Source organism: Cyanobium sp. ATX 6F1, from assembly GCF_024346315.1.
In the GTDB taxonomy this organism is placed as follows: domain Bacteria; phylum Cyanobacteriota; class Cyanobacteriia; order PCC-6307; family Cyanobiaceae; genus ATX-6F1.
Map to the genome: position 1 here is coordinate 1 of NZ_JAGQCS010000003.1, position 55,551 is coordinate 55,551.

At 66.2% G+C, this 55,551-nt stretch carries 55 protein-coding genes and 1 tRNA gene (1 of these 56 only partly in view); 33 read left to right on the forward strand and 23 right to left on the reverse strand.

Annotated features, from left to right (window positions below; translation table 11 throughout):
• The first annotated feature begins 232 nt into the window (after nt 1–232).
• From KBZ13_RS05130 to KBZ13_RS05180, 11 genes are all read left to right on the forward strand, one after another.
• Nucleotides 233–391: a hypothetical protein gene (locus KBZ13_RS05130; RefSeq protein ID WP_255007767.1), complete on the forward strand. Its 159-nt coding sequence runs from the start codon at nt 233–235 to the stop codon at nt 389–391.
• A 674-nt stretch (nt 392–1,065) separates the two neighbouring features.
• Nucleotides 1,066–2,061 (forward strand): NAD(P)-dependent alcohol dehydrogenase, encoded by a 996-nt coding sequence (locus tag KBZ13_RS05135; RefSeq protein ID WP_255007148.1) that lies wholly within the window; start codon nt 1,066–1,068, stop codon nt 2,059–2,061.
• Nucleotides 2,062–2,161: 100 nt separating this feature from the next.
• Nucleotides 2,162–2,383, forward strand: a complete 222-nt coding sequence (locus tag KBZ13_RS05140) for a hypothetical protein (protein WP_255007149.1) — start codon at nt 2,162–2,164, stop codon at nt 2,381–2,383.
• 387 nt (nt 2,384–2,770) lie between these two features.
• Nucleotides 2,771–4,237: an arylsulfatase gene (locus tag KBZ13_RS05145; protein WP_255007150.1), complete on the forward strand. Its 1,467-nt coding sequence runs from the start codon at nt 2,771–2,773 to the stop codon at nt 4,235–4,237.
• A 92-nt stretch (nt 4,238–4,329) separates the two neighbouring features.
• Nucleotides 4,330–5,406 (forward strand): DUF1254 domain-containing protein, encoded by a 1,077-nt coding sequence (locus KBZ13_RS05150; RefSeq protein WP_255007151.1) that lies wholly within the window; start codon nt 4,330–4,332, stop codon nt 5,404–5,406.
• 45 nt (nt 5,407–5,451) lie between these two features.
• A complete protein-coding gene (locus KBZ13_RS05155) occupies nt 5,452–6,411 on the forward strand; it encodes a DUF1254 domain-containing protein (protein WP_255007152.1) in 960 nt (319 codons plus the stop codon).
• A gap of 424 nt (nt 6,412–6,835) precedes the next feature.
• Nucleotides 6,836–7,156 carry a hypothetical protein gene (locus KBZ13_RS05160; protein WP_255007153.1) on the forward strand — a complete coding sequence of 107 codons (321 nt, stop codon included), beginning with the start codon at nt 6,836–6,838 and terminating at the stop codon, nt 7,154–7,156.
• A 321-nt stretch (nt 7,157–7,477) separates the two neighbouring features.
• Entirely contained in the window at nt 7,478–7,768 is a 291-nt protein-coding gene (locus KBZ13_RS05165) for a hypothetical protein (RefSeq protein ID WP_255007155.1), read from the forward strand.
• 119 nt (nt 7,769–7,887) lie between these two features.
• Nucleotides 7,888–8,235 carry a cupin domain-containing protein gene (locus KBZ13_RS05170; RefSeq protein WP_255007157.1) on the forward strand — a complete coding sequence of 116 codons (348 nt, stop codon included), beginning with the start codon at nt 7,888–7,890 and terminating at the stop codon, nt 8,233–8,235.
• A 165-nt stretch (nt 8,236–8,400) separates the two neighbouring features.
• The gene (locus KBZ13_RS05175; protein ID WP_255007159.1) at nt 8,401–8,973 is read left to right on the forward strand and encodes an alpha/beta hydrolase family esterase; all 573 of its coding nucleotides are present in this window, start codon (nt 8,401–8,403) and stop codon (nt 8,971–8,973) included.
• Nucleotides 8,961–9,350, forward strand: a complete 390-nt coding sequence (locus KBZ13_RS05180; protein WP_255007161.1) for a hypothetical protein — start codon at nt 8,961–8,963, stop codon at nt 9,348–9,350. Before KBZ13_RS05175 ends, KBZ13_RS05180 begins: the two co-directional genes overlap by 13 nt.
• A gap of 205 nt (nt 9,351–9,555) precedes the next feature.
• On the opposite strand, the gene KBZ13_RS05185 is transcribed toward KBZ13_RS05180, so the two are convergent.
• Nucleotides 9,556–9,942, reverse strand: coding sequence for a hypothetical protein (locus KBZ13_RS05185; protein ID WP_255007162.1), 387 nt, complete (start codon nt 9,940–9,942; stop codon nt 9,556–9,558).
• Between the two features lie 106 nt (nt 9,943–10,048).
• Here KBZ13_RS05185 and mscL point away from each other — a divergent pair, with 106 nt between their 5' ends.
• A complete protein-coding gene (gene mscL, locus KBZ13_RS05190; RefSeq protein ID WP_255007164.1) occupies nt 10,049–10,429 on the forward strand; it encodes a large conductance mechanosensitive channel protein MscL in 381 nt (126 codons plus the stop codon).
• 28 nt (nt 10,430–10,457) lie between these two features.
• Here the strand turns inward: mscL and recQ are convergent, their stop codons facing one another.
• From recQ to KBZ13_RS05215, 5 genes are all read right to left on the reverse strand, one after another.
• On the reverse strand, nt 10,458–12,290 hold the full coding sequence (gene recQ, locus KBZ13_RS05195) for a DNA helicase RecQ (protein WP_255007166.1): 1,833 nt from the start codon (nt 12,288–12,290) through the stop codon (nt 10,458–10,460).
• Nucleotides 12,287–12,892, reverse strand: coding sequence for a DUF938 domain-containing protein (locus KBZ13_RS05200; protein ID WP_255007167.1), 606 nt, complete (start codon nt 12,890–12,892; stop codon nt 12,287–12,289). The genes recQ and KBZ13_RS05200 overlap by 4 nt, the downstream gene beginning before the upstream one ends.
• Before the next feature lie 7 nt (nt 12,893–12,899).
• A complete protein-coding gene (locus tag KBZ13_RS05205) occupies nt 12,900–13,583 on the reverse strand; it encodes a hypothetical protein (RefSeq protein WP_255007168.1) in 684 nt (227 codons plus the stop codon).
• Nucleotides 13,584–13,680: 97 nt separating this feature from the next.
• Nucleotides 13,681–14,799, reverse strand: coding sequence for a S1C family serine protease (locus tag KBZ13_RS05210; RefSeq protein ID WP_255007169.1), 1,119 nt, complete (start codon nt 14,797–14,799; stop codon nt 13,681–13,683).
• Nucleotides 14,800–14,957: 158 nt separating this feature from the next.
• The gene (locus tag KBZ13_RS05215; protein ID WP_255007170.1) at nt 14,958–15,797 is read right to left on the reverse strand and encodes a class I SAM-dependent methyltransferase; all 840 of its coding nucleotides are present in this window, start codon (nt 15,795–15,797) and stop codon (nt 14,958–14,960) included.
• Nucleotides 15,798–15,999: 202 nt separating this feature from the next.
• Here KBZ13_RS05215 and KBZ13_RS05220 point away from each other — a divergent pair, with 202 nt between their 5' ends.
• Genes KBZ13_RS05220 through KBZ13_RS05230 form a run of 3 tightly spaced genes read left to right on the forward strand, consistent with a single transcriptional unit; the run spans nt 16,000 to nt 18,646 of the window.
• Nucleotides 16,000–17,133, forward strand: a complete 1,134-nt coding sequence (locus tag KBZ13_RS05220) for an iron-containing alcohol dehydrogenase family protein (RefSeq protein WP_255007171.1) — start codon at nt 16,000–16,002, stop codon at nt 17,131–17,133.
• Nucleotides 17,130–18,008, forward strand: coding sequence for an alpha/beta fold hydrolase (locus KBZ13_RS05225; protein WP_255007173.1), 879 nt, complete (start codon nt 17,130–17,132; stop codon nt 18,006–18,008). Before KBZ13_RS05220 ends, KBZ13_RS05225 begins: the two co-directional genes overlap by 4 nt.
• On the forward strand, nt 18,005–18,646 hold the full coding sequence (locus tag KBZ13_RS05230) for a DUF2993 domain-containing protein (RefSeq protein WP_255007175.1): 642 nt from the start codon (nt 18,005–18,007) through the stop codon (nt 18,644–18,646). The genes KBZ13_RS05225 and KBZ13_RS05230 overlap by 4 nt, the downstream gene beginning before the upstream one ends.
• Nucleotides 18,647–18,795: 149 nt before the next feature.
• Here KBZ13_RS05230 and KBZ13_RS05235 read toward each other — a convergent pair whose 3' ends face one another.
• The 3 genes from KBZ13_RS05235 to KBZ13_RS05245 form a co-directional block, all read right to left on the reverse strand.
• Nucleotides 18,796–19,008, reverse strand: coding sequence for a type II toxin-antitoxin system HicA family toxin (locus KBZ13_RS05235; RefSeq protein ID WP_255007176.1), 213 nt, complete (start codon nt 19,006–19,008; stop codon nt 18,796–18,798).
• A 725-nt stretch (nt 19,009–19,733) separates the two neighbouring features.
• Nucleotides 19,734–20,198, reverse strand: a complete 465-nt coding sequence (locus tag KBZ13_RS05240) for a DUF3368 domain-containing protein (protein ID WP_255007178.1) — start codon at nt 20,196–20,198, stop codon at nt 19,734–19,736.
• Nucleotides 20,199–20,212: 14 nt separating this feature from the next.
• The gene (locus tag KBZ13_RS05245; RefSeq protein WP_255007179.1) at nt 20,213–20,575 is read right to left on the reverse strand and encodes a UPF0175 family protein; all 363 of its coding nucleotides are present in this window, start codon (nt 20,573–20,575) and stop codon (nt 20,213–20,215) included.
• Nucleotides 20,576–20,801: 226 nt separating this feature from the next.
• Here KBZ13_RS05245 and KBZ13_RS05250 point away from each other — a divergent pair, with 226 nt between their 5' ends.
• Nucleotides 20,802–21,254 carry a hypothetical protein gene (locus tag KBZ13_RS05250; RefSeq protein ID WP_255007180.1) on the forward strand — a complete coding sequence of 151 codons (453 nt, stop codon included), beginning with the start codon at nt 20,802–20,804 and terminating at the stop codon, nt 21,252–21,254.
• 111 nt (nt 21,255–21,365) lie between these two features.
• Here the strand turns inward: KBZ13_RS05250 and KBZ13_RS05255 are convergent, their stop codons facing one another.
• The 3 genes from KBZ13_RS05255 to KBZ13_RS05265 are packed head-to-tail and all read right to left on the reverse strand — an operon-like array spanning nt 21,366 to nt 24,339.
• Nucleotides 21,366–22,274 carry a phosphatidate cytidylyltransferase gene (locus KBZ13_RS05255; protein ID WP_255007720.1) on the reverse strand — a complete coding sequence of 303 codons (909 nt, stop codon included), beginning with the start codon at nt 22,272–22,274 and terminating at the stop codon, nt 21,366–21,368.
• A 5-nt stretch (nt 22,275–22,279) separates the two neighbouring features.
• Complete coding sequence (gene cbiT, locus KBZ13_RS05260; protein WP_255007181.1) at nt 22,280–22,909, reverse strand: precorrin-6Y C5,15-methyltransferase subunit CbiT; 630 nt, start codon at nt 22,907–22,909, stop codon at nt 22,280–22,282.
• 8 nt (nt 22,910–22,917) lie between these two features.
• Nucleotides 22,918–24,339 carry an aminotransferase class I/II-fold pyridoxal phosphate-dependent enzyme gene (locus KBZ13_RS05265; protein ID WP_255007182.1) on the reverse strand — a complete coding sequence of 474 codons (1,422 nt, stop codon included), beginning with the start codon at nt 24,337–24,339 and terminating at the stop codon, nt 22,918–22,920.
• 83 nt (nt 24,340–24,422) lie between these two features.
• Between KBZ13_RS05265 and KBZ13_RS05270 the strand changes: the two genes are divergently transcribed.
• From KBZ13_RS05270 to KBZ13_RS05280, 3 genes are read left to right on the forward strand one after another with little or no spacing between them, the layout of a single operon-like run.
• Nucleotides 24,423–26,087 (forward strand): ABC1 kinase family protein, encoded by a 1,665-nt coding sequence (locus KBZ13_RS05270; RefSeq protein ID WP_255007721.1) that lies wholly within the window; start codon nt 24,423–24,425, stop codon nt 26,085–26,087.
• Between the two features lie 12 nt (nt 26,088–26,099).
• On the forward strand, nt 26,100–26,588 hold the full coding sequence (locus tag KBZ13_RS05275) for a hypothetical protein (protein WP_255007183.1): 489 nt from the start codon (nt 26,100–26,102) through the stop codon (nt 26,586–26,588).
• 5 nt (nt 26,589–26,593) lie between these two features.
• Entirely contained in the window at nt 26,594–27,211 is a 618-nt protein-coding gene (locus tag KBZ13_RS05280) for an alpha-ketoglutarate-dependent dioxygenase AlkB family protein (protein WP_255007184.1), read from the forward strand.
• A gap of 52 nt (nt 27,212–27,263) precedes the next feature.
• Here KBZ13_RS05280 and KBZ13_RS05285 read toward each other — a convergent pair whose 3' ends face one another.
• Nucleotides 27,264–27,962 carry a hypothetical protein gene (locus KBZ13_RS05285; protein WP_255007185.1) on the reverse strand — a complete coding sequence of 233 codons (699 nt, stop codon included), beginning with the start codon at nt 27,960–27,962 and terminating at the stop codon, nt 27,264–27,266.
• 167 nt (nt 27,963–28,129) lie between these two features.
• A complete protein-coding gene (locus KBZ13_RS05290; RefSeq protein ID WP_255007186.1) occupies nt 28,130–28,396 on the reverse strand; it encodes a hypothetical protein in 267 nt (88 codons plus the stop codon).
• Nucleotides 28,397–28,506: 110 nt separating this feature from the next.
• Here KBZ13_RS05290 and KBZ13_RS05295 point away from each other — a divergent pair, with 110 nt between their 5' ends.
• Both KBZ13_RS05295 and KBZ13_RS05300 read left to right on the forward strand, forming a co-directional pair.
• Entirely contained in the window at nt 28,507–32,640 is a 4,134-nt protein-coding gene (locus KBZ13_RS05295; protein ID WP_255007189.1) for a hypothetical protein, read from the forward strand.
• Nucleotides 32,637–33,593, forward strand: a complete 957-nt coding sequence (locus KBZ13_RS05300) for a M48 family metallopeptidase (protein ID WP_255007190.1) — start codon at nt 32,637–32,639, stop codon at nt 33,591–33,593. The genes KBZ13_RS05295 and KBZ13_RS05300 overlap by 4 nt, the downstream gene beginning before the upstream one ends.
• Here the strand turns inward: KBZ13_RS05300 and KBZ13_RS05305 are convergent.
• The gene (locus tag KBZ13_RS05305) at nt 33,578–34,567 is read right to left on the reverse strand and encodes an RpoD/SigA family RNA polymerase sigma factor (protein WP_255007192.1); all 990 of its coding nucleotides are present in this window, start codon (nt 34,565–34,567) and stop codon (nt 33,578–33,580) included. The genes KBZ13_RS05300 and KBZ13_RS05305 overlap by 16 nt on opposite strands.
• 154 nt (nt 34,568–34,721) lie before the next feature.
• On the opposite strand from KBZ13_RS05305, the gene KBZ13_RS05310 reads away from it, so the two are divergent.
• The 4 genes from KBZ13_RS05310 to KBZ13_RS05325 are packed head-to-tail and all read left to right on the forward strand — an operon-like array spanning nt 34,722 to nt 38,293.
• Entirely contained in the window at nt 34,722–35,426 is a 705-nt protein-coding gene (locus KBZ13_RS05310) for a response regulator transcription factor (RefSeq protein WP_255007722.1), read from the forward strand.
• The gene (locus KBZ13_RS05315; RefSeq protein ID WP_255007194.1) at nt 35,419–36,540 is read left to right on the forward strand and encodes a sensor histidine kinase; all 1,122 of its coding nucleotides are present in this window, start codon (nt 35,419–35,421) and stop codon (nt 36,538–36,540) included. Before KBZ13_RS05310 ends, KBZ13_RS05315 begins: the two co-directional genes overlap by 8 nt.
• Before the next feature lie 3 nt (nt 36,541–36,543).
• Nucleotides 36,544–37,284 carry a pseudouridine synthase gene (locus KBZ13_RS05320; RefSeq protein WP_255007195.1) on the forward strand — a complete coding sequence of 247 codons (741 nt, stop codon included), beginning with the start codon at nt 36,544–36,546 and terminating at the stop codon, nt 37,282–37,284.
• A 46-nt stretch (nt 37,285–37,330) separates the two neighbouring features.
• Entirely contained in the window at nt 37,331–38,293 is a 963-nt protein-coding gene (locus KBZ13_RS05325; protein WP_255007197.1) for a helix-turn-helix domain-containing protein, read from the forward strand.
• Here KBZ13_RS05325 and malQ read toward each other — a convergent pair.
• Both malQ and KBZ13_RS05335 read right to left on the reverse strand, forming a co-directional pair.
• Nucleotides 38,215–39,765: a 4-alpha-glucanotransferase gene (gene malQ / locus KBZ13_RS05330; RefSeq protein ID WP_255007203.1), complete on the reverse strand. Its 1,551-nt coding sequence runs from the start codon at nt 39,763–39,765 to the stop codon at nt 38,215–38,217. The two genes, KBZ13_RS05325 and malQ, sit on opposite strands and share 79 nt — an antisense overlap.
• Nucleotides 39,762–40,970, reverse strand: coding sequence for a Coenzyme F420 hydrogenase/dehydrogenase, beta subunit C-terminal domain (locus tag KBZ13_RS05335; protein WP_255007204.1), 1,209 nt, complete (start codon nt 40,968–40,970; stop codon nt 39,762–39,764). Before KBZ13_RS05335 ends, malQ begins: the two co-directional genes overlap by 4 nt.
• Nucleotides 40,971–41,095: 125 nt before the next feature.
• Here KBZ13_RS05335 and KBZ13_RS05340 point away from each other — a divergent pair, with 125 nt between their 5' ends.
• Nucleotides 41,096–42,103 carry an LCP family protein gene (locus KBZ13_RS05340; protein ID WP_255007205.1) on the forward strand — a complete coding sequence of 336 codons (1,008 nt, stop codon included), beginning with the start codon at nt 41,096–41,098 and terminating at the stop codon, nt 42,101–42,103.
• Here the strand turns inward: KBZ13_RS05340 and KBZ13_RS05345 are convergent.
• Nucleotides 42,058–42,681: a hypothetical protein gene (locus tag KBZ13_RS05345; RefSeq protein ID WP_255007206.1), complete on the reverse strand. Its 624-nt coding sequence runs from the start codon at nt 42,679–42,681 to the stop codon at nt 42,058–42,060. The genes KBZ13_RS05340 and KBZ13_RS05345 overlap by 46 nt on opposite strands.
• Nucleotides 42,682–42,748: 67 nt before the next feature.
• Between KBZ13_RS05345 and KBZ13_RS05350 the strand changes: the two genes are divergently transcribed.
• Complete coding sequence (locus KBZ13_RS05350; RefSeq protein ID WP_254938011.1) at nt 42,749–43,744, forward strand: ribose-phosphate pyrophosphokinase; 996 nt, start codon at nt 42,749–42,751, stop codon at nt 43,742–43,744.
• Between the two features lie 72 nt (nt 43,745–43,816).
• Nucleotides 43,817–45,052 (forward strand): glycoside hydrolase family 10 protein, encoded by a 1,236-nt coding sequence (locus KBZ13_RS05355; protein WP_409995613.1) that lies wholly within the window; start codon nt 43,817–43,819, stop codon nt 45,050–45,052.
• 21 nt (nt 45,053–45,073) lie between these two features.
• Here the strand turns inward: KBZ13_RS05355 and pepN are convergent, their stop codons facing one another.
• The 4 genes from pepN to KBZ13_RS05375 form a co-directional block, all read right to left on the reverse strand.
• Complete coding sequence (gene pepN, locus KBZ13_RS05360; protein WP_255007207.1) at nt 45,074–47,782, reverse strand: aminopeptidase N; 2,709 nt, start codon at nt 47,780–47,782, stop codon at nt 45,074–45,076.
• A 53-nt stretch (nt 47,783–47,835) separates the two neighbouring features.
• A complete protein-coding gene (locus KBZ13_RS05365) occupies nt 47,836–48,453 on the reverse strand; it encodes a hypothetical protein (RefSeq protein ID WP_255007208.1) in 618 nt (205 codons plus the stop codon).
• A 146-nt stretch (nt 48,454–48,599) separates the two neighbouring features.
• Nucleotides 48,600–48,980: a cAMP phosphodiesterase gene (locus KBZ13_RS05370; protein WP_255007209.1), complete on the reverse strand. Its 381-nt coding sequence runs from the start codon at nt 48,978–48,980 to the stop codon at nt 48,600–48,602.
• A 317-nt stretch (nt 48,981–49,297) separates the two neighbouring features.
• Nucleotides 49,298–49,732: a cAMP phosphodiesterase gene (locus KBZ13_RS05375; RefSeq protein WP_255007210.1), complete on the reverse strand. Its 435-nt coding sequence runs from the start codon at nt 49,730–49,732 to the stop codon at nt 49,298–49,300.
• A gap of 242 nt (nt 49,733–49,974) precedes the next feature.
• On the opposite strand from KBZ13_RS05375, the gene KBZ13_RS05380 reads away from it, so the two are divergent.
• Nucleotides 49,975–50,047: transfer RNA gene (locus KBZ13_RS05380), tRNA-Glu, on the forward strand.
• Nucleotides 50,048–50,276: 229 nt separating this feature from the next.
• Here KBZ13_RS05380 and KBZ13_RS05385 read toward each other — a convergent pair.
• Nucleotides 50,277–50,852, reverse strand: a complete 576-nt coding sequence (locus KBZ13_RS05385) for an SRPBCC family protein (RefSeq protein WP_409995614.1) — start codon at nt 50,850–50,852, stop codon at nt 50,277–50,279.
• Nucleotides 50,853–50,989: 137 nt separating this feature from the next.
• On the opposite strand from KBZ13_RS05385, the gene petH reads away from it, so the two are divergent.
• The 4 genes from petH to KBZ13_RS05405 all read left to right on the forward strand — a co-directional run.
• Complete coding sequence (gene petH, locus KBZ13_RS05390) at nt 50,990–52,183, forward strand: ferredoxin--NADP reductase (RefSeq protein WP_255007211.1); 1,194 nt, start codon at nt 50,990–50,992, stop codon at nt 52,181–52,183.
• A gap of 205 nt (nt 52,184–52,388) precedes the next feature.
• Nucleotides 52,389–53,912 (forward strand): glucose-6-phosphate dehydrogenase, encoded by a 1,524-nt coding sequence (zwf, locus tag KBZ13_RS05395; RefSeq protein ID WP_255007213.1) that lies wholly within the window; start codon nt 52,389–52,391, stop codon nt 53,910–53,912.
• A 74-nt stretch (nt 53,913–53,986) separates the two neighbouring features.
• Nucleotides 53,987–55,297, forward strand: coding sequence for a glucose-6-phosphate dehydrogenase assembly protein OpcA (locus KBZ13_RS05400; RefSeq protein WP_255007215.1), 1,311 nt, complete (start codon nt 53,987–53,989; stop codon nt 55,295–55,297).
• Between the two features lie 20 nt (nt 55,298–55,317).
• Nucleotides 55,318–55,551, forward strand: the beginning of a protein-coding gene (locus KBZ13_RS05405) for a cobyrinate a,c-diamide synthase (protein WP_255007216.1). The gene runs 1,227 nt beyond the window's last position; only the first 234 of its 1,461 coding nucleotides appear in the window; the start codon lies at nt 55,318–55,320; the stop codon falls past the right edge of the window.

A 55,551-nucleotide genomic window follows, 5' to 3' on the forward strand; every position in this document is an offset into this window, starting at 1 on the left:
ACGAACTGCTGCATAAGGGAGTGGGTCGTATGGAGGCGCTGGTGCAGGTGCAGGAGGAGTTCCGGAGTCATCCCAAGCAGAAAGATTGGGGCGACCATAAATACTGGGCGGCCTGGCAACTCACGGGTGATGGGGGGCCGGTGCCTGGGTTGTAGGACCCAGGCACCGGCAAGTGCACTGGAACTGGTCTCGGCGTCATCGGGCGCTATGTGCCTCAACAGCCCGCGCCGTGATGCGCCTGCTGGAAGACAGCCTGGCCGAGGAGTTCCTCACCGGGCGCCTCAAGGATGGCGATTCCGCCCTGGTGGATGTCAACGAGGAGAAGCAGGTGGTGATCCGCCACCAGACCATCACCGCGCCGCTGCCGGAGTTGGCAGGGGCGAGTGCCTGAGGGGCGGGCGCTTAGCGCCTCTGATTCAGAAGATTTGGGGGGCCGATGGGCCCCCTTTTTTGTGAATGATGACGGGCTGGGGTTTGAGACACCCCGCATCAGGTGTTGGTGTTGCTCCTGCAGCCGGAGCTGGGTGTATGGGGATTGGCGGCTGAGATCTCCCATGCCTTCGGGTGGAAGTGCTCAAAGCCCCCACGGCGGAGTTGCTCACAGTTGGCCTTCCCCAATAGTTGCGGTGCAAGGAACCTCAGGGCGGCTGAAAGGACTCAGCAAACCAGGCAGCAGGTACACAACTTCCGGCATTGGTTTGATACCCAACTGTTGAAAGGGGTCAGGTCTTTTTCACTATCCAGGAGGTACCAATGCAGGCCATGGAATGACGAAGCAACTTTCAAGCACCTTATCGATCATGGGGAAGCAAGGTGTAGAGCCCAGCGGATCAGCCCTTAGCGGGGCTTGATAGGGTGAGTGTGTTATGCAGGTTTCCGCGGCCAGGAATGGGACGAAAGGGGGTTGCAGTAGAACGCGCACCTGAGAAAATCGTCTGATGTGCTGAGCGGAGAAGGGCTGAAAAGGGGTGGCAAGACGTGGCTGGATGGGCGAACTGTCGAAATAGAGTTAGATTGTGGTGAATTTTTAAGATCACCGGTTCATAGAAAGCTTGGAGGAAACCCATGAAAGCGATTGTGTACACAGAATACGGGGCACCGGATGTTCTTCAGCTCAAAGAGGTGGAAAAACCTACGCCAAAGGATAATGAAGTTCTGATAAAAGTCTATGCGGCAACCGTAACCACAGGGGACGTGAACGTTCGGGGGTTTACCTTTGTCCCTCCCGGATTCGGGCCCCTACCACGATTAATGTTTGGTCTTAGAAGGCCAAAAAGAACAATCCTGGGGACTGAGCTGGCTGGAGAAATTGAAGCCGTAGGCAAAGGCGTGAAATCATTTAAGAAGGGTGACCACGTTTTTGGCATCGGCTCAGATAGCTTCGGCGCTTATGCCGAGTATGTGTGTCGGCCTGAAGCAGGGGCATTAGCAATGAAGCCGGCCTTTGTAACACACGAGGAAGCTGCCGCTCTTCCTTTTGGAGCGGGAACTGCCTTGTTCTTTCTGAGAGATATGGCGAAGATTCAGCGCGGACAAAAAGTCCTGATCAATGGCGCTTCTGGAGGGGTCGGTACTTATGCGGTTCAACTTGCCAGGTACTATGAGGCAGAAGTCACCGGGGTATGCAGTGCCACGAATTTAGAATTGGTGAAATCCCTGGGGGCCGATAAGGTCATTGATTACACCCAAGAGAATTTTATCCAAAATGGTGAGTTGTACGACATCATCTTGGACACAGTCGTAGGCAAGACTTCGTTTTCACGTTGTAAGAACTCCCTGAAGCAAAAGGGACTTTATCTCGCAGTGGCCGGCGGGCCACAGGAGTTGATTCAAATGCTATGGACTTCCATAATCGGCGGGAAGAAAGTGTTGTTTGGGTCGCCAACCGAGTGCAAAGAAGATCTAATGTTCATCAAAGAACTGATTGAGGCGGGGAAGATAAGAGCAGTCATCGATAGACGTTATCCCTTGGAGCAGATTGCCGAGGCGCACCGTTACGTGGACAAAGGACACAAAAGAGGAAACGTAGTGATAACTCTGGAACAGAGTGGCACAATCTAACAACGGAAAGCAGCCGACATGGCTCCGCTCTGCTCCGCAAGGCAACTGAATCCGACCGTTAGCCCGTCTCGATTCACACAGCATCTATTGGAGGTCAACCATGACCAAGCCAGTCCTTGCTCCAGTCTTCTGCCAAGTTGCCTGGATTGTCCGAGATCGTTCAGCCGCCGAGAAGTTCTTCGTTGAAACGAAGGGAATCAGGCGCTTCATGCACATGGAGGATCTTGCTGCAAAGGATACCGAAGGCACGTATCTCGGCAAGCCCGGAGATTGGCTCTGCAACCTTCATCTCGCCTGTGCTGGGACACCCAGATTGAACTGATCCAGCCTGTCTCGGGGACCACCTCGGTGGCACTCATGGCATGAGTCAAGAGTCTTCAACCAAGGCCAGGAAAGTACGGGCGGACTTGCCCTCAATCGGCTGGCGAGTGCAGAGTCAATCCTGTGCTGCAAGTCGTTGGAGCTCAATGCATTCCCTACCGACGTCCTGGCCTTTGATGATCAAGACGAGGTTGACCCGAAGATGTCATGACTGATTGCTAAGTGTGCGGAGCTCAAGCCGTGCGACGTTTAATGCCGGCATAGAATTAGCCACCATCGCCACAGACTAGAGCCGCCACCGAATCGTTCTCCTCTGCGGTCACTACAGCTTTTGGCCTCGCGATGGCGAACGTCAGCCAGCCTTCACCCATTACCCAAGGAGCCCAGGATGAGTCAATCGAGCAAGCCCAACATCCTGATCATCTGGGGTGACGACGTTGGCATGTGGAACATCAGCGCCTATCACCGCGGAATGATGGGTGGCAGCACGCCGAACATCGATCGCATCGGTAAGGAGGGGCTGATTTTCATGGATCACTACGGCCAGGCCTCCTGCACCGCGGGACGCGCGGCGTTCATCACGGGGCAGTATCCGATCCGGGTCGGTTTGGCGACCGTCGGCTTGCCGGGTGCGGAACAGGGCCTGAACAAGGCTGACCCAACGCTGGCCAACCTGCTCAAGCCGCTCGGCTACGCCACGGGGCAGTTTGGCAAGAACCACCTCGGCGACCGCGATGAGCACCTGCCCACCGCCCACGGCTTCGATGAGTTCTTCGGGATCCTGTATCACCTCAATGCCGGGGAATACACAGAGCAGTACGACTTTCCGAAGGACCCCGAAGTCGCCAAACAATTCGCCCAGCGCGGCGTCGTTCACTCCTGGGCGAATCCGGATGGCACGCAGAAGATTGAAGACAAAGGCCCGTTCGGGCAGCAGCGCCAGCGGACGCTGGATTCTGAAATCCTCGTCGAATCCAAGCGCTTCATCAACGACGCGGTCCAGGCCGACACACCGTTCTTTGTCTGGCACAACACCACGAGGATGCACTACCGCACCAACCTGTCGCCCGAGTACGAGGGCAAGAGTGGCTATGGCCTCTATGCCGACGGCATGATGGAACTCGACGACACGGTCGGCGAACTCCTCAAGCAGCTCGACGACTTGGGCGTCGCGGACAACACGATCGTCATGTTCTCCACCGACAACGGTCCGGCCATGAACAGTTGGCCCGATGGCGGCAACACCCCGTTCGGCGGTGAGAAAGGCGTCGGCGGCAAGGAAGGCGGCTTCCGGGTGCCGATGCTCGTGAAGTGGCCCGGCAGGATCCCCGCGGGCGAGACGACCGGTGAGTTCATGACCATGGAAGACTGGATTCCCACCCTGATGGCCGCTGTCGGTGAGCCGAATGTGAAGGAGAAACTCCTCACCAGTTACCAGGCGGGCGAGCAGACTTACACCCACATCCACCTCGATGGGTACGACCAGACTGAACTGATCACCGGCAAGGGCAAGTCCAAGCGCAAGGAGTTCTACTACTTCACCGAGACCAAGCTCCACGGCATCCGCTACGGCGACTGGAAGTTCCTGTTCGTCAAGCAGGACAAGTGGTTCAATGGCGTCCAGCAGGACATGCTGACGCCGCTCGTCACCAACCTGAAGCTTGATCCATTCGAGCGCATGGAGCATTCGCGCGGTTTCGATGAATGGCAGGAGAACCACGCCTGGACCTATGCGCCCGCCTTCGCTCAGGTCGGCGTGCTGATCAAGTCGCTCAAAGACTATCCGCCGCGCATGGAGAGCCTGGACTTCAATATTGACGAAGCCATGAAGGCGCTCACGCCCAAGGGGGATTGAGACCGGTTCCGGTCGTTGTCGTCTGGCCAGCTGAACCAGTGCCTCAGCTGGCTTAACAACCTAGGCTCAAGTCATCAAATTGATTGTTGCGGATGAAACGAACCACCCGGAAAATTTTCAACTTCGCGGGCGTTGTGATGGCGCTGTGTGCGACGACGATCGTCCAGCCGGTCGCTGCACAAACCCCCGTTGTCAAGCAGAGCATCACGCAACAACGCCTCCCTGAAGCTGGCGTCAAGGTGACGCCGAAGACCTATATCCGGGCCGAAACCGATCGGCAGTTCGCCGAGATCGTGAAAATGGCAGGGGGCGTCAATCGCTTCTATCACTTCCGCACTCCCACGCCGCTCGATAAGCAGAATGTCGTGCGGATGAACCGCGATACGCTTTACTCCATGGGTGTTGTCGACACATCCAAGGGTGCAACAATTACTGTCCCTAAACTGCCAAAAGGTCGCTACGCGTCGGTGTATCTCGTTGACAATGATCACTACGTACCGTTTGTGATCTACACGGAGGGCACCCACCAACTCCCGAAGGACACTAAATACCTGGGCGTCGGAGTGCGCATCCAAGTGGTTAATCCGAAAGATCCAGACGAAATCGCCCTGGTCAACAAGTTGCAGGATCAGTTCGTCATCAAGGCCAACAGCGCCGATCCACTGCCCAAGTTCAAATGGGATCGCCCCTCTCTGAAGACCTTGACCGCGCAGTATGAAAAGGATTCAGCGCAGTACAGCAGTTGGAAGGGGATGCAGGGACCGCGCGGTAAGGTTGTTGAAAAGATCCGTCACATTGCGGCTGCGGCGGCCTGGGGGCTCTTCCCCGAATGGGACGCCACCTACCTGAACTACAGCGGCGGCCATAATCCAAAGGTTTGCCACACAGCCACCTACAAGGTGCCGGAGAACAAAGCCTTCTGGTCGATTTTGATTTACGGCAACGATGGGTTCATCAAGAGCGAGAACAGTCTGGTCAATTCCTCGAATGTGAAGCTCAATGCCGACGGCACGTTCACCGTGTCTTTCGGATCAAAGCAACTGTGTGGTGCCGTTCCGAACCGGCTGGATGTGACCGAAGGATGGAACTTCCTGATGCGTGTGTATCGTCCAGGGCCATCCGTCCTGGATGGAAGTTACAAGCTGCCTAAGGCAACGCCAATTCAATGAGCTGAGATGACAAACTCAACATTCGCTTCACCGTCTGATTTTGGAGTGACGGACACCGCTTACAAAGTCTCGGAGACCGATTTCAACATCAAACGAAGCCTTGCCAAGGCGAGTATCAACACCTGGGCGCATCAGCGTGATGTCAGCAACGTCAAGACACAGCAGGTCATCCGGGAAAATCAGGATGTCATCTATTCCAGTGCCGTCGTGGACGTCCGGAGCGGAGCGACACTCTCCGTGCCGGCAAGCAAGACCTATCACATCATCGAGATCATCGACCAGCAGAACTACATCGTTGGTGTGGTGTATCCCGGTAAGACTCTCACCATTACCCTCGATGATCTGACATACGGCAACTACGTCTACCTCAACATGCGAATCCGAAAGCTTCCGGAAGCGCAAGGCGGACTCGCTGCCACCCATACCCTTCAGGGGATGGCAACCATCGAGGCGGCCTCAGCCGTTCCCTATGCAACTCCTGACATTGTGATCGATCAAAAGCAGATGGAGGTGATCCGTACGGCGCTGATCAAGGACGTTCAGGCTGGGAAACTGCCAGACACCAGCAGGGCCCAAGGCGGAGTGTCGGAGACCGAACCGCAGGATCATCTCTACGCCACCGCCTACGGATGGGGTGGTCTCTCGGTCGAACATGCGGCCTACGCTCCGATTGCGAATCGTACAGAGAACAAGGAGGGCAAGGCGTTGCCATCGAGCCTCACCTTTATGCCGCCGGAAGTCGATTCTGACCGAGGCGGTTTCTGGTCGATCACCACCTACAACAGTGAAGGCTGGCTGGCCAGGGACAAGGCCGCCCTTTCGAATTCAGAGGCCATCCCCAACCCCGATGGTTCCTACACAATCCGGTTCAACTCTCCCGGTAGCGCGAACAACGTCGAGACACCTTCACCTTTCGCCGCGCTGCTTCGAATCTATGTCCCCAAATCAAAGGAGAGTGCCATGCAATTTCTAAAAAGTGAGAGCAAGAATTTGGTTATCAAGTAATCTGACTCTCGCGAATGATCATGAGCTTGCTGCACATGTCCCAAGCCGATTCAAGTCATGGAAGTCAATTCATTGCAAGGTCGCGATAGTTGTTGCACCAATGGGGCTCGCTTCCCTCTGCCAGCGGCCTCGATCCCATCAAGTTGGCTCAGGCTACGTGGAGGGTGTGGATCTCAAGCAGCGCTACGTCAATCCAGGCTCAGGTATTCACGGCCTTTTCCCGGTGGGGACTCTGGTTACCAGTTGATGGATGACTTCAGCGATAAGCTCTAGCGTGCGGAGCTGATCATCTATCGGGCGCTCTGATGACTTGCGCTCTTGTTCACCTTCAAACTACAGTACATGGGTCAACGGATCCCTTGTATTCTGCAAGTCATTCTCCTTCAGCTATTTTTCGGGCTGAGGCCATTGAGAGGGTCATGAGATGAGAGCGACGTTTTCTCAAATCGGTGGCGTTAGGGTTGGCGGTGGCACCTTCTTCTCCTTCAACGCATCGTGGCCATTCGCCTCGATTCTGGTGGCTGATTCGGTGTTGACCATCTCCTGCCTGGGCATGAGCTGGGTTTTCCCCAAGGGTTCGATTCGGAGACTCAGCCCATGCAGCGGCCTGTTTTCGGATGGATTGCGCATTGAGCACAACGTGGTAGGCAATGCAGAGTTCATCGTGTTCTGGACTTTTAAGCTGGCCCATTTACAGCGTGAGCTTGAGCAGAGAGGCTATTCAGTCGATGAACCAGAGTTCTGACGATGCGCTCCAGCAATTGGTGGTGCACCTTGGCAAGAACCTTGATCGAAAGCTTTTTCATGTGTGCTGCGCTTTCTAAAAATGTTGACACTTTTGCTAAGTTCCGCATGGGGCCAGTGACCGTCAAGGCTAAGAAATATCAACGGCTTTTATGGCTAGTTATCACAGACTTACCATGATTCTACCTTCGACTGGCGCGAATGCGATTGTTCGTCCACTCAGCCGCTGAGTACGCATCATTGGAAGCTCTGGGCTTGTGATCGGCCGTGAGGGTGCTCCTCTACAACATCTTCAATCAAACCCATTGAACGTCGTTGAATCATGAAAGTTGTTATTCGGAGCTACTCGGGTAAGGGTGCTAAGGAGACATTTGATGCGCTGGAGCAGCAATCGGCCGATGTTGAGCGCCTGCTCCGTTCTGTGAAAGGGTTCGTTTCCTACACACTCGCTCATACCGAGCATGGTGGCCTTTCGGTGACCGTTTGCCAGGACCAGGCTGGAATTGATGAGAGCCTGCTCAAGGCGAAGGACTATATTGCGAGGAACATCCCTGACACGGGCGCATCGGCGCCAGAGGTGACAGTCGGTCATGTAATTTTGCAACTTACTTGAATGCTGATGTGAACTGCATTGCGTCGAACCTAGTGGGGTGTCGTGGTTGTTAATCACACATCCTTATGGCCAGGCCGCTGAGGTGAGTCGTTAGGATTTGGATGTTCGGAGATAGGATCATGACGAGCAACGAACCGGTTGCACCTGAGACGAAGGGTGTTGCGACGATTTTGCTTTCTACGCTTGACCTTGGCCCTGAGATCGTGGGCATGGCTGGCCGCCAACTTCGAATGCGTAGGGTGACCATTGAGCCTGGAGGCGTCTTCGGTCCGATTCACGACCATCAAGACAGACCAGGAATCGTCTACATCCTGCAAGGAACAATCACTGACCATCGAAATGGAGTCGCTACGGACTATGGGCCGGGCGTGGGCTGGCCCGAGGACAGGAACACCACCCATTGGCTTGAGAACAGAGGAATGATTCCGGCGGTTGAGATCTCAGTCGATATTGTCAAGAATGAGTAAGCTCAAGGTCAACAGCTATCACGGCTGGGCCGCGCACGTGGCTTGAGCGGTCGCGATTCAGTCGGCTTCGCCTCCTTTCGTGCGCCGATTTGATCCGACATCAAGGGGTCATTCCATTGAACCCATGGAGGTTGTGCCAATCTCTCCAAATGGCATGAAGACAACATGAAGAAGCATCTGACGGCCATCCTGGTGGTGTTGGCTGCGTTCGTCCTGATCGGAGCTGGGTGTCTCGCGCAGTCGGTGAGGGGCACGCTCACGCGAACGATCAAGGTCGGTGCTCTCAGCCGAACCTATTACCTCCATCGTCCGCCTGGGTTGCCGAAGAACAAGTCAGCGGCCCTTGTCCTGGTGTTCCACGGTGGTGGCGGCACGGCCTTGCAGATTGAGCGCCATAGCGGCTTCAGTGAGCTCGCGGATCGAGAGGGTTTTCTTGTCGCTTACCCCGAGGGCGTGGGCAGGAGCTGGAACGATGGCCGCGATGCTGCGGGGATTGCAGCCCAGCGCGACAGGGTCGATGACCTCGGCTTCATGGCCGCCCTGGTTGACGATGTGGCCAGGGTCCATCCACTCGATCCCAAGCGCGTCTACGCCGCCGGCATCAGCAATGGTGGAATCTTCTCCCATGCCCTGGGCGCTCGCCTGTCAACGCGGATCGCGGCGATCGCTCCGGTGGCCGGCGGTTTGGCCGAGCCCTACAGCTTCTCGTTCCAACCGGAGCAGCCGTGTCGGTGTTGATCCTGCAGGGAACCGATGATCCGCTCGTGCCTTTTGGTGGTGGCAACATCGCAGCCCGTTCCGCGCTCAACCGTGGGCGGATCATCTCCACCGACGCAGTGATCCACCAATGGCTCAAGCGCAACGGCTCCCAGCTACAGCCGGTGATCAAGGATCTCCCTGACACCGACAAACATGACGGCTGCCGTGTCCAGTCGTTCAGCTATGCCGTTGGTAAGGCTGGTACGGAAGTCGTGCTCTACCGCATGAACGGAGGCGGTCACACCTGGCCGGGTGCTCCAGCGATCCTGCCCAGATGGCTCGTTGGCAACACCTGTCACGACATCAGTGGAACGCAGGTGATCTGGGATTTTTTCAAAGCTCATCCAAAGCCGTAGCAACAACCAGGAAGGTTTTGACTCCTTTTGATCCTGGCATTGGTCACCAGACGATGGCTCGAAGCTGGATCTACTCAAATCCTCCACTGAGTTTTTCATTCGAGAGATGGGTGGACCGAGTGTGTTGTCACACGACGTTGTTCAGCTCTCGAAGGGGTTTACGCCCACCCTGCCATCACCTGCCATCTGAGCTGGGTGCCTTGGCTTAAGTGTGTCGCCTCAACAGCCAGCGCCGCGCCGTGGCGAACACCAGCAGCCCCACCCCGGGCTGGATCAACACAGGAGCTTGCGCCGCCAGCGGTAAGTCCGGGCAGGAGAAGCTGGCCGTGAACTGGCTGAGGATCTGCAGCAGTCCGCTGAAGATCGCGCAGAACATCAGCACGATCACCACGGGGAACAGCACCAAGGGCGTGATCACACCGATCAGGGCCATCACCAGCCCCAGGACCTGCAACCCACTCAGCCAGCGCCGGGTCCGCGCCGTGAGCCCAGCGCCTGGCAGAAGGGCGCTCAGCAGCACGGCCACCAGCAGAGGTACCAGCAGGGTCAGGGCCCAGCGGAGCGCTTCGGCGGCGGATTCAGGGATGGCCATGGGCGTTGCTTGGCGACTGGATCATCACCGCCCTGGGCTGTCGTTGTCTCAGCCGCTGGGCTACTTCCGCTCAGGCGGTAGCCTCCGCGATTGCGTTCTTCCTTCCATGGCACCCCGCCGCAGTTCCTTCCTTCGCGATTTCCAGGAGTTCATCAACAAGGGCGATGTGGTCGATCTGGCGGTGGCCGTGGTCATCGCCGGAGCCTTCGGCAAGGTGGTGGATGCGGTGGTCAGCCTGGTGATGACCACGCTGCTGGCTCCGGCCCTCAAGGCCGCCAACGTGGCCTCGATCGCCGCCTGGCCCGCCGGCGCCGTGATCGTGGCGCTGATCAACTTCGTGGTGATCGCCTTCGTGGTGTTTCTGATCGTGCGCGCGATCGAACGCCTGCGCCGCAAGGAGGAGGCCGTTGCTGCCCCCGATCCCCAGGCCGATCTCGCGGCCGCCGCCACGCGCCTGGCCGAGGCCCTCGACCGCCGCGCCCTCTGAGGGCCTGGGCCCCTGTGGTTCGGTCGGCTCAGCGCGTGCTGATCACCGCCAGGACGGCTTCGCCGTAGCGCTCCAGCTTGGCGGCCCCCACACCGCTCACCTGGGCCAGTTCGCCAGTGCTGGAGGGCCGCAGTGCCGCCACCTCCACCAGGGTGCGGTCGTGGAACACCACGTAGGGGGGCACCCCCTGGCTGCGGGCCTGTTCCCGCCGCCACTCCTTGAGGGCCGCCAGCAGGGCTTCGCCTTCGCGATCCAGCTCCGTGTCGCCCGCCCGGGCGCGCTCGGCGCCGCTGGGCCCCTGGCGGCGCTGCACCTGCCGGGGGGGCGGCAGGTGCACGGCGAAGCGGCTCTCCCCCCGCAGCAGCGGCCGCACCAGATCATCGGCTCCGAAGCGCAGGCCGCCACGGGCCTCCGGGTCGCTCTCCAGCAGCCCCCGGGCCACCAGCTGCCGAAACAGGCTGCGCCACTGGCCCTTGTCGAGCTCCTTGCCGATCCCATAGACGCTCAGTTGCTGGTGAGCCAGCTCCCTGATGCGGGCGGTGTCGGCCCCCAGAAGCACATCCACCAAATGGGCCGCCCCGAAGCGGCTGCCCGTGCGGTAGACAGCTGAAAGCGCCATGCGGGCGGCCTCGGTGCCGTCGCTGGAGCGGCCTGGCTCCAGGCAGCGGTCACAGTTGCCGCAGGGCTCCGCCAGCGCTTCACCGAAGTGGGCCAGCAGCACCTGGCGCCGGCAGCCCGCCGCCTCGGTGAAGGCCACCAGGGCATCGAGCTTGCCGTGCTCGATCCGCTTCTGCTCCGGCTCGGCGGCGGAGTCGTCGATGAAGCGGCGCAGCTGGGGCAGATCCCCCGCCCCGTGCACCATCCAGGCGGTGGCCGCCAGCCCGTCGCGCCCGCCCCGGCCGGTTTCCTGGTAGTAGGCCTCCAGGCTCTTGGGCAGGTCCACATGGGCGACGAAGCGCACATCGGGCTTGTCGATGCCCATGCCGAAGGCCACCGTGGCCACCACCACCACGGCGCTCTCCTGGCGGAAGCGCCGCAGCACCTGGGCGCGCACGTCGTTGTCCAGGCCCGCGTGGTAGGCCAGGGCGTCGAAGCCCGCCGCCCGCAGCGTCTGGGCCAGGCTCTCCACCCGGCTGCGGGAGCGGGCGTAGACGATGCCCGCCTCGCCCCTTTGCCCCTCAAGGAAGGCCAGCAGCTGGCGGCTGGGGTCGTCCTTCTCGCGCAGCAGGTAGCGGATGTTGGGCCGATCGAAGCTGGCGCTGAACACCCGGCCGCTTTCCAGCGCCAGGCGCTGGCGGATCTCCTCGCGGGTGCGCGGATCGGCCGTGGCCGTGAGCGCCAGCCGCGGCACCGCCGGGAAGCGTTCCGCCAGCTGGGCCAGCTGCAGGTATTCGGGCCGGAAATCGTGGCCCCACTGGGACACGCAGTGGGCCTCATCGATGGCGAACAGGGCGATCGGCAGCTCCCCCAGCCGCTCGAGGGTGTCGCCCGAAAGCAGGCGCTCGGGAGAGAGGTAGAGCAGGTCCAGCTCGCCGGCGCGCAGGGCCCGCCAGCTGGCGGCGCCCTCGGCGGGGCCCTGGGCGGAGTTGAGGGCAGCGGCGCGCACCCCCGCCTGGCGCAGCGCCTCCACCTGGTCCTGCATCAGGGCGATCAGGGGCGAGATCACTACGCCCGTGCCGGCCCGGCAGAGGGCGGGGATCTGGTAGCAGAGGGATTTGCCGCCCCCCGTGGGCATCAGCACCAGGGCCGAGCCCCCCGCCAGCACATGGTCAACGATCGCTTCCTGGGGGCCGCGGAAGGCGCCGTAGCCGAACACCTCCCTCAGCACAGCCGCCGGCTCGCGCAGGGGTGCTTCGCTCATCGCTCAAGCATGCCCACGCCGTTCCGGAAGATCAGCATTCGGTTGTTGGCGGGCAGATCCACGCCTTCCGCCAGGTTCAGCCCCACCCGGACGGCCTCGGCCTGGATCACCTGGGCATCGCGAACCCCCATGGACGGATCGCGGGCCCGCAGCTCGGCGTCGAAGGCGGCGTTGCTGGCAGCGCTGTGCACGCCGCCCTCGCTGAAGGGGCCATAGAGCAACAACAGGCCCTCGGGCGAGAGCACCTGCGCCGCGCCGGCCAGCAGAGCCAGCACGGCCTCCCAAGGCATGATGTGCGCCGTGTTGGCCGAGAACACCGCCTCGAAGGGGCCCGCTGGCCAGGGCTGCTCGCGCACGTCGAGGGCGAGGGGCTCCAACAACCCCTCTGGCCGGGGGGGCTGCAGCAGCAACAAGCGCAGCATCTCCAGATGGGGCGCCAGCTCCGTCGGTTGCCAACTCAGGCCTTCGATCGAGGCGCAGAAATGCTGGGCGTGCTGGCCCGTGCCCGAGCCCAGCTCCAGCACCGTCGCGCGGGCGGGGAGCCGGCGGCGCAGCACTTCAAGGATCGGGCCTTTGTTGCGCTCGCAGGCGGCGGAGAACACCGCCGCTTCAGGCCGGCTGCCAGTCGTCCGGGGGCAGGGGCTTCTCGGTGTCCTTGAGCGAGGGGAAGGTGCTGCGGATCAGGGCCACCACCTCCTGGCGCACCTGGGAGCGGAAGCTGGCCGCCGCCTGGGCCTCCAGCACGGGGTAGTCGCTGGCGGCGGCGTTGTCCTCGCCCCGCAGGGGCTTCCAGCTGGTCTTTTCCCTGGCCTTGAGGGCCGCCAGCGGGGCAGCGAAATCCACCTGCAGCACACGGCCGCCGGCGGCGGTGGCCGCCACCCAGGCTTCCCGAGCCGGGATCAACGCCTTGGCCTTGAGGGTGTCGGGCAACCCCAGCACCGGTTCGTCGTAGGCCAGGGCGCGCAGCTCTTCTTCGAGCACGATGCGCCAGGCGCCCAGCTCAACGCCTGTCAGCCCCAGTTCCGCCTCGGCGGCCTTGAAGGCCTCCAGGTAGAAGTTCAGCCAGCGCACGTGCGACTTGTCGCGGAAGCTCTTGCGCACCGACCCCTTGCCCGTCGGCAGCTTGGGGAGGGCGGCATCGGCCTTGCGCAGGTAAGCCCGGTCCTCCGGTTCGAGGTTGATCGCCCCCCAGCGCTGGCGGTACTCCCACAGCTCCTCGTAGCGCCGCACGTCATCGGCCGGCCAGCCCAGCTCCTTGAGTTCCAAGGCCCGGTTCACTTCGCCCTTCAGCACCCTGTGGCCCGTCTCAGTCGCAGGAAGCGTAGAGGGCGGCCCCCTGGGGAGGTCAATCGTGGCCACCCGGAAGCGCCCGTCAGGGCCGGGATCGCCTTCAATTCAGGACGGGATTGAGCCCAGGAATGAAGGCAAGGTTGCCTGGGCTGCTCTGGATCGCCACCCCGGCGGCCCCCACCTGGAAGCGTCCTTCGTCGCTGCCGGAACCGCCCTGGCCGTCGCTGGCCTGGATCAGCACCTTGCCGCTCTCAAAGAAGGCATAGGCGTTGCGGGAGCCGTCGGCCCAGGCCAGGTCGTAGATGGTCTGGCCGTTGTCGTTCTGCAGGCGGCTGAGGCGGCAGGGGATGCGCTCGGCGTCAGCCTGGTCGCCCCGGCGGAACACGCAGACGCTGGGGGCGCCGGGTGCCACGCCCTCCGGTTCGCTGGGGCGCGCTTCTGGATAGGGAACCCGGGCCGTGTCGTCACTGCCTCCCGCTGACCCCTCGCCAGCCGCGGGCAAACGCTTGAGGAAATCGCGCACCGCCGCCGCGGAGACGGCGAAGTTGAGCCCCTCACTGTCGTTGTATTTGAACGTGGCGATGCCGGCGACGCAGTTGCGGGCGTCGAGCACCGGGCCGCCGGAGTTGCCCGGGTTGATCGCCGCATCGATCTGCAGGATGCCGTCGCGATCCCGGAGGCTGCTGACGACGCCGCGGCTGAGGCTGAACTCCAGCCCCTTGGGCGCCCCGATCACGAACACCTCCTGGCCCACGGCGGAGGGCCGATCGTTCAGCTTGAGCACCTGGCCGCGGGTGCCCTGCACCGCCAGCAGGGCCAGGTCGTTGGTGGGGGAGCCGCCGCCGCCCCGGGCCACCACCTGGGCTCCGTCGCTGCGGCCGTCCACCCACTTGAGGTTCACCCCGTCGCTGCCCTCCACCACGTGGGCGTTGGTGACCAGGTAAGTGGTGCCGTTCTGCTGGGCGACCACGAAGGCGCTGCCGAGGCCGCGGTCGGTGCGCACCACGGCGACGCCATTTTTAGAGGCGCTGAAGATCTGCTCGGCGTTGCGGTTGCCGTTGGTGCAGCGGCCGCCGGCGCCCACCGCCAGGGGCGGCTGCAACCGAGGGGCCAGGGCGGTGGCCTGCACCATGGCGCAGCCGCCCAGGGCCAGGGCCACCCCGGAGAGGGCGAGGCTGGCGCGCCAGCGGGGGCGAGAGGCCTTCGGGGAGGGGGGCATGGTCCTGGGGGGGCGGGAAGGGGAGGCTGGCCTGGATCCTTTCTATGGCTTGGGTTTGCTCCTGTCGGCGGGGCGCTGCCCCCAAACGGTGACCGGATCTTTCCAGGCAGGCCTCCGGTCTGATCTGGTCATGAACCAGCGCGCCAGCGGGGCGATGATCAGGTCGATGGCCGTTTCTGGGTGATCTGAAACGCCGAGAGGTACGACAAGGCGATCTGCCCCCCAGGCAGCTTGTCGATGATCCTGTGTAACTCCGCGAACAGCGCTGATCGACGCTCGGGGTCCAACCGGAGATAGGGGGAGTAGGTGGCCAAGGACTCCAGGTACTGATCCGCCGACCAGGTGAGCTGGGTTTCAACCGACCCCTCCTGCAGGTTGCCGAACAGGTCCGATTCCAGGGCGAGTTGCGCCAGCACGCTGAGAATCCGCTGCTGCTCAGCCCTGGTTTCATGGCGGATCAGCTCTGGAGCATGCAGCTCGTAGGCCTCCAGCAGGAGTTCATGGGTGGCCTTTGAGGGCTGAAGTTCCATGTTCCACAACAAAATCAGATGGCCGCGTTCGTTCAGTGCTGAAGAGGCCTTGCGGTAGGCCACCTCTGGCGTCACCCAATGAAATGAACTGGCCGCCAGAACAGCATCGAAGGCTTGTTCAGCCAGGGGCCATTCCTCAAAGGCCGACTCGACGATTTCGATCGAGGGGTAGGCCTCACAACGTCGCCGAGCTGCCACAGCAAAGTCTCGGTTGGGCTCCAGGCACACCATCGGGCACCCCAAGGGAGCCAAGCCAAGGGTGGCGGTTGCCGGTCCACATCCCACCTCAAGGATTCTGGAGTAGCGGGTCAGTCCGGCGACCTTGATGACCTGCTCGATCAGCTCCTGGGGATAGGCCGGACGTGCACGTTCGTACACCTGGGCCGCTGCCGAGTACCACGATTTCCGTTCCCCAAGATCACGGGCCCCGTAGGACGCGATGGACTGCTTGAGATCAGCGTCGTTCATGCGAACAAGCCTGGCCTTGCCTTGTTTTCAGGCTAGAGATCGGCACCGCATGGGACCTGTCTCCAAGCCCTCCTTGGCGGCGCGCCGAACCGCTCTCCCCAGCCTTCACGGTGACCCTCAATGGCTTCCTGATCAACGCGGGCTCAAGGTTCCCCCCAGGACGGCCAAGCGAGGGAAGGGGCGCGACTTTTAAACTCAAGGCATGACCAGCCCCGTCAGCCAGCACCAGATCGCCCCGGCCCGGGTGCTGCGGGGGGAGGCGGCCTGGGCCGAGGCCCTGCCGCTGATCGCCGGCCTTTGTCGCCGCCCGTTGCTGCTCGGTCGCAGCGCCGCCACCGCCGAACTGCGCCAGCGGTTGGCGTCCGATCTGCGCGATCAGGGCCTCGATCCGATTGATGGTGAGCTGCAGTTCGACTGCTGCGAGCAGGATCTGGGGCGACTGCAGGCGGAGCTCACCGCTGCAGCCCGCGCTGGCCGCGCCGTGGATGCGGTTCTGGCCGCCGGTGGCGGCAAGGTGCTCGATGCCGGCAAGTTGCTGGCCCAGCGGCTGGACCTGCCCTGCCTCACCGTGCCCACCAGCGCCGCCACCTGCGCCGGTTGGACGGCCCTGGCCAACCTCTATTCCCCAGCCGGTGCCTTCGAGGGCGATGTGGCCCTTGATCGCTGCCCGGAGCTGCTGGTGTTCGACCACGGCCTGGTGCGCCAGGCGCCCGTGCGCACCCTGGCCAGCGGCCTGGCCGATGCGATGGCCAAGTGGTACGAGGCCCAGGTGAGCAGCGGCAGCAGCGGCGACGGCCTGATCCAGCAGGCGGTGCAGATGGCGCGGGTGCTGCGCGATCAGCTCCTGCTTGAAGGGGAGGCGGCCCTGGCGGAACCCGGCGGTGAGGCCTGGGTCCGGGTGGCGGAGGCCAGTGGCCTCACCGCCGGTCTGATCGGCGGCCTCGGTGGCGCCCGTTGCCGCACGGTGGCCGCCCATGCGGTCCACAACGGCCTCACCCAGCTGGAGGCCACCCACGGCAGGCTCCACGGCGAAAAGGTGGGCTTCGGGATCCTGGTGCAGCTGCGTCTGGAGGAGCAGCTCGCCGGCAACCAGCTGGCGGCCCAGGCCCGCCGTCAGCTGCTGGGCTTCTTTCGCACCCTCGGCCTGCCCGTGACCCTCGCCGATCTGGGCCTCGCCTCGGCCCCCTTGAGCGATCTGCAGGCGATCTGTGCCTTCGCTTGCCTGCCCCACTCCGACCTCCACCATCTCCCTTTCCCGGTCACCCCCGCTGATCTGCTCGGGGCCCTGGTGAGCGCCGACGCCTGCCCCACGCACCAGCGCGAGCTCGCGGCTTGAGCGCTGGAGAGGCGCTGCTGGCCGAGGCTGCCCGCAGCCTGATCGACCCCCAGGGGCGGGACCTGGCCGCCGCGGTGCAGTGGTGGGAGCTGGCGGGGCTGGAGGGTCGCTGGCCGGTGGCGCTGCTCGGCCAGGGGCCGCCCCTGCTGCTGCTCCATGGCTTCGACAGCTCGCTGCTGGAGTTCCGGCGCCTGGCGCCCCTGCTCTCGGCCCGTTTCACCCTGGTGATCCCCGACCTCTACGGCTTCGGTTTCTGCCCCCGGCCCAGCGAGGGTTCCTACAACCCGGCCGGGGTGCTGGCTCACCTGGAGGCCCTGCTGGCGGCCATCGCCGAGCGGATCTCCCCGGACCCAATGGGTCTGATCGGCGCCTCCATGGGCGGATCGGTGGCGGTGGAGCTGGCCCGTCGGCAGCCCGAGCGCATCGAACGGCTGCTGCTGCTGGCCCCCGCCGGGCTCACCGGCCGGCCGATGCCGCTGCCGCCCTTGCTGGATCTGTTGGGGGTGCGCTTTCTCGCCCTTCCCGGCGTGCGCCGGGGCCTAGTGCGCACCGCCTTCGCCGACCCCGCCAGCAGCGTGGGCCCCGCCGAGGAGCAGATCGCCTCGTTGCCCCTGGCGGTGCCCGGCTGGGGGATGGCCCTGGGCCGCTTCGCCCGCAGCGGCGGCTTCGCCGGCTGCGGTGATCCCCTGCCCCCCCAGCCCCTGCAGGTGCTCTGGGGCGCCAACGATCGCATCCTGCGGCCGGCCCAGAAGCGCGCCGCCCAGGCCTTGCTGGGGGAGCGCCTGCGGGAGCTGGAGGATTGCGGCCACCTGCCCCATCTCGATCAGCCCCAGCGGGTGGCCGAGGCCTGGGCGTGGGCTGCTGAACAGCCATGAGCACTGGCCATGACAACTCCCGCCCCAGCCCTGCGTTGCAGCTGCTGGCCAGCGGCCTGCAGCTCTGGATCCGCCAGCAGTGCCAGGCCGTCGATGCGCTCGAGCTGCAGCTCCACGGCAGCGCCCTCCAACTCCTGCGCGGTCGCCTGGAGGGGGTGAGTGTGGTGGCCCAGGGGGTCGTCTACCAGCAGTTGATGTTCGAGCGGGTGGAGCTCACCAGCACCGCGATCCGCGTGCAGATGGGCGGCCTGCTCAAGGGCCAGGGCTTGCAGCTGGAGGAATCGTTCCAGATCAGGGGCGCCGTGGCCTTCAGCGGCGAAGGTCTGAACCGCTCGCTCACCAGCCCACCCTGGGGGTGGCTGGGGGACCTGCTGGCGGAGCAGTTGTTGGGGCGTTCGCCCCTGGGGAGCCTGCGCATCGCCGACGAGGTGCTGGTCCTTGCGGTGGTTGCGGGCGAAGGGTCACCACCCAGCGAGATCTGCGCCATGACCCAGGCGGTGAAAGGCAGCGTCGAAATCAGAGCGATCGAGGGGAGTGCGGTGGCACGCCTGCCCATGGATCCATCGATTCGCATCGATGAAGCCCGCTTGAGCAAGGGCAACCTCGAGCTGGAGGGCGAGGCGAGGGTGTTGCCCTGAATGCATAAGGAGAGCCGGTTCTAGATCTTTGTTCCAAGCGCGACAGCTCCACCATGCGGTTCCGCTGGCCGACGAGAGCCAGGAAGTTCAACAAAGATCATCAGGGGGCGGCTCAGGAGAATGGCATTGTTAGTCGATTACTGCCTGCATCAAAGATCACTTGGTTTGAGACCGGTGTTCTTGGCAATTCGAGACAGCATCCTGGGGCCAATCTCCTCGCCATCATGGAATGCAAAGACATAGTCCGGATAGCCTGCGTGTTCAAGGGTCTTGTGAGATCCTGACTGACGCTTAACTCCCCATCCAATGGACAGCAGGGCTGCTAATACTTTCTTGGCTTTAGCTGACGGCCAATGACTCATGCAGAGAGTGGAAGGGAAAACTGGATGCTGACTGGCTCGGAGTCGCCATTTTCAAGCCGATCAGCGATTACACGAAGGGCTAAGACCTCAGCTTTTGACATTGCATCAGCAGAGGAACTCCCGTATGCAAGAACTCCAGGCAGCTCGGGCACCTCGGCGATCCAACGACCGTCTACTTCTTCTTCGCACTCCAAAGTGAAATTCATTTGTAGCTCCCTATTGATGCCATTGTAGCAATATTCCAAGCTAGAGCGCATCCTGTTCCTCCGCTCAGCCCGGCGCCCTTCCCAGAGATTCGGCTAAGTTGTTATTGGATGGTTTCTGTGAACCACCGCTGAGAGAGCACCCCTTTCTGAGAACCGCGTCTCAAGGGCATCGGGCTCACAGCAAGAACCCAGTTGAATTAGAGGCTTTTAGACCCTTCTCCATAGGCTTGGCCGTGATTCTCGGGTGCGAGAACCACTTGTTCATGACGCCACACAATGTCTGCCGGGTTGCGGACACAAACGGCCCACGATTGAGAACATTGATATAGATCATGGTCGTGCTCACGTTTTGATGGTGCAGAAGTTCCCTGATCGTGTGGATGTCCTGGCTGCCCTGCAGTTGACGAGGGGAAAGCGGGTAGCGCCACTTCAAGTCATTGGAGAACAGCCTTGAGGCATCCCGTGGCGTTGTCAATCCATTCCGCTGTGCTGGCCTGAGCGCTGTAGCCCAGGCCTCCCTCAGGTCTCCTGTGCAGTTTCAGGGCTGCTCTCGCCGCAGCGTTTCAGCACGGCATGAATCACTTCCGGAGCGATCCTGAAATCACTGCCATGCAGTTGGGACAACACGGCCCGAGCTGACGGGATCAAATGGCGCGCTCGGGCCATGCCGATGACCGCGGCTGTACCTGCCATCGACAGCCCCAAGCCCTGGGCCACGGCCCGCCCTGAGCGCTCGTCGATCAGCAGCAGCGCCGGGCCCGGATGCGCCAGGGCCAGGCGAATGCTGGCCGCTTCTCCCTCATCGAGATCCGGCAGGTCAGGCCCGTCTGGAATGGGACCAGCAATCTGCAGCCAGCCAGCCTCCAACGCAGCGGTGATGCGCGCTTCTTCCGCAGGGAAGCCTCCGGTGATGACCTCAGCGGCGACCACTTCTGGGATGAGGACCTCCCCGAACAGCTCCTTCAGCCAGCCGATCCCGTTCACACGGGCGAGGCCGATCAGAGGGCTGGCGTCGCTGATGACGACTGCAGCCATTGCTCCAGGGTGTCAAGGTCGGCGTTGGCTTCGGCTTCCGTCAGCCGGATCACCGGAATCCCCAGCCGTGAGAGGTGGGAGATGAAGGCGGCCGTGTCCATCTCGGCGACCCGGGCGGCGCGGGCCAGGGACAGCTCACCATCGCGGAACAGGGCCGTGGCCAGCGCGGGCCGCACGCCCGGTGCCTGCAGCAGTCCGTCCTGATCGAGGCCCATCAACACCGCATCGGGATGGTCCCTGTTGAGCACGACGACCATGCCCTGCTTGGACTGGCGCAGGGCCTCGGCCGGATTGTTCTTGAGGCCGCTGACGCTGACGGCATGCATAGCCCATCCCTCCAGGGATGATCTGATGGGATGATCCTAAGGGCGATTGAGAAGGGAGGAGGTTTGCCCACTGGTGGCAATAGCCAAAAGCAGCACCAAGCCTTTGGCCTCCAGGAGTCGCAGCCGATCCCGCAACAAGTGGCTGCCGCTATCTCCGAACGAGCAGCAAGCCCGCGCCGCCGCCAAGGGCGCCCCGCTGCTGGAGCCCTGGCGCGAACACAACACCTTGCGTGGACTGCGGGATCGGCTGCAGCTGGCTTTCGACTGCTGGAACCTGCTCGATGCTCCCGACGGCACCAGTCGCCGCTCGGTCTACCTGCCCCCTGGCGTCAAGGAGCCGGACTCCTCATACCGCAACCGGATCGAGAACGCCCGGCCCACCGGCTTTTTCCGTGACGCGCTGCCTCACACCCTGCAGGCGGTGATCGGTGATGTGGATGGACGCGGCACCGATCTGGGGGTATTTCTGTTCATCGCCGATCTGTTGGTGCTGCGCGATGGCGGCTGCCGGACCATCAATCCAATGACTGCGAAACAACCTGATTGCCAATGTGGCTGTCAATCGCTGGATGGGCCTGTGCCAGCCATTTCGTTGCGACTTGCGACGGAGAAAAGCTGCCTTGAGATGAGAAAGTTTGTGGCAACCTTCACCCTGCCGATCAATTGTTGGGTTTATTGAGTTACTTCGTTTCACTGGTCTGGCTCCTGTGTCACGTTTTCAGGGAGCCCTCATCGAAAAGGTTTGCTCCCTCAGCTTCGCCCAGAAACGTTCTACTCAGGACAGTCTTCTTCAAGAAACCAGTGGCACCAGCAGCGTGACGAAATAAAAGACCACCGCCGGTGTGAACAGGTAGCTGTCGATGCGATCGAGGATACCCCCGTGGCCGGGGATGGCATCGCCTGAATCCTTCACGCCCGCATCCCGTTTCATCATCGATTCGGTCAGGTCGCCCACGAGGGCGAACACCGCCACCACACCGCCCAGCAGGCCCCCCAGGGCCCATCCCCCCCAGGGCCAACCCAGCAGCACGCCGCCGATCGCGCCGGTCAGCACGGCACAGCCCATCCCCCCCAGGGCCCCCTCAACCGTTTTGCCCGGGGAGATCGGCGAGAGCGGATGGCGCCCGAGCCGGCGCCCGATCACGTAGGAGCCGATGTCGGTGGCGACGATCAGCAGGCAGGCCAGCAGGGTGAAGGCCATGCCCGGGCCCAGGGGCCAGGGGGCGCCCACCAGATGGGGGGCCAGGGCTTCGCCTGTGAGGTCGCGCAGCTTGAGCCAGTGGCTGGGCAGAAAGCCCAGGTAGAAGAGCCCGAAGATCGAGGCGGCGATGTCGGCGATCGTGCCGGTGACCGGCTGCAGCAGCAGCCAGCCGCAGATCGCCGCCCCCGACACCGGCAGCACCGCCGCCGCCAGTTCGGTGGCGCGCTCGCCGCCGCCGCTGGCGGCCTGGGTGGCCAGCAGCAGCACCTGGCAGAGCACCAGGGTGGTCTTGGTGGCGGGCCGGATCCCCTTGAACTGCGCCAGGCGGAAGAACTCCAGCAGGCCCAGGTGAACCAGCACGCACACCGCCAGGGTGAACCACCAACTCCCCAGACTCACCACCACCAGACCGAAACCGCCTGCCGCCAGACCACTCACCACCCGGGGGAGGGAGGTGCGCTGGCGCGGTCCCGGCAGAGGGGGATCGGCGGGGATCAGCGGGCTCAAAGGGGGCGTTCGGCGGCGATCAGGAACAGGGGTTCGGCCGCCGCCAGCCTGGCTTGGCTGCCCCGTCGCTGCATGCGGTGCACGGTGGCCTGCACCACCTGCACGTCATGGGCCTGCAACTGGCCCAGGGTGTCGGTGGCATCCACCAGCCCCTCCAGGCTCGTGGTGCTGATCACCAGCCGGCCCCCCGGCTGCAGCGCCTGCCAGACGGCGTTCAGCACATCCGCCAGGGGACGCCCCACCTCCAGCAGCACCCGGTCGGGGTTGGCGGGCAGCCTGTTCAGATCGCTCGGGGCCTGACCCTCGTGGATGTGCAGGTTGCTGATGCCGAAGCGGCGGCGGTTGCGCTTGAGCAGCTCGATCGCTTCGGGGTCTCGCTCCAGGGTGTGCACGGCTCCGGCGGGCATCAGCCGGGCGATTTCCAGGGCCAGGGCGCCGGTGCCGCCCCCCACGTCCCACACCAGCGACTGGGCCCTGGGGCGCAGGTGGGCCAGCAGCATCACCCGCAGTTCAAGCGGCGTAGGGCTGAAGCCTGGGGCGTCCTCGAAGCTGCTGTCCGGCACCCCGGGGGTGACGAAATCCCACTGGAAGGGTTCGACGGGCACGCCCCCAGCAGCTGCTTGCATGGGCGTGCTCAATCCGCCAGGACGCTCACCGTATCAGCGATCTGGCCGGGCCAGAGTGCCCGCTGACGCCGCAGCCAATCGGCGCGCTCGGCGTCGATCCGCTCACCGGGGATCAGCAGGGGAATGCCGGGTGGGTAGGGGCAGAGCGGCTCCGCCGCCAGCCGTCCGGCGGCCTGCGCCAGGGGCACCGGCTCGGCCCGGGCTCGCCAGGCCACGGCGGGGGCCAGCTCCGGTTCGGCCACCAGGGGCAGCGGTGGCGCCGAGAAGGCGGGCAGGGGGGTGCCCCCGAGTTCTCGCCCCAACTGCTTGAGCTGCTTCCCCAACCGGGGGATCAGCCGGCTGGGGGGGCGCAGCCCCAGGCAGAAGGTGAGGCAGCCCGGTTCGGGCAGTTCGGCGATCACGCCGCGTTCCAGCAGCCACTGGTCGGCGTCGAGGCCTTGGATCCCCAGGGCCGCTGCGTGCAGTACCAGCCGCAGGGGATCGTCGTTGGCCACAACGGGCAGCCCCTGGCGTTCCAGGGCCGCGCGCAGCCGCAGACCCAGCTCCAGCGAGCGCCCCAGCCGCCGCCGGCCGTCGGGGCCGTGCAAATGCGCCAGGGCCGCTTCGCAGGAGGCCAGCAGCAGGGCGCTGGGGCTGGAGGTCTGCAGCCAGAGCAGCGCCCGTTCCACAGCCGCCGGGTCCACCCTGGCGGAGGCGCCTGGGCCCAGCAGCAGCACGGCGCTCTGGGCCAGGCCGCCGGCGGCCTTCTGCAGCGACTGCACCACCAGATCGGCGCCGCTGGCCAGGGCCCCCTGCGGCAGCAAGGGATCGAGACCGAAGTGGGCGCCGTGGGCCTCATCCACCAGCAGCGGCAGACCGCGTCGGTGCACCAGCTCCACCAGCGGGGGCAGATCGGCCGCCAGCCCCTGATAGGTGGGGTTCACCAGCACCACTGCTGCCAGCTCACCTTTTGCCAGTTCCCCCCCCGCCAGCTCCCCCGCCGCCTGCAGCACCCGCTCCAGGTGGGCGGCATCGGGGGGCAGCCAGAGGCCGGTGGCCGGATCGAAGGGCAGATCGAAGAGCACCGGGCGGAGCTGAGCGAGCACGCAGCCGTGCAGCAACGAGCGGTGCAGGTTGCGGGGCAGCAGCACCCGCGAGCCGGGCGGGCAGAGCCCGAGCAGCGCCACCTGCAAGAGCCCGCTGGCGCCATTGACCCCGAACCAGCAGCGCTGGGCCCCGAGCAGCTTGGCCGCGGCGGCCTGGCTTTCGGCCACCGCGCCGTCGTGCTCCAGGGGCCCGCCGATGCTGGGCAGTTCCGGCAGGTCCCAGGAGCCGGGGGGCTGGCGCAGCAGCCGCTTCAGATCGGGCGCCAGGCCCCGGCCCCGGCCATGGGCCGGCAGGTGCAGGGCGAGGTCGGCCCGGGCCAGGCGCAGGGCATTCAGCAGGCCCATGGCTCCCCGGAAGGTGTTCCTAGAGTCTGCAGACACGACCAAGGTCCCGGGAGAACCACGCCATCGCCGACGCCGCCCTTCCCCTGCGCTACGACCCCAAGGGTGACCTGCGCTGGCTCCTGCTTCGCCCCTGGGTGCTCATCGGACGCCTGCTCCAGGTGCTCAGCCAGCTGGCCGCCCTGGCACTGGCCCTGCTGATCCAGGGCTCCAGCAGCGACGCCGCCGTGCAGCGCCGGCTGGGCCAGAAGATCCTCACCACCCTCACCAACCTGGGCCCCTGTTTCATCAAGGTGGGCCAGGCCCTTTCCACCCGGCCTGATCTGGTGCGACGGGACTGGCTCGACCAGCTCACCCAGTTGCAGGACAATCTCCCCCCCTTCCCCCACGCCATTGCCCTGGCGGTGATCCAGGAGGAGCTGGGGGCCCCGGCCGATCAACTGTTCGATGTGTTCCCCCAGGCGCCGGTGGCCGCCGCCAGCCTCGGGCAGGTCTACAAGGTGCGCCTGGGCAGCGGCCATTGGGTGGCGGTGAAGGTGCAGCGGCCGAACCTGCCCCAGATCCTGCGTCGGGACCTGGCGATCATCCGGCTGCTGGCAGTGCTCAGCGCGCCGCTGCTTCCGCTCAACCTGGGCTTCGGGCTGGGGGAGATCATCGATGAGTTCGGTCGCACCCTTTTCGAGGAGATCGACTACCGCCTTGAGGCCGACAACGCCGAGCGCTTTGCGGCCCTGTTCGAGCACAACCCCACGGTGTTCGTGCCCCGGGTGGAGCGGCTGCTCTCCGCCCGCCGCGTGCTCACCACCCAGTGGATCAACGGCACCAAGCTCCAGGAGCGCCGAACCCTCGAAGCCGAGCACCTCGATCCCACGGCGCTGATCCGCACTGGCGTGATGGCCGGGCTGCAGCAATTGCTGGAGTTCGGATACTTCCATGCCGATCCCCACCCCGGCAACCTGTTCGCCCTGCCGGGCAAGACCGGAAACCTGGGCCATGTGGCCTATGTGGATTTCGGGATGATGGACTCGATCAGCGACTTTGACCGGCTCACCCTCACCGGCGCGGTGGTGCACCTGATCAACCGCGATTTCCAGGCCCTGGCCGGGGATTTCGTCGCCCTGGGGTTCCTCAACCCCAGCACCGATCTGACCCCGATCGTGCCCGCCCTGGAGACCGTGCTGGGCGGCCAGCTCGGAGAGAACGTGGGCAGCTTCAACTTCAAGGCGATCACGGATCGCTTCTCCGAACTGATGTTCGATTACCCGTTTCGGGTGCCGGCGCGCTTCGCCCTGATCATCCGGGCGGTGGTGAGCCAGGAGGGGCTGGCGCTGAGGCTGGATCCCGCCTTCCGGATCATTGGCGTGGCCTACCCCTACGTCGCCCGGCGTCTGCTGGCCGGCGACACCGCCGAACTGCGCGAGAAGCTGATGGAGGTGCTGTTCGATCGCCATGGCCGCCTGCAGCTGCAGCGGCTCGAAAGCCTGCTGACCGTGGTGGAGGCCAACGACGGCGAAGGCTACGGCGATCTGCTGCCCGTGGCCGGTGCTGGCCTGCGGCTGCTGCTGGGGCCCCAGGGCAGCAGCCTGCGTCAGCGGCTGCTGCTCAACCTGGTGCGCGACAACCGGCTCCAGACCGATGACCTCCAGGGCCTGCTGGCTCTGCTTGGGCGCACCTTCTCGGTGCGCAAGCTGGCGGGCGGGATGCTGGCGCGGCTCAATCCCCTCGCCGGCGCCCTCGAGGCGGCGGCCTAAGGTCACAGCCCCATGCCCCTGGCCACCACTTTGTTCCCCGACCCGATCACCCTCAGCGAAGCGGCCAGCGATGCGGCCAGCGGAATGTTCGGCGATCTCGACGCCCAGGAGATCCTGCTGGAGTACGTGCCCTACTACAGCGATCCCCCCTACGCGGTGGCGATCTTCGGGTTGGCGGTCGGGGTGCTCTGCGGGCTCACCTTCGCCAAGGTGATCCAGAACCGGCTGGAGGGCTGGAAGCAGGACCGCTTGACGTTGCTGCCGCTGGCGCGCATCGAAACGGTGGCTCCTGCGATCGGCATCGTGCTGGGCATCACCCTGTTCATCGGCGGCATCCTGCAGGTGTTTGGCTTTGGCGGTGCCACGGCGCTGCTGGTGGCGCTGCTGCTCTCGTTGCTCACCGCCGGCGGACTCTGGGTGCAGCTCGCCCGCCTGATGGCCCAGGTGGACGCGGGCACCTTCAAGGCCGTGGATTTCGACAACTTCGATCAGTTCTTCTAGGGCCCTTGGTCGGCTTACCCCAGCGACCCCAGCGGACCTGCGCCGAGGGGCTGGCCCTGCGCTTCTGGCCCGGCTGGCTCGATGGTGGCCCCCCGGGCGCCGATCGACTGCTGTTCCAGCTGCTCGCGGAGGTGCCCTGGCGCCAGGAGGCGATCAGCCTGTTTGGCCGCAGCCATCCCCTGCCCCGCCTCACCTGCTGGGTGGCCGATCCCGGTTGCCACTACACCTACAGCGGCCTGCTCAATCAGCCCGAGCCCTGGAGTCCGCCCTTGGAGGCCGTGCGAGAGCAGCTCGGGGCGCTGCTGGGCTGCCGCTTCAATTCCCTGCTGCTCAACCGCTACCGCCATGGGGGCGAGCGCATGGGCTGGCACGCCGACGATGAGCCGGAGCTGGAGGCCAGCGCGCCGATCGCCTCGCTGAGCCTGGGGGCTACGCGCAGCTTCCGGCTCAAGCCGAAACGCCCCGAACGATTAGCCCACGCCCCGATCAGCCAGGAACTGGGCCATGGCGATCTGCTGGTGATGGATCCCCCCACCCAGCGCCACTGGCTGCACGCCCTGCCGGCCCGCCTGAAGATCAAGGAGGAGCGGATCAATCTCACCTTTCGGGTGGTGAGCGGTTGAGGCTGCCTCCGCGATGGAGGAAGTCTCAACATGAAAGCGCAGATCGCTTGATTCAATTTTTCCCAGATCCGTCCGCTTCCAGTTCCCGTTCCCACGACCCCAGCAGTCGCTCGCAGAGCAGGATGGCGCCGGCATCACGCTCAGCAAAGCTGTCTTCGCCCAGGAGAACGGATTCAATGCGCTCACGGATCGACAGCTCGGTACTTGGCGTGGGCCGCATCAGTCGCATGAATCCCGCAACCGGCATCAGCCCCTCGGCCTTGCGCAGGGCATGAAATCGGCCTCGGGCTTCCTCAGCCTCCATGGCCAGCACGTCGTCGTCGGGATCCAGCAGGCTCGGCTTGTACGCCTCGGGGATGGCCAACTCGCCAATGAAGGCTCGGAAAAAGTCTCCCGGCGTCCACGGTTTTCCGTTTTGATGGCAGATCGGTTTGGCGTTGTAGATCCGCTCGTGCAGGACTCGATCGCGGATCGCGCCTCGAAAGTCCTCAGAAAGGGCCACGTTGGCCATCCCAAGGGCCTGAAATGTGCTCGTATCCGTGTTCTTGTTGAGCTTCAACTCAAGGCCAGTCAGCACCGAGTTGAGAAGTTTGATCGGCAGCAGCTCTGGGCAGTTATGGGCCCAATCCTGAAGCGTTTGGCTGCTCCAACCGTTGGACTGGCGCCACACCAACAGCATGTCGCCAAAAGCGTTGATGTGCTCTTCGCATTTCTCTTGCCATTTAGCTTCGTAAATTGAGAGATCAGGCATAGTCGAAACGACAGGAAATCAAGAATCCTTGCTTGAGAGCGCAGACGGAGCACACCCACGAGCGAATGACGCTTGGACATACGCCGGCCTGGTAAGACTACAAAACGCAGGGAGATAGAGCTTTCCCTGTCACTCCCCATCAGAGTGTCGCGATCAGGCCGTGGGTCCTATTCCGGCGGCGCCTGGACCGCCTGGGCCTCGGCCGCTTCGAGCATGGCGGCCGTGACCTCGATCACCTCGAGGGCGTCGTCGTTGTCGAGGTAGGAATCGAAGGAGCTGTAGCGCCGGATGCTCGGGGCATAGGTGGGGTTGCTACAGACCTCGCTCCAGGCCAAACCCTCGGGCTTCACCACCAGATAGCAGGCCAGGGCCTCATCGAGATCCGCCGCATCGCTGAAGCTGTCGCCCTCCCAGAGCACCTCGAAGAAGGTCATCGCGATCGATCCACACCACTCAGATCTAGCCCGGGCGACGAACCATGACAGTCAGCGGAGGCTCCATGGGCCGCTGACTAGGAAGAAGGCAGTTCCACTGACTGGTCTCCATGGGCGGAGTCCTGATTCTGCTGGTGATCGTCGTGGCCATCGTTCTGGTGAGTGGCGCGTCAGAAGGACGCCGGCGCACCCGGGAGCTGTTGCACCACTTCAAGCACCTGGAGGTCCGCCTGGCGGAGCTGGCCCTTCAGTTGCAGGGCATCGATCTGCGGTTGATCGACCTGGAGCGCCGCCAAGACGAGCGGGCAGAGCGGCGATCCCCGTCCCCCCTCCCAGAGCCGGCGCCGCCCTCCCTGACAGCCGAACCACGGGAGGTTCGATCGGATTCCTTGCATGAGAGCGCCGAGCGGCTGGGCAGTACCCCGCCGCCGCCGTCCAGTCCCAGGGCGCCCCATCAGCAGGGTTCGGTTCGTGCCCCCCAGGCGCCCGAACCGGAGCGCTCCCCGTCCCGCCGCCCTGCCGTCCGGCGTCCACCGCTTCCCCCAGCCCCGCTTCCCCCAGCTCCGCTGCCACCAGCCCCGCCTCCGCCGGCGCCGGCGGAACCCAGCGCCCTGCAACTGCTCTGGCGCCGGATTGAGCGCCTGTTCATCGAGAACTGGACCGGCATCCTCGGTGTGCTGGTGGTGGTGGCCGGGGTCACCTTCGTGGTCATCAACGTCGCCCTGCGACTGGGCCCCTTCCAGCGCTTCTGGATGACCGTGGCGGCAGCGGCCGCCCTGGCGGCTCCTTCCTTAGTCCTTGGGCATCGGCTCCCCTGGCGCAACCTCACCCACTGGATGCGCAGCGGCGGGGCCGCCCTGTTCCTGTTCGCCTGTGCGGCGGGTGGTGGGCTGCCGGGCCTCGGTCTCCAGTGGCTGCAGAATCCCCGCCAGGGGCTGGCGCTGCTGAGCCTGGGGGTGGGGGTCAACCTCGCCCTGGCCGGTGTCGCCCGCACCCAGACGATCGCTTCGTTGCACGTGGTGCTGGGCCTGGTGCCCTTGATGATCGTGCTGGACAACCAGCCGGCACTGGCCGCTGAAACGCTGCTGATCGCCAGCCTGGTGGCCCTGGTGGGCTTGATCCTGCCCCTGCGCCGCCCCTGGGATCCCCATCTCCTGGTGGTCACCCTGGCCTATGCCGCCTTCCACGGCGCCTGGTTCCTGCGCTGCGCCGAGGCGCTCCAGGCCAGCGGCGACCTGCGCCTGCGCGGAGCCCTGGCGGCCCTGCTGGTGTTCGGGGGCGGGGCGCTGCTGCAGCACCGCCGGTTGCTCAGCCGGAGTGAGGGGAGCGCCGCGTCGCTGGCGCCGTTGCCCCTGGCCCTGCAGCTCAGCAACTGGGGCGCCCTGGCCCTGGCTCTGCTGATCTACCCCCAGCAGGCCGCCAGCCGCGCTGGGGCCCTGGCCCTGGCGGCGCTGGTGGCGGCACTGCTGGCCCGACGGGCGCGCCAGGGCCAGCTGGGCTGGCTGCAGCTGAACGACACCCTGATCGCCCAGTCCTTGGCCATGGGGGCGGTGATCAGCCTCCACCCCCTGATCGCCAACGGCCCCTTGCTGCTGATGGTCCTGCTGGTGGAGACCCTCCTGTTCCTGCGCCTGGGTGTTGTGGAGAACGACTCCACGATTCGGCGCCTCGGCTGGGGGCTGGTGAACCTGATCGCCCTGCTGCTGGTGCTGGCCGGGGTGGAGGCGGGGGTGTCCGGTGGAGCGCCGGCCCTGCTCTGGCAGAACGGCGGTGTGCTGATCGGTGCTAGCGCCCTGCTCACTGCGGTGCAACGGCAGCTCAGCCTCAGGCTCGTGAAGCTCCCCCTGCCAGCGCTGCTGGGTTGGCTTGCCGGAGCATTGGCCTTCGTGGGCGCCATGGTCTGCCCGCCGGAGCCCAGCCGGGAGCTGCTGGCCCTGGCGGTGATCGGAGCCCTGCTGCTGGCGGGCCGCCGCTGGCGACCCGACGGAGTGCTGGCAGGAGCCACGGCGGCCGCGGTCGCAGCCCATGGCGTCGGCTGGATCCATGGGCTGCAGCTGTTGGCTCCCGGCAGCCATGGGGGTGTGACCCTCTATGCCCAGGGGTGGTCAGCGCCGACGTACCTGCCCCACCTCCTGCCCCTCACTGGCCTGGCCCTGCTCGCCCTGGCGATGCGCCGGGAGACCGTGGTCAGTGGCATCGGCTGGGCTCTGTTCAACGGCACCGGCGTGGTGCTGATCATCGGCACCGTGTTGAGCACCACCACCCAGGGCGGTCCTGGAGGCCTGGCGCTCAACGGGGGTGTCCTCGTGGCCTGGGCCGCCTTCACCACCCTGGTGCAGTTGTTGATGCGTCGCTTTGCCGTTCGTCAGCCCTTGCCTCCGTTGATGGGTGGCCTGAGCGCGGTGCTGGTGTTCGTGGCCGCCGGCCTCTGCACCCCCGAAGGGGGCCGTGAACTGGAGGGCCTGCTGGCGATCGGTGGTCTGCTGCTGATCGCCCGCCGCTGGCGGCCGGAGGCCCTGATGGGCAGCCTCGCCGCGGCGGCCGTCGCCCTCCATGTGCTCAGTTGGGGTGCTCAGCTGCAGCAGCTGCCCTGGTCGCCCCTGCCGCTGCTGGGCCACCTGCTGCCGCTCACCACCCTGGCCCTGCTGCTGCTGGCAATGAAACGGGAGCCGCTGGTCAGTGCTGTCGGTTGGGCTCTGCTCAACGGCACGGCGGTGATCCTGATCCTCGGCGCCCTGGTGGGCGCCGCATTGGAGAGAACCGCAAGCTGGCCTGAAACCGCCTCAGGACCAGCCCTGGCGGGACTGCTGGTGGCCTGGGCCGGCTTCACCACCCTGGTGCAGGTGTTGATGCCTCGATTCGACCTTCGCCAACCCTTGCCGGCCTTGATGGGCTGGATCAGCCCGGCCCTGGTGCTGACCGCCGTGGTGGTCGGCACCCCCGCCGCTGGCCGTGAGCTGGAGGCAGTGCTGGCCCTGGGCGCCCTGTTGCTGATCGCCCGCTGCCTGCGGCCGGATGGCTTGCTGGTGGGCACCGCCGTTGCCGTTGCCCTCACCCATGCCGTCGCCTGGGGAGCGCTGCTGCTTGAGCAACCCTGGGCCACGGCCCCCCTGCTGGGCCACCTGCTGCCACTCACCGCCCTGGCACTCGTCACCATCGGCAGCGGCGGTCCCGGGGCGGTGCGCCTGTTGGGCCTCGACCTGCTCGGTCTCGACCTGGGCCTGGCGGCTTATCTGTTGTTTGAGCCGATCTCTCCGTTGATCCCCGGTGTGGTCTGGCTGCTGCTCTCCCTGGTGGCCCTGGAGAGCTCCGATCGGCTGAGGCGCTCAATGGCCACCCATGCCTTGGTGCTGGGCCTGCTCTACCTGCTGGCCTTCGCCGGGTCGTACCTGCTGGTGATCAGCCAGAGCCCGGCCCTGGTGAGCGCCGGGCCGTTCACCCTGCCGATCCGGCTGCTGATCGAGCTATTGGCCCTGGCGGTGGCCCTTTACTGGTGGTTCTTCTCGCCCAGGGAGCGCCTGCGGGAGCAACCGCTCTGGCAGGCGGTGCACCCCTGGTTTCTGGAGGTGGTCCTGGTGGGGGTCGTGGTCACGATCCTGGGCGAGGTGGAGGCGCTGTGGCGGCCGGTGGCCTGGTCGTTGCTGGCCCTGGTGCTGGTGAGTGATCCCTGCCGACGCCTGTTCGCCACCCGGGTGAAGGTCTATGCGGTGATCCTCTACTGGGTGGCGGTCGCCACGGTGGTGGCCATGCTCAGCAGCCTGGAGACCCCGTCGCCGCTCTGGTACGAGCAACCCCATCAGCTCGCCCTGGTCGCCATTGGCCTGCAGATGACGTTCATCGTCGTCTCCCACCGCAGCCTGGACCTCCAGGAGTTGCGACAACCCGGCGGGGGCCCGCTGCTGGCTTGGGTGGGTCGCCGGGTGGCGGCCCACCGCAACCACTGGCTCTACTACCCGATGTTCGCCGCCGTGGCCTACTACCTCTACCTGCGCTACGACCCCTCCCTGCACACCCTGCTCTGGGCCGTTGAGGCGTTCGCGCTCTACGTGCTCAGTGCCCTGCTGAGGGAGAACAGCTTTCGCACCATCGCCCTGGTGGGGCTGGGGATCTGCCTGTTGCGCCTGATGTCGATCGATCTGGCCCAGGTGGATCTGGGCCTGCGGGGGATCGTATTCATCGGCGTGGGCCTGCTGATGCTGGCGATGAATGCGATCTACAACCGCTTTCGCGCCCGCTTCGAATGACATCCGAGCGCCACGTTCCCCTGCGCACAGTCCTGCTGGTGTTGCTGCTCGCCGGCGGTGCTGGACTGATCGCGCTGTTGATGCAGGCGCGTCCCGGTAGCCCCTTGACCTCCTCCCTGGCCACCCCCTTCCAGTTGCTGGGCACGCCGTTGAAACTGGCCGACCGGCTGGCCAGCCGGGGGATGCCGATCGGCTCGTTGGAGGAACGGGATCTGGGGGACACCTTCCGGGAGCGCTATGCCTACCAGGTCAAGGTCTCCGACCCAGACCAGGCCTACCTGGATGCCCTGATGCCGCTGATCCGGTCCCATGCCAGGAAGCCCTTCCCCTACCGCGCCTATGTGATTCCGTCGGAGTCCGCCAACGCCATGGCGCTTCCGGGCGGTGTGATCCTGGTCAACAGAGGGTTGCTGAACACCCTTGGCTCCGAGGCGGAGCTGGTGAGCGTGTTGGCCCACGAGGCCGGCCACATCGAACTGGGCCACTGTTTTGACACCGTGCGCTTCCAGTTGCTGGCCCGCAAGCGGGGCAGTGAAACGCTGGGGCAACTGGCTGATCTGGCCCTTGGGATCCTCGTCCAGCACAACTACAGCAAGGCCGCCGAGCACGAAGCCGACGTCTACGCCTTCACCCTGCTGCGCTACAGCCCCTACGACCCCCGGGGCAGCGGGGCCAGCTTCGCTTCCCTCGAACGCTCCGAGGGCTCACAATCCAGCCGTGCCGACGACCACGCTGATCTGCTGCGGGATTACATCAGCTCCCATCCGCCCCTGGCGATCCGCCAGGCGGAGTTCAGCCAGGCTGCCGAGGCCTGGTGGCGGGGCCATCCGGCAGAACGCCGCTACTGGGGCCGCCGAAACCTGCGCGGGCGACGGGCCTTGAGCGCCCTTGATCTGGGGGCGGAATGGCACGGAGCGCGGTTGACACCGCCAGCCCCTCAAGCCACCAGATAGCCCTCCAGCTGGCGCGAACGGGCGCGAATCGCCTCCAGCCCACGACGCTCGAGGTTGCGGGTCTTGTCGCGACTCATGCCCAGGGTGCGGGCGATCGAGGTGAGGCTCATCGGCTCCTCCACATCGATGCCGTAGCGCATCTTCAGCACCCGGCCCTGGATTTCGGGCAGCTGCTCCAGCAGGGTGCGCATGTCGCCCCGCAGGCAGGCGCTGTCGACCGCCTGCTCGGGCAGTTGGGCGTCGCCCTGGAGCAGATCCAGCAGCTCGGTGTCATCGCCATCGCCCACCTTCATCTCCAGGCTCACGGGCGCTCGGGCGCGGCAGAGCAGATCCTTGACTTCTTCTTCGGGCAGCTCCACGGCCACGGCCAGCTCACTGACGGTGGGGGTGCGGCCCAGCTCCTGGCTCAGCTCGCGCTGACCTTTCTTGAGCTTGTTGAGGGTTTCGGTGATGTGGATCGGCAGCCGGATCGTGCGGCTCTTCTCGGCGATCGCCCGGGTGATTCCCTGGCGAATCCACCAGTAGGCGTAGGTGGAGAACTTGTAGCCGCGGGTGGGATCGAACTTCTCGACGCCACGCACCAGGCCGATGGTGCCCTCCTGGATCAGATCCAGCAGCTCCATGTTCCGGTTGGTGTACTTCTTGGCCACACTCACCACCAGCCGCAGGTTGGCGGCAACCATGCGCTCCTTGGCGCGGCGGCCATTGGCCAGCTTGCGCTTGAGCACGGGAAGCTCCAGCTGGGCGGCGGCGGCCCATTCGGCCTCGGAGGGCTTGGCGCCCTGGCGCATCTCCAGCTCCTCGACAACCTCCTCGAGCGCCATCAGCTCCTGCACCTGGCGGCCGATGGTGATCTCCTGCTCATGGCTGAGCAGGGGCACGCGACCGATGTCGCGCAGGTAGGAGCGGACCAGGTCCGTGCCACCGCCCAGGGTGGATGTGCCATCGGCCGAGGCAATGGGGATGGAAGGCATGGGTTGGGAGTAAGGAACCCTTGTGGTTTCGTAACTTATCACCAATCCCGAAGCAAATCCGAACATCGGGCCCGCCTGTGCCGCCCGTCACAGCCATGGGCCTGGAGAATGGGCCCATGCACCCCTGGCCCCTTCTGTGACCGCCCCGCGCCTGATGGTGGTCGAGGACGACGACACGATCCGTGAAACCATCGCCGAAGCCCTGGAGCTGGAGGGTTTCGAGGTCGCCGCCTGCGCCAATGGCCGTCAGGCCCTCGATCAGATCCAGAGCCACGGCGAGGCCCGCCGCTTTGATCTGATCGTGCTCGACCTGATGCTCCCTGGCCTGGGGGGACTGGAACTCTGCCGCCAGCTGCGCCAACACAACGACCGCACCCCGATCCTGGTGGTCAGTGCCCGGGACAGCGAGACCGACCGGGTGCTGGGTCTGGAGGTGGGGGCCGATGACTACCTGATCAAGCCCTTCGGTATCCGCGAGTGCGTCGCCCGTTGCCGTGCCCTGCTGCGCCGTTCCCAGGCCGAGGCCGGCACCGGGGCCGAGCCTTCGCCGCAGCGGGTGCTCGAGCATGGGGCGATTCGCCTGTTCCCGGACGAATGCCGGGTCACCCGCGATGGGCTGGCGCTCAACCTCTCCCCCAAGGAGTACCGGCTGCTGGAGCTGTTCATGCAGCACCCGCGCCAGGTCTGGAGCCGCGACAAGCTGCTGGAGCGCATCTGGGGGATCGATTTCATGGGTGACAGCAAGACCGTGGACGTGCACATCCGCTGGCTGCGCGAAAAGCTTGAGGTCAACCCCTCCGCCCCTCGCCACATCCTCACGGTGCGTGGCTTCGGCTACCGCTTCGACATCGGTGGCTGAACCTCTGACCCTGGCCGTCGGCCTGGGACTGGGATGGCTCCTGGCCAAGGTGCTGCCGTGGCGCCGCCGCGGGCCCCAGCCTGGGGGCCATGGGCCCCGGACCCTGCCCCCTTCCCAGGTGCTCGATTGGATCGATGCCGCTCCCCAGGGCTGGCTGGTGCTCGATCCCCACAGCACCATCCAGTACGTCAACCCCCGCGCCCTGCGGCTGCTGCGGCAGTCCAGCGACCGCCTGCGCCGCGGCGAGGCCCTCGGGGAGGCGATCGAGACGCCGGCCCTGCTGAACGTGGTGCTTGATGCCCGGCGCCTGGGGCGGCCCCAGCGGATCGGCTGGATGGAGGGCAGCGAACCCCTGGAGGCCCATGCCCTGCCCGGTCAGGATGGCTGGGTGGGGTTGTTGGTGCAGAGCCGCCGTTCGCTGGAGGCGCAGTTGGAGCAGCAGGAGCGCTGGGTCAGCGATGTGGCCCATGAACTGCGCACGCCCCTCACGGCCCTGATGCTCGTGGGCGACAGCCTGGCCGGCCAGCTGGAGGGCCGCAATGCCGTGCTGGTGCAACGGTTGCAGCGGGAGCTGGATCGCTTGCAGCTGCTGGTCAATGACCTGCTGGAGCTCTCACGTCTGGAGAACACCCTGCATCGGGAAGGGGGGCGATACACGCTTCTCGACCTGCGCGCTCTGGTGACGGAGGCCTGGTCCAGCCTCGTTCCCCTGGCGGAACAGCGGGGCATCACCCTCGCGCTGAGCGCCCCAGCGGAGGCCCCCTTGCGGGGGGATTCCTCCCGGCTGCACCGGGCCCTGCTCAATCTGTTCGACAACGCCCTTCGCCACAGCCCCGACGGCACCCGCGTGGAGGTGGGTGTGGAGATCAGTGGCAACTGGTGGCTGCTGAGCGTGCGCGACCACGGCGCCGGCCTGAGCGAGGAAGATCAGCGGCGCATGTTCGAGCGCTTCTACCGGGGCGACCCCTCCCGGGAGCGCAGCCAGCGGGGCGGCAGCGGCCTCGGGCTGGCGATCGTCCAGCAGATCGCCGTCACCCATGGGGGCAGGGTTCTCGGCCGCAACCACCCCGAGGGGGGTGCTGTGATGGACCTGTTGCTCCCCCGCGGCGGCTGAGCCATGGCCGAAGACCCTCCCCTGCCCCAACGACTGCAGAAGCTGCTGGCCGGAGCGGGACTGTGCTCCCGCCGTCAGGCCGAGGCCCTGCTGGTTCAGGGTCGGGTGCGGGTCAACGGCCGGGTGGCCCAGCTGGGGGATCGGGCCGATCCCCTCCGCGACCGGGTGGAGCTCGATGGCCGTCCGGTGGCGGCCAGGGCCCCTGCGTTCACGGTGCTGTTGAACAAACCCCGGGGGGTGGTCAGCAGCTGCTTCGATCCGGAGGGCCGCACCACGGTGCTTGATCTGCTGCCGCCCGAGCTCGCCCGGGGCACGGGCCTGCATCCGGTGGGGCGCCTGGACGGGGAGAGCCGGGGGGCGATGGTGCTCAGCACCGATGGGGAGCTCACCCTGCGGCTCACCCACCCCCGCTACGGACACCGCAGGACCTACCGGGTGTGGGTGGAGGGCCAGCCAGAGCCGGAGACCCTCGAGCGCTGGCGCCAGGGGGTGCCCCTGGACGGTGAGCCGAGCCGGCCGGTGGGGGTGAGCGTGGGCGAGCGGCAGCCAAGGCGCACCCTGCTGGAGCTGGAGATGCGGGAGGGCCGCAACCGTCAGATCCGCCGCACGGCCGAGGTTCTCGGCCACCGGGTGCTCGACCTGAGCCGCATCGCCATCGGTCCGATCAGCCTCGGGGCCCTGCCGGAGGGGCGCTGGCGTCGGGTCGACCCGGAAGAATGGGGGGATCTGGATCGCCTGGGCTGAGTCGACCCCCTGATCGTCCTCCTCTGATCGCCGTCTCCTGAGCACCATGCCCCGGCCCACGCCGAACTCACCCCTGCCCCGGATCCTGCGGCGCTGGTTCGGCCGCGATCGCCCCCAGGGCTCAGGTGCCTCGGTCATCAGCGAAGACCCCCTGCTTCAGGCCGGCCGTCTCCTGCGCCAGCGGCGGGAGGAGCGGGGGCTGAATCTGCGCCAGCTGGCCCTGGAGACCCGCATCAGCACGCCGGTGCTGGAGGCGATCGAGCGCGGCTGGCGGGACCGGCTGCCGGAATCCACCTACCTGCGCACGATGCTGCCGCTGATCGAGCAGCACCTGGAGCTGCCCAACGGCAGCCTGCAGGTGGCCCTGCCCCCTGCCCAGGACGAGGAGGGGCCACGGCGCAGCCGCACGATGTTGCTGGGTCGCTTCACCCCCGGCTCGATCGATGTCTTCACCACCTGGCAGGGCACCTTGCTCTATGGGGTGATCACCCTCGCGCTGATCTATGGCCTCAACCTGCAGCAGCGGCAGCTGGCGACGGCCCAGATGCTCAGCCTGCGCTCCATTCCCCCCTTACCCCCGGGCGAACAGGTCCGCAGCGGCGACCCAGGCAGCTTGCTGCTCCAGATCCAGCCCGGCCTGCGGCCCCTGGCCCTGGCGGATCGAGGGATGGGACGCGTCGCCCTGCAACGGCTGCAGACCCCCGGGGCGCCCCGGCCGGGGGTGCTGCGGCTGCAGCTGGCGCAGCCCAGCCAGGTGGTGCTCAGCAGTGCCTCGGGCGAGCGCAGTCAGCTCAGCGGCGCCAGCGGTGAGCTGGTGCTGCAGCTGCAGCCGCCCCTGGAGCTGGAGCTGAGCCCAGCCCCCACGGGCCCGGCGGTGTTCTGGGATGGCCAGCCCCTGGCCCCGATGCCGAAGCAGCCCGGCCGCTACCGCTATCCCCTGCCAGCTCCCGTGCGCCCCGAGGCAGGTTCCGTGCGCCCCGAGGCGGTGGCGAATCCTTCCAGCCCCTGAAGCGGACCCTCCAGCTCCCCGATCGGCTGGGTCAGCCGCCACTGCCAGTTGCCCGTGGTCGTGCCCGGGGTGTTGAAGCGCGCCCCATCGTCCAGCAGCAGCAGGTCCTGGAGCGGCACGATCGCCAGATCGGCGGAGGAGGCCAGGGCCAGTTGCAACAACTGCCAGCCCGGGGCCTGCATCGCCTCCCCCAGCACGGTTTCCACCTGGTGGCGCTGGCCGCCATCGAGTTGCTCCCACCAGCCCAGGCAGGTGGCGTTGTCGTGGGTGCCGGTGTAGACGACCCAGTTGCTGCCCTGGTAGTTGGCGGGCAGGTAGGGGTTGTCCGGGTTGCCGTCGAAGGCGAACTGCAGGATTTTCATCCCCGGCAGGGCGAAGCGATCCCGCAGCGCTTCCACCGCTGGGGTGATCACGCCGAGGTCTTCGGCGATCAGGGGCACGCGGCCCCCCTGGCGCCGGCGCAGTCGCTCCAGCAGGGCCTGGCCTGGAGATGGTTTCCAGTGGCCGCCCTCAGCGGTGCTGTCCGTGCCCGGCACGCTCCAGTAGGCCTCCAGGGCGCGGAAGTGGTCGAGCCGTAGCCCGTCCACCAGCTCCAGCTGACGCTCCAGCCGCCGCATCCACCATTGAAAACGGCTGAGGCGATGCCAGCGCCAGCGGTAGACGGGCGTGCCCCAGAGCTGGCCGGTGGCGGAGAAGTAATCGGGAGGAACGCCGCTCTGCTCGCTCAGCTGGCCATCGGATCGCACCGAGAACAGCCGGCGGTGGCTCCAGACATCGGCGCTGTCGTGGGCGACGTAGAAGGGCAGATCGCCGATGATCTCGACGCCATGGCCCTGGGCATGGCGGTGGAGTTGTTGCCATTGCCGGTCCAGCTGCCACTGCACCAGGGCCTCCTGCAGCAACGCCTGCCGCTGCTGCCGATCGAAGTGGGCCAGGGCCCAGGGGCGGCGCCGCGCCAGGGAGGCCGGCCAGGTCCACCAGGGTGCCTGGCCATGCAGGCGGCGCAGCACCATGAAGCGCCCGTGGTCGATCAGCCAGTGGGCCTGCGCGCGCCGCCAGTGCTCGAACTCCGCCTGGCGCTCGGCTGCCTGGGTGGGCCAGTGCTCCAGGAGCTGCTCCGCCAGGGCTTCCGCCCGGCGGGGGGCCCCCTCCAGATCCAGGCGCTCCGTCTCCGCCGCCGGCAGCCGGGTGGGGCCATCGGCGGCGATGAAACCCTCGCTGGCCAGGAGTTCCCCGTCCAGCAGCCAGGGATTGAGGGCGAAGCCGCTGGGGGAGCTGTAGGGGGAGCCGGTGCCATCGGTGGGGGCCAGGGGCAGCAGCTGCCAGACCGCCACCCGGTGGGCCGCCAGCAACTCCACCCAGCGGTGGGCCTGGGCCCCGAGGGTTCCGCAACCGGGGGTGTGGGGCAGGGCGGTGGGGTGGAGCAGCACGCCGCAGCGGCGTCCCCCAGAGGGTTGGGTGGCGCTGCTCACAGGCTGGGCAGGCGGTAACGGGCCACGATTGCCTTGGCAAAGCCAGGAATGTGATCCTCGGCTTTCTCGGGATGGTGCCGGCGCACCCAGAGGGCGTTGCGCGTGAAGTGGGAATCGATCGAGAAGCGGCCGTATTCCAGCCCCTGGGGACCCACCCGTTGGACGATGAAACCCACCAGCTCCGCCAGCCAGCGGGGAAGTTTGATCGCCTTGTCATAGGCGTCGATGCCCTGCTGCACCGCGGCGCGGCGATCCCCACGGCTGCTCACCGGGGCCAGATCCAGTTCCGTTTCCACCAGATCCAGCAGCTCCTGACCGCGGGGGTTGCGCACCGTCAGCCACTGGCGGCCGAAGCTGGCGCCCATGTACCCCACCACCAGATCGGCGCCGCCGTTGACGTAGTCGAAACAGCTCAGGCAGCTGGGGGCGAAGACGTTTTTGAGCTTGGGGGTGTCGAGGCCGAAGAAGGGCACGGTTTCTTCGCGGCCATCGCTGTGGCGGAAATGGATGCGGAAGTCCTGCATGAACTCGTAGTGCACCACCGTGGCCGGCGAATCGCTGGCGCTCTCCAGGAAGGTCTGCAGCCCGGCGCGGCTGACGTTGTCGACGCAGGGCAGCCCGAGCACATAGAGCTGCTCCAGGGGGAGGGTGTCCTGGACGGCCCGCAGGGCCTGCACCTGGCAGCCGACGCCGATGGCCAACAGCCGCCTGATGCCACTGCCGGGGAGCTGCTCGAGCACCTCCAGATTGGGCGAGAGGGTGGGCTTGTTGACCCGGGCGGCCAGCACCTGCTCGGGGGTGCGGGCCAGCACCGGCAGGGGGGTGAAGCGGTCGTCGGGGCTCTGCTGCACGCACAGCACCGCATCCACCAGGCCGGTTTCCAGGGCGCGCACGCCGATGCGCGAGACGATGCCGCTCCACTGGGCTCCCTCGATCGCTGGCCGCAACCGTGCCGTCACCATGCGCTGGCTGACGCCGAAATAGAGCTCGTCTTCGTTGGCCAGGTCCCGGCTGCGGCCGTGGGCCGCCGTTTCCATCGCCTCGAAGCGCTGGTTCAAAAAGGCGCAGGCCCGGCGCACATAGGCCACCCAGCGGCTGTCGCAGAGCCCGCACTGGCTGCAGAGGTCCTTGGCGGGGTAGGTGCTGCCCTTGGCCAGGGGACGAGCTCGTTCGTGGGGGGCCGGGGACCGGGGGGCTGAGGTCAAGGAAGTTCTGGCGGCGGGCGCCTCCGCGCGCCTCAACTTATCGGCCGGCCCTACGAAACTGACAGGCCGGAGCCGGCCCGGGCCGGTGCATCAAAGTGGGGGCATCGTCCCGTGATCCAGACCCCATGGTCCCCAGAGGGGAATCCCCATCGGCCCCGGGGGGGCGCTCACCCTCTGGCGGGACGCCGCAGCGGGGCAAGATCGCCCGCCCCAAGGGGCCCCACCGCCCCTGGCGCCTGGCGGGCCAGCTGCTGGTGGGGGTGGCCGGTCTGGTGATCGGCGGGGGCGTGCTGGGGCTGGTCTGGCCCCCGGCCGATCCGGCCGCCCTGGATCAGGCCCGTGATTCGGCGGCCCTCTCTCCGCTCCCCGATCGGCCGATCACGGTGCTGGTGATCGGCACCGACGCCGATCGCCTCGGGGCGACGACCAACGGCGCCGCCCCCCCGGGCACTCCCAACAGCGATGCCCTGTTCCTGGTGCGGGTGGATCCCAAGGGCCCGGTGCAGGTGCTGGTGCTGCCCACCGAGCTGGCGGTGAAGCTGCCGGGGCAGCAGCAGTCCCTGCCCCTGGGGGCCGTCTACCGCCGGGGGGGTGTGGCCCTCACCGCCGATGTGGCCGCCGAGTTGGTGGGACTTGGCAAGGGCCAGCCCGACCGTTATCTGCTCCTCAGCCGCGGGGGCCTGCGCCAGCTGGTGGATGCCCTGGGCAGCCTGGAGCTCAGTCCTGACCGGCTGATGCGCTACGAGGACAAGGCACAGAAGTACACGATCGATCTGCAGGCGGGGCTGCAACAGCTCAATGGAGTCCAGGTGGAGCAGTTGGTTCGTTTCCGCGAGCCTGCCGGCGGCGAGGCCGCCAGGCGCACCCGCCAGCAGCAGGTGATCAGCGGCCTCCAGCAGCAGCTGGCCCAACCCACCCACCTCGCGCGGCTGCCCGATCTGGTGCGGCAGCTGCGCAGCGGGGTCGAAACCAACCTCAGCGAAGCCGAGGTGCTCTCACTGCTGGCGGCCACCCTGGGCCAGAGCAAGCCGATCCGCTTCGCCAGCCTGCCCCTGGAGCCCCCGGCGGAACCCGCCCAGGCCCTGCGTCAGCTCAAGCGGGAGGCCACGCTGCCGCTCTGGCCCTCCCCTTGATCCAGGGTCTGCCAACGCAGCAGCAGGACCCGGGCGAGCCCGGCGGTGGCAGCGTCATCGGGATCCAGCGCTGGATCGTGCCCCTGGGGGTTCACCCAGCCCAGCCATGGCAGACCCTCGGCGCGGCGCCTGTCCGCCCTCCACGGTCCGCCCCATTGGATCAGGCCCACCAGGGGCACCCCGGCGCGCTCCAGAAGGGCGGTGGTGGCCGCCGCCAGACCCCCGTCGGTGCTGCTGCCGGCCACCAGCAGGGCGGTGGGCTGGCGGAAGGCCCCGAGCAGGTCCGCCCAGCGGCCCGCCGGCCCCAGCCATGCCCCTGGATCGCCGGGCAGGGGCGCCAGCCAGGGACCCGCCTGGGCCTGGAGCGCCGCCAGCTGAGTGGGTGGGTCGCCGCCGCCGCCGAAGCGCCGCCAGGTCAGGCCCACCCGAGCCGCCAGTTCCGCGGCGACCGCTTCGGCCAGGGGCGGCGCCAGGGAGCCAGCCGCCGCTTCCTGATCGACTCGGGCAGCGCCGACCACGTCCGTCAGCACCAGGCGCAGGGATGAAGGCAGCAGCGGTGGCGTTGGCAAAACGGTCATCGAACGATCTTCTCCTGGGCCGAATGGCTTCTACCATCAACTTTCAGCCCAAGCGCTCACGCCCGCCGTGACCAGTTTTTTGACCGCTGCACGGGTGGAACACGAGAGCGCACCCCACGACACCCGCCGTCTGCGGCTGTTCAGTGGCACCTCCAATCCCGCCCTGGCGCGGGAGATTGCCAATTATCTCGGTGTGCCCGATGGCCCGCGGGTGATCAAGCGCTTCGCCGACGGGGAGCTCTACCTGCAGATCCAGGAGTCGATTCGGGGCTGCGATGTGTTCCTGATCCAGCCCACCTGCGCGCCGGTGAACGATCACCTGATGGAGCTGCTGATCATGGTGGACGCCTGCCGCCGCGCCTCCGCCCGCCAGATCACTGCTGTGGTGCCCTACTACGGCTACGCCCGCGCCGACCGCAAGACCGCCGGCCGCGAATCGATCACGGCCAAGCTGGTGGCCAACCTGCTGGTCAAATCCGGCGTCGATCGGGTGCTGGCGATGGACCTGCACTCCTCCCAGATCCAGGGGTACTTCGACATCCCCTGCGATCACATCTACGGCTCACCGGTGCTCGTGGATTACCTGGCCGGCCGCAACCTCGGGGAGGTGGTGGTGGTCTCCCCGGATGTGGGCGGGGTGGCCCGGGCCCGGGCCTTCGCCAAGAAGATGAACGACGCCCCCCTGGCGATCATCGACAAGCGCCGCTCCGGTCACAACGTCGCGGAAAGCCTCACCGTGATCGGTGATGTGGCCGGCAAGACCGCCGTGCTGATCGACGACATGATCGACACCGGCGGCACCATCTGCCAGGGGGCCAGGCTGTTGCGGCAGCGGGGTGCCCAGCGGGTGCTGGCCTGCGCCACCCATCCGGTGTTCTCACCGCCGGCGAGTGAGTTGCTCTCGGAGCCCGGGCTGTTCGAGGAGGTGATCGTCACCAACAGCATTCCCCTGGAGCCCGACCGGCGCTTCCCCCAACTGCAAGTGCTCTCGGTGGCGAACATGCTGGGGGAGGCGATCTGGCGCATCCACGAGGAGAGCTCGGTCAGCTCGATGTTCCGATGAGCTCGTTTCGATGAATCCAGGCCCATGGGCAGGATCAGGGGCCTCCCTGTTTCTGCCGCTGCATCGCTGCCCTTGACGAGCCCCTTTCCCTTGCGCGTGCGCCTGAAACGGGCCCTGCCCACGGCCCTGGGCGGTCTGCTGGTGTCGGTCCTGCAGACCGTCGGTCTGGGGCCGCCCGCCTTAGCCGCCAGCCAGAGCGTGGGGGTCTGGCTCACCAACAGCCCAAGCCCCCTCTACTACGACGGCAACCGCATCGACCGGGCCGTGAATGAGCTGGCGGCGGCAGGGTTCACCACCCTCTACCCCAACGTCTGGAGCCGCGGCGCCACCTTCCATCGCAGCCGTTGGGCGCCGATGGAGCCGGCCCTGAAACAGAGCGCCCCAAACCTCGATCCGATCTGTCGCCTCACCCGCGCCGCCCATCGCCGGGGCCTGAAGGTGATCCCCTGGTTCGAGTACGGCCTGATGGAGCCGGCTGACGCCGACGTGGTGATCCAGCACCCGGAGTGGGTGCTGCAGCGCAGCGACGGCACCACCACCTACGCCATGCACGGCGCCAACATGCGCAGCTCGCCCATGAAGGATCTGCGGGTCTGGCTCAATCCCGCCCATCCCGGCGTGCGCCAGCGGTTCATCGGCCTGATCAGTGAGATCGTGCGCCGTTGCGGGGTGGATGCGATTCAGCTCGATGACCACTTCGCCTGGCCGGTGGAGCTGGGCTACGACCCCTTCACCCGAGCGTTGTACGAGAAAGACACCGGCCGCCAGCCACCTGAGGACTTCACCAACCGCGACTGGATGACCTGGCGCCGCCACCAGCTCACGAACCTGTTGCGGGAGCTGCGCAGCGAACTCAAGGACCGCCAGGGCGGCGCCGGCATCAGCCTCTCGCCCGGACCCTTCCGTTTTGCCTACAACCAGTGGCTCCAGGACTGGGAGATCTGGTCGCTGGGGGGGCTGATCGATGAGCTGGTGGTGCAGAACTACGCCTACTCGGTGAAGGGATTCCTCAAGGACCTCGACCAGCCTGCGCTGGTCAAGGCACGCCAGTGGGGGATTCCCGTGGAGATCGGTCTGCTGGCCGGTTTTGGCGGCCGCACCACCCCGATGCCCGTGCTGGCGGAGAAGGTGCGGCTCTCGGCCCAGCGGGGCCATGGGGTGATTTATTTCTATTGGGAGGGGCTCTGGGGCCAGTACGCCGGTCCCGAGGGGGGCCCGGCGCGCCAGGAAGCCTTCCGACAGCTCCACGGCAACCTGTTCCCTGATCCCTATCCCAACCGGAGCAATCTCAGGCCGGCGAAACGCTGAGCCTGAGCCCCAGGTCTCAGTTCAGCGTTGGGGCTCCGTGCCGAGGCACTGCTCCACCACCTCGCGGGTGTTGGTGGACAGGCGTTCGTCCGCCAGTTGCTCGAGGGCGGCCCGCTGGGCGGCGCCGCGCGCCGCCCCATAGCTCTGCCAGCGGCTGAACACCTTGGCCAGGCGCGAGGCGGTGATCGGGTTGCGCCGGTCGAGTTCGGCGATGCGCGCCGCCATGAAGCGGTAGCCGCTGCCATCGGCGGCATGGAACACCGGCGGGTTGCCCGCCAGGCCCCCCAGCACCGCCCGCACGGAGTTCGGGGCGGCCGGATCGAAGCGGGGATGCTCCAGCAGCCGTTGCACCCGCTCCAGGCCGTCGGCGAGCGGGGCCGAGGCCTCCAGCGCGAACCAGGCATCGAGGATCACGGGCTTGTCCTGCCAGCGCGCATAGAAGGCCGCCAGGGCTTGCTCGCGGGCCGGGTGCTCCAGGGGCTGCAGGGCGCGCAGGCCGGCGCGGGCCAGGGTCATCGAGGGGCCCTCCACGGCGGCCGCGGCGGCGGCGATCGCCGCCCCTTCACCGGCGGCGGCCCGCCAGGCCCAGATGGTGGCGGTCAGCATCCGATCGCCAACACCCTGGGGCCAGGGGAGGTCCCATTGGGGCGTGCAACGGGGGAGGGCCTCCAGGAGTGGTTCCGCCAGTTCGCTGCCGAAACGGCGCTCCAGGGCGAGCTGGGCGGCGAACAGGGCCGGCGGATCCGGCTCGGCGGCCTCAGCTTCCAGTTCCGCCAGTCCGGGCAGGTCCAGCAGCACACTGCGGTTGGCCTCCGAGAGCAGGCCATCGCGGAGGATGCGCTCGAAACCGGCCACCAGACCCTCTTCCAGGGGTTCATTCGGGCCGCCGGCGGCCCGTTCGATCAGGGCCCGCCGCAACAGGGTCTGACCGGCGTCCCAGCGGGCCACCGGTTCGCTGTCGTGGGCCAGCAGGTGCAGCAGTTCCTCGCTGGAGCGCTCGACCTCCAGCCGCACCGGCGTGGAGAAGCGCCGCAGCAGGGAGAGGGCGGGTGGATGGGGCTGGTGCTCCAAGCCCGTGAGCACGAACCGCTGCTCGGCCTGGTCCACCACCAGCAGCCGGCTGAGTTGTCCCCAGCGGGGCGGGAGGCTGCGGGCCGCGGCCTCCAGCTCGCTTTCCCCCTCCAGGCGCACAGGCACGGCCTCGCCGCCCTGGTCCACCAGCCCCAGGGCCAGGGGCAGCACCAGGGGCTGCTTGTGGGGCTGCCCGGGGGTGGGGGGGGTGTGCTGGCGGGCCGTCAGGGTGAGGGTGCCGCCAGCGGCGTCCCAGTGGCGCTCCAGCTGCAGCACCGGGGTGCCCGCCTGATTGTACCAGCGGCGGAACTGGGCAAAGTCGAACTCCGCTGAGCTGGTGGCCGCGCTGGAGGTGGCTTCGAGGGCCGCATCCTCCATGGCCTGCACGAAGTCTTCGCAGGTGGCGGCGGTGCCGTCGTAGCGCTCGACGTAGAGATCGATGCCGCGGTGGAAGGTGCTTCCCCCCAGCAATGTGTGCAGCATGCGGATCAGTTCGGATCCTTTTTCGTAGATCGTGGTGGTGTAGAAGTTGTCGATCGCCTGGTAATGATCCGGCTGCACCGGGTGTGCTGTGGGGCCGGCATCTTCGCGGAACTGCCTGTTGCGCAGCATCGACACATCCTCGATCCGCTTGAGCGCATCGGCGTGCAGATCAGCGGTGAAGCACTGGTCACGAAACACCGTCAGGCCCTCCTTGAGCGAGAGCTGAAACCAGTCGCGGCAGGTGATGCGGTTGCCGGTCCAGTTGTGGAAGTACTCGTGGGCGATCACGCTCTCGATCCGCTCCAGTTCGCCATCGGTGGCCGTGGCGGCATCGGCCAGCACCAACTTGGAGTTGAAGATGTTGAGGCTCTTGTTCTCCATCGCGCCCATGTTGAAGTGGCGCACGGCAACGATGTTGTACTGATCGAGGTCGTATTCGAGTCCGTAGACCCGCTCATCCCAGGCCATCGAGCGCTTGAGGGAGTCCATGGCGTGGGCGGTGAAGGGGGCATCGCCCGGCTCCACGTGCAAGCGCAGGCGCACCGCACGGCCGCTGGCGGTGATGAACGTGCTTTCCACTTCCTCCAGCTGACCCGCCACCAGGGCGAACAGGTAGGAGGGCTTGGGGAAGGGGTCGTCCCAGAGCGCGAAGTGACGTGGGGCCCCGCTGAGCGGATCGGGGGGCAGCGCTCCGCTCTCCAGTTGGTTGCCGTTGGAGAGCAGCACCGGGCAGCTCTCCCGTTCGGCCTCGATCCGCACCTGGAAGCGGCTGAGCAGATCAGGCCGGTCGGGGTGGAAGGTGATGCGCCGGAAGCCCTCGGCTTCGCACTGGGTGGTGACCATGCCGCCGCTCACGTAGAGCCCTTCGAGGGTGGTGTTGGTCTCCGGGTGGCTGCGCACCAGGGAGCGCAGCAGGAACGGTTGACTGGGGGGCTCAAGGATCGTCAGACCTTCGCCATCGAGCCGGTACGCCCCCTCATCCAGGGCCACCCCGTCGATGGAAAGCTCCAGCAGCTCCAGTTCGATGCCCTGCATCAGCAGCGGTGCGCTGTTCAGGGGGGTGATCCGCAGCTGCGCCTCCACCAGGGTGTGATCGGGGAAGATCCGCACGATCAGGTCGGTGCGCTCGATGCGGATCGGGGCCGGACGGTAATCGGCGAGCCGCACGGTGGTCATGGAAAGGGGGAGCAGCGGTGCTTCGATCCTGCCGCTCCGCTCCCCCTGCCGCTTCACCAGAGGGTGGGACCCTTGCCGATGGCGGCGTTGCAGCCCACCTGGGTGCCGAGCAGGGCGCCCAGGGGCACCGCCCAGGAGCGGCCGTCCTGACGGGAGGCGGCATAGCCGACGCCACCGCCCACCAGGCCACCCACCAGCCGGCCGATCTGGCAGGTTTTCTGCTGCTGTTGGGCATCGGCCTGCGTCAGCGGAGCGTTGCCGTCGAGCTGAGCGGCATACCCCTGTTGCCCGTAGGTGGGCTGGATGTAGTCCTGGCGGTAGGGCTGCCGGTAGGCCTGCCGGTAAGGCTGGGCGTAACCGGGCTCGTCGTAGCCAGGCTCGTAGTTGACCTGGTAGGTGGGTCGGTAGACCTGCCGGTAGGTCTTGGTGCGCACGGGTACCCCGTAGCTCTGGCGAACGACCGGCGCCGGCCGGTAGCTGGGCTGGCCGTAATTGCGTGAGCCGTCATCGCGATATTCCACCGTCGTCACGGTGCGTTCGATGATCACCGGCTGGCTCTGGGCCAGGGCGGCGACAGGGCCGAGCAGGGCCGCAGTGGCGAGGCCGCAGGCCAGCAGGACAGGGCTGTTGGAACGCCAGGCCGGGCGGCTGGAGCGCTGAAGGTCATTCATGGGATCGGAGGCGATGGGACATCCCAGGTGTGAGGGATGAGCCAAGCAAAGCCCTGAGATCTGACCCAATCACAACTGGCACATGTGCCAGTTGTGGCCAGATGCGACTGGCCCTGCCCTGCAGGGCATCTGGGCCCTCCTGAACCCTATTTCGCGGCTGGAGCCGGAGCGGGTTTGCCGCCGGATTGCTGCTTGATCAAGCCTCTTACATTCTTGACAACATCAGCCGGCACATTATCCGGACAGATCTCAACGGCGTCGATCACTGCGGAGTTGCTCGAGCCCTTGCGGAGTTCATCGCGCGCTAGGGGCTTTGGGCCCATTTGAACGATCATGCCACCGTGCTGACCCTGGAGAACTAAAGAAATAGTCTCTCCAGCAATCGCCACGGCCCTGTCGAATTCGATCCCGGCCGCTCTCATGACGCAGATGTTAAGGGCTGCGAGACGTGTGTAAAGCCTAAAGTCGGCATCGGTTGCTGGGTCTGCGAGGGCCGGCGTGGGCAGCAGCAGCGGGGCCAGCAGCAACGTACCGGACCAGCGTAAGAAGGTGGGCATGCTAGATGGATTCTAGAAGCCGACACTCTGATCTACGGGTTCCCTTCTGTCTGTGTCTATGGGCATGTTTTCGCTTCAACGCGTCCACTTGGAGCGTTGAAGGTTGCTCATGGGATCGGAGGGCGGATGGACATCCCCGGCGGGGGGATTCACCTAGACAACCCTACCGATCTGACTCAACAGCAACTGGCACATGTGACAGTTGCTGTCAGATGCGACTGGCCCATGACCAGCTCCCGAACGATCCCCGCAGAGGCGCTGCGGGGGAGCCGTTTCAGCCCGGTGGGCTACTTGGCTGGGGCGGGTGCGGCGCCGGGCGCCTTGCCACCGGACTGCTGTTTGATCACGTCCTGAACCTTTTTGACGACATCCGCAGGGACCTCCTTCGGGCAGATCTCCACGGCGCCGATCACGGAGGAGTTATTGGAGCCCTGGCGCAGCTTTTCGATGGACAGGGGGTTGGCTCCCACCTGCTGGATCAGGCCACCGTGCTGGCCCATCAGCACCTGGGCGATGGTTTCACCGGCAATCGCCACGGCCTTGTCGAATTCGACCCCAGCTGCCCGGGCGATGCAGACGTTGATGGCGGCCAGACGGCTGTAGAGCGTCATGTCGGTGTCGGTGGCCGGGGCCGCCAGGGCCGGGGTGGGCAGCAGGGCCAGGGGCAGCAGCAGCAGCGGGGCCAGCAGCAACGGGCTGGACCAGCGGAGGAAGGTGCGCAAGCTCGACGAAGGCGAGGAGGCCCCATGGTGAATCACAGGGGTCCCGGCTGTCGGTGCCCTGGGAGGCCTGTTTTCGCTTCAACCTGTCCCTTGGAGCGCCCTGCGCGCGGCCCCCGAATCGCGCCCGCACCGGCCCGCCTCGGCCACTGGCGTGGAGGGGGTCCTTCCTTGACGAAGGGCCTGTCGGCCCCGTAGTTTCCCTGCATCGGAGCGCACACCCACGGGGTGCGGTTCGTGGCCTCGCCCCCATCGTCTAGAGGCCTAGGACACCTCCCTTTCACGGAGGCGACAGGGGTTCGAATCCCCTTGGGGGTATTCAATCCGAGCTCAGTGTTTGTTCTCACGAATACTGAAAAATCGCCCTTTGAGAAATGCTCGTTGCGCTTGATCGCAAATCGAGCAGCAATCGAAGCGCCCATTCGTTACCCGCTTCAGGGTCAACGACCCCATGGGTTTCAAGCTGTCCGTAACGCTGCCATCGCTTCCAAGGTTGTTGTGCTTGGAGTCGATGCCATCACCGACGGAGCGGCGGTTGGCCTGGAGCTCAGCTTGTGGCCCGGCGCAGGGCCTCCTGTTGCACGGCCCGGAGGTTGGCGGCCAGGTCTTCCCGCAGTTGTTTTTCGATCATCCCAATTGGCATTCCCGGTCGCCCCTGCACGGTCAACTCGTAGTACAGGCGGGTGGCGCTCGTGTCGCGATCGATCCGCCAGATGCCCTCAAACCGCCTGAAATCTCCGCAGCTCATCCGGAAACACAGACATCCGTTGCTCTCCTGCTCGGTGAGCTCCAGCTCCACCCGGGCACTGAAACGAAGGCCGCAGAACTGCTGGGACCCCACCTGCTCCAGGCCCACCACCGCACCCTTGCGCCATAGCAGGCGGCTGGAGGCCAGGTTGGGGATGAAGCCACTGAGGTTGTTGTAGTCGGTGAGCACCGACCAGAGCAGCTCGGGTTCGAGGCTCAGCCGTAACAGGACCGCCAGCCGACGCGTGCCATTGGGCAGACGCTCCATCTCTTGCTGGATCGTGTCCAGGGCGCAGATTTCGCTGCCGATGTCCCGCAGGGTCGTGGTGGCGATTGGATTGACATCGCTCTTGAACAGAGCCGGAAGCTGCGCCAAGTGGTGTTCAGCGGGGCGGGCGAGTCCAGGCCGCCAACCTAGCCTTGCCAGGACGAATTGAGGGACTTTGGGCCCCGGATCTGACCGGGAGAGGTGTTCCCTATGATCACCCGCAAGCTTTCCGGGGCCTCGTATCCATGCGCGTTTCGACCGCCACCACCAGCCGGGACGACTCCCGCATGTTCACTGTGGTGGTCAGGGGTTACGGCGCCGGCAGCCAGCGCCAGGCCGAACGCACCATCAACGTTCCCTTCAGCCGGTTGCAGGTGCTGGTCCAGTCCATCGCCCAGCTCGGTGGCCAGATCCTGTCGGTGAATGCCACCGACGGGCCCTCGACCGAGCGCTCCACCCCTGACGGCGCCACTACCACCGCCACTGCCGCAGACCCTGCCTCCTCGAACCCTGCCCCCTCGACACCTCCTTCCGTGAGTACGACCCCCGCCCACGAAGCCGTTCCCGTCAACCTTTACAAGCCCAAGGATCCCTACGTGGGCACGGTGCTGGAGAACTACTCCCTGCTGGCCGAGGGGGCGATCGGGCGCGTGAACCACATCACCTTCGACCTGTCCGAGGGCAACCTCCATTACGTGGAAGGCCAGAGCATCGGCATTATTCCCGATGGTGAGGATGCCAAGGGCAAGCCCCACAAGCTGCGCCTCTATTCGATCGCCAGCACCCGCCACGGCGACAACCTTGAGGAGAAGACCGTTTCGCTCTGCGTGCGCCAGCTGCAGTACGACAAGGAGGGCGAAACCATCCTCGGCGTCTGCTCCACCTTCCTCTGCGACATCGAGCCGGGCGCCAAGGTGAAGATCACCGGGCCCGTGGGCAAGGAGATGCTCCTTCCCGCCGATGAAGACGCCAACGTGATCATGCTGGCCACGGGTACCGGCATCGCCCCGATGCGGGCTTACCTCCGCCGCATGTTCGACCCGGGGGAGCGCTCCAAGAACCCCGGCTATCAGTTCCGTGGCAAGGCCTGGCTGATCATGGGGGTTCCCAAGACGCCGAACCTTCTCTACGAAGACGACCTGCAGAGCTACCTGGCCGCCTTCCCCGACAACTTCCGCTACACCAAGGCCATCAGCCGCGAAGAGCAGAACCCCAACGGCGGTCGCATGTACATCCAGGATCGGGTGGCCGAATACGGCGAAGAGATCTTTGCCTGGATCGAAGATCCCAAAACCCACGTCTACATGTGTGGCCTGCGGGGCATGGAGCCCGGCATCGACGAGGCGATGACCAAGGCAGCCGAGTCCAAGGGTCTGAACTGGGCCGAGTTGCGCCCCCAGCTCAAGAAGGCCGAGCGCTGGCACGTCGAGACCTACTGACCTCCAGCTCCAGCCCGCCTTCGGCGGGCTTTTTGATGCCCGCTACGGCGCCGCTGGGGGGTCTGATGCTCCCCCTGGATCGGCGCCTTCTCCGCTCGTGCCGTTTGGCGGATTCCACACAAACCATGCCCCCAGACCCCCGCGGCAGGGTCAAGCCGCTTTTCGTGGTTAAACCAGGGGCACCGCTTTCAGCGATCCCGCGCCCATGACTGTCAGCCACACCAATCCCCTGCGGGTCGGCCTGCGCCAGGAGCGGGTGATCGCGCCCCAGTGTCTGGTGATTTTCGGCGCCAGTGGTGATCTCACCCACCGCAAGCTCATCCCTGCCCTGTTTGAGTTGTTCCGCCAGCGGCGGTTGCCCACCGAGTTCGCCGTGCTCGGCTGTGCCCGGCGGCCCTGGAGCGACGAGGAGTTCCGCCGCCGCATGACCGAGGCCCTCGCCGGCGAGATCCGGCAGCACCAGAGCGCCTGGGCCCAGTTCGAAAGCTGCCTGTTCTATGAGCCCGTCGACCTGGAGCAGCCCGCCGATGTGGTCCGCCTCGGCACCCGCCTGGAGCTGATCGACCGCCAGCGGGCTACGCGCGGCAACCGCACTTTTTACCTCTCGGTGTCGCCGGCGTTCTACGGCAGCGGCTGCCGCTCCCTGGCGGCCGCCGGTCTGCTCAAGGACCCCAGCCGCAGCCGGGTGGTGATCGAAAAACCGTTCGGCCGCGACTACGGCAGTGCCCAGTCACTGAACCGGGTGGCGCAGGCCGCCGGCCAGGAGAACCAGATCTTCCGCATCGACCACTACCTGGGCAAGGAAACGGTCCAGAACATCCTGGTGCTGAGGTTTGCCAACGCGATCTTCGAGCCGATCTGGAACCGCAACTACATCGCCAATGTGCAGATCACCGCTGCCGAGACGGTGGGGGTGGAGGATCGGGCCGGGTACTACGAGTCGTCTGGTGCCCTGCGGGACATGGTGCAGAACCACCTCACCCAGATGCTCGCCCTGACCACCATGGAGGCCCCGGGCCGCTTTGATCCCGAGGCGATCCGCAACGAGAAGGCCAAGGTGCTGCAGGCGGCCCGGCTGGCGAACGAGGGGGAGCCCTGGAAGTGCTGCGTCCGCGCCCAGTACGGCCGTGGTGGCAATGCCATGAACCCGGTGGCCGGTTACCGCGAGGAACCGGGGGTGAACCCTGAGAGCACCACCGAGACCTACGTGGCCATGAAGCTGTTCGTCGACAACTGGCGCTGGCAGGGGGTGCCGTTTTATCTGCGCACGGGCAAGCGCCTGCCGAAGCGCATCAGCGAAGTGGTGCTCACCTTCCGTGAGGCACCCGTGCACCTGTTCGATGCCGCCGGCGGGAGTCCCACGGCCAATCAGTTGATCCTGCGCATCCAGCCCGATGAGGGGGCGGGATTTCTGTTCGAGGTGAAGGCCCCGGGCTCGGGCATGCGCAGCCGCCCGGTTGACATGCACTTTTCCTATGACGAATCGTTCGGGGAGCCTTCCGATGAGGGCTACGTCCGCCTGCTCGCCGACGCCATGCTGGGGGATCCCACCCTGTTCACCCGGGGCGATGAGGTGGAGGCGGCCTGGCGCCTGTACACACCGCTGCTGGAGCTGATCGAGGACAACCCAGAAATGCTGCCCATCTACACCTACGAGGCCGGCACCTGGGGCCCCGGAGCCGCCGACAGCCTGCTCGCCGAAGACGACCTGATGTGGCGTCGCCCGTAGGGCGCCGACTAACTCGCCCGTAGGAAGGTCACCCCCCCCCCGCCCTTTCGTCGTTCTCTTTCACCACCCACCCCATGGCTCCCCAACTCACCCTCCAGGCCCCGCTTGAACTTCCACCGCAGGAGGTTTCGGCCTACCTGGACAGCCTCTGGAGCAAGGAGTTGGCCGAGGCCGGTGGTGGGGCTGTCACCTTCACCCTGGTGGTCTGGGAACCCTCCTGGCTGCAGCAGCAGCTGATCCGCACCGGCCGCCTGGATGGCCCGATCAGCGGCCTGCTCGATGATGAACTGCTGGAGGCGGCCCGCGCCGCCGTGCCGGATTGTGGCCTGCCCCCGTTCACGGCCCCCTCGGCCCCGGAACTCACCTGGGCGCTGGGTTCCTTGCCCGGCCACCACAGCGCCGAGGATCTGCGCGGGCAGTTCGTCGACCGGGCGATCAGCGTCCACCAGCCCCGGCGCCTGATCACCCTGGCCCCCACCCTGGCCTCCGATGCGCCCCTGGAAACACTGGTGGCGGCCTATTGCCCCCTGCCGGAAGAACAACACGGCAGCCGTGGGGAAGCCTGCGGCGACGTGTTGGTGCTGCGGGGCGGCATGGGGGCCGTGGGCAAGGGCCTGGCCATGCTCCAGCCCCTGATCCCCAACGATCTGCCCTGCTGGGTCTGGTGGAACGGCTCCCTGGATGAGTCGCCGGAGCTGCTGGAGGGGCTGGCCATTCCCCCCCGGCGCCTGGTGGTGGACAGCTCGATCGGCACCCCCCGCCGCTGCCTGGATGTGCTGGCGGAGCGGATCGAAACCGGCCAGTCGGTCAACGATCTGAACTGGCTGCGGCTGCGCAGCTGGCGCGAATCCCTGGCCATGGTGTTCGATCCCCCGAGCCGCCAGGGGGCGCTCAGCCGCGTGGTCCAACTGGACATCGATGTGGAGGGCAACCACCCGGTCAAGGGGCTGCTGCTGGCGGCCTGGATCGCCGACCGGCTGGGCTGGCATTTTCAAAGCAGCTATCTGATTTCCACGGGCAACCCCGAGGGCGACGGCATCGGCGCCGAGTTCCAGCGCACGGACGGCGACAGCGTGCAGCTGCGGCTGATGCCGGTGCCGGTGGGGGTGCCCAAGACCCACCCGGGTGCCCTGGTGGGCCTGCGCCTGATCTGTGCCCCCGAGAGTCAGCCGCCGTTGTGCGTGATTCTCTGCTCGGAGTCGGGGGGCTGCATGCGTCTGGAGTCCGGCGGGGTGGCCACGATGCAGCTGGTGGAGGAGGTGGTGCCCCTGCCCAACGAGAGTGAGGAGATGGAGATGGCGCGGCTGCTGGCTGGGGGCCACGACACCACCAACCCGTTGCTGGCGTCGGCGGCGCCCCTGGCTGCCAGGCTGCTGCCGCAGTGAAGGCTCCCTGAGCCGCGGCCATGGCCTGTCTGATCGCCGCTCCCACCAGTGGCAGCGGCAAGACCCTGTTGAGCCTCGCCCTGGCCGCCCTGGCCCGCCGCCGCGGCCAGTCGATCCAGACCTTCAAGGTGGGGCCCGATTACCTGGACCCCCAGCTGCTGAGCCGGGTGAGCGGCCGCAGTTGCCGCAACCTCGACCCCCTGCTTTGCGGCGAGGAGTGGGTGCGCCGCAGCTTCGAGGGCTACGGCAGCCGG

Excerpts from the sequence above, each read along its gene's own strand:
- KBZ13_RS05285 (WP_255007185.1), bottom strand. The coding sequence starts at position 27,962 with ATGCCTGATCTCTCAATTTACGAAGCTAAATGGCAAGAGAAATGCGAA.
- KBZ13_RS05275 (WP_255007183.1), top strand. The coding sequence starts at position 26,100 with ATGCCCCTGGCCACCACTTTGTTCCCCGACCCGATCACCCTCAGCGAA.
- KBZ13_RS05290 (WP_255007186.1), bottom strand. The coding sequence starts at position 28,396 with ATGACCTTCTTCGAGGTGCTCTGGGAGGGCGACAGCTTCAGCGATGCG.
- KBZ13_RS05305 (WP_255007192.1), bottom strand. The coding sequence starts at position 34,567 with ATGCCTTCCATCCCCATTGCCTCGGCCGATGGCACATCCACCCTGGGC.
- KBZ13_RS05300 (WP_255007190.1), top strand. The coding sequence starts at position 32,637 with ATGACATCCGAGCGCCACGTTCCCCTGCGCACAGTCCTGCTGGTGTTG.
- KBZ13_RS05235 (WP_255007176.1), bottom strand. The coding sequence starts at position 19,008 with ATGAGTCATTGGCCGTCAGCTAAAGCCAAGAAAGTATTAGCAGCCCTG.
- KBZ13_RS05345 (WP_255007206.1), bottom strand. The coding sequence starts at position 42,681 with ATGACCGTTTTGCCAACGCCACCGCTGCTGCCTTCATCCCTGCGCCTG.
- KBZ13_RS05320 (WP_255007195.1), top strand. The coding sequence starts at position 36,544 with ATGGCCGAAGACCCTCCCCTGCCCCAACGACTGCAGAAGCTGCTGGCC.
- KBZ13_RS05210 (WP_255007169.1), bottom strand. The coding sequence starts at position 14,799 with ATGCCCCCCTCCCCGAAGGCCTCTCGCCCCCGCTGGCGCGCCAGCCTC.
- pepN (WP_255007207.1), bottom strand. The coding sequence starts at position 47,782 with ATGACCACCGTGCGGCTCGCCGATTACCGTCCGGCCCCGATCCGCATC.
- KBZ13_RS05365 (WP_255007208.1), bottom strand. The coding sequence starts at position 48,453 with ATGAATGACCTTCAGCGCTCCAGCCGCCCGGCCTGGCGTTCCAACAGC.
- KBZ13_RS05230 (WP_255007175.1), top strand. The coding sequence starts at position 18,005 with ATGAGCACTGGCCATGACAACTCCCGCCCCAGCCCTGCGTTGCAGCTG.
- KBZ13_RS05400 (WP_255007215.1), top strand. The coding sequence starts at position 53,987 with ATGGCTCCCCAACTCACCCTCCAGGCCCCGCTTGAACTTCCACCGCAG.
- KBZ13_RS05160 (WP_255007153.1), top strand. The coding sequence starts at position 6,836 with ATGAGAGCGACGTTTTCTCAAATCGGTGGCGTTAGGGTTGGCGGTGGC.
- KBZ13_RS05165 (WP_255007155.1), top strand. The coding sequence starts at position 7,478 with ATGAAAGTTGTTATTCGGAGCTACTCGGGTAAGGGTGCTAAGGAGACA.
- KBZ13_RS05340 (WP_255007205.1), top strand. The coding sequence starts at position 41,096 with ATGGTCCCCAGAGGGGAATCCCCATCGGCCCCGGGGGGGCGCTCACCC.
- mscL (WP_255007164.1), top strand. The coding sequence starts at position 10,049 with ATGGCACCCCGCCGCAGTTCCTTCCTTCGCGATTTCCAGGAGTTCATC.
- KBZ13_RS05145 (WP_255007150.1), top strand. The coding sequence starts at position 2,771 with ATGAGTCAATCGAGCAAGCCCAACATCCTGATCATCTGGGGTGACGAC.
- zwf (WP_255007213.1), top strand. The coding sequence starts at position 52,389 with ATGACTGTCAGCCACACCAATCCCCTGCGGGTCGGCCTGCGCCAGGAG.
- KBZ13_RS05150 (WP_255007151.1), top strand. The coding sequence starts at position 4,330 with ATGAAACGAACCACCCGGAAAATTTTCAACTTCGCGGGCGTTGTGATG.
- KBZ13_RS05215 (WP_255007170.1), bottom strand. The coding sequence starts at position 15,797 with ATGAACGACGCTGATCTCAAGCAGTCCATCGCGTCCTACGGGGCCCGT.
- KBZ13_RS05175 (WP_255007159.1), top strand. The coding sequence starts at position 8,401 with ATGAAGAAGCATCTGACGGCCATCCTGGTGGTGTTGGCTGCGTTCGTC.
- KBZ13_RS05185 (WP_255007162.1), bottom strand. The coding sequence starts at position 9,942 with ATGGCCATCCCTGAATCCGCCGCCGAAGCGCTCCGCTGGGCCCTGACC.
- KBZ13_RS05220 (WP_255007171.1), top strand. The coding sequence starts at position 16,000 with ATGACCAGCCCCGTCAGCCAGCACCAGATCGCCCCGGCCCGGGTGCTG.
- KBZ13_RS05135 (WP_255007148.1), top strand. The coding sequence starts at position 1,066 with ATGAAAGCGATTGTGTACACAGAATACGGGGCACCGGATGTTCTTCAG.
- recQ (WP_255007166.1), bottom strand. The coding sequence starts at position 12,290 with ATGAGCGAAGCACCCCTGCGCGAGCCGGCGGCTGTGCTGAGGGAGGTG.
- KBZ13_RS05265 (WP_255007182.1), bottom strand. The coding sequence starts at position 24,339 with ATGGGCCTGCTGAATGCCCTGCGCCTGGCCCGGGCCGACCTCGCCCTG.
- KBZ13_RS05130 (WP_255007767.1), top strand. The coding sequence starts at position 233 with ATGCGCCTGCTGGAAGACAGCCTGGCCGAGGAGTTCCTCACCGGGCGC.
- KBZ13_RS05140 (WP_255007149.1), top strand. The coding sequence starts at position 2,162 with ATGACCAAGCCAGTCCTTGCTCCAGTCTTCTGCCAAGTTGCCTGGATT.
- KBZ13_RS05245 (WP_255007179.1), bottom strand. The coding sequence starts at position 20,575 with ATGCATGCCGTCAGCGTCAGCGGCCTCAAGAACAATCCGGCCGAGGCC.
- KBZ13_RS05325 (WP_255007197.1), top strand. The coding sequence starts at position 37,331 with ATGCCCCGGCCCACGCCGAACTCACCCCTGCCCCGGATCCTGCGGCGC.
- KBZ13_RS05295 (WP_255007189.1), top strand. The coding sequence starts at position 28,507 with ATGGGCGGAGTCCTGATTCTGCTGGTGATCGTCGTGGCCATCGTTCTG.
- KBZ13_RS05170 (WP_255007157.1), top strand. The coding sequence starts at position 7,888 with ATGACGAGCAACGAACCGGTTGCACCTGAGACGAAGGGTGTTGCGACG.
- cbiT (WP_255007181.1), bottom strand. The coding sequence starts at position 22,909 with ATGCAAGCAGCTGCTGGGGGCGTGCCCGTCGAACCCTTCCAGTGGGAT.
- petH (WP_255007211.1), top strand. The coding sequence starts at position 50,990 with ATGCGCGTTTCGACCGCCACCACCAGCCGGGACGACTCCCGCATGTTC.
- KBZ13_RS05310 (WP_255007722.1), top strand. The coding sequence starts at position 34,722 with ATGGTGGTCGAGGACGACGACACGATCCGTGAAACCATCGCCGAAGCC.